Source organism: Rhizobium sp. NPDC092011, assembly GCF_044756305.1.
Taxonomy (GTDB): Bacteria; Pseudomonadota; Alphaproteobacteria; order Rhizobiales; family Rhizobiaceae; genus Rhizobium.
The window spans coordinates 112815-168835 of record NZ_JBIVSO010000009.1 but is presented as its reverse complement, the minus strand read 5'-3'; the positions used below and the strand labels follow the sequence as shown (position 1 = coordinate 168835).

Genomic DNA, 56021 nt, shown 5'->3' with positions numbered 1-56021 from the left:
CTAAAGTGGGCAATCGCGCCGGTCAAGCGGCCAGATGTCGTCTTAAGCGGAAATCGCATTGCGGGGAGGTATGACGGATTGCGGCTCGGAGCGCATAAATACGAAAGTGGTTTTGACAGATTGCCGCAACATCCGCATGACGCCTTGGATATGCCCTGAAATTGCATAGATAAGCGGAGACGAAAGCCGGCCGCGGCGATACTCTGCGAATGACCGGCGGGAGCATCCTATGGACAATGACATACAGGGCCGAGCCGCCCATCTTGCCGGCATTCGCGAAAAGGCCGAGGCCGAGATGGCAAGCATGGGGATCGACGCCGCTTTCATCGAGCGGCTGGTCGATACTTTCTACGCGCGCGTTCAGGCTCATCCCCGCCTCGGGCCGGTATTCGACGGTCGCCTTGCCGGACGTTGGCCTGAGCATATGGAAAAGATGAAGCGCTTCTGGTCGTCCGTGGCCTTCAAAAATGGCGCCTATGGCGGCAAGCCGGTGCAGGCACACCTCGGCGTCGAAGGCATGGCTGTCGATCTCTTTCCGGAATGGCTGGCGCTTTTCTCGCAGACCCTCACCGATATCGCGCCTTCCGCGCAGGCGAAGGACTGGTTCATGGCAACGGCCGAACGCATCGCCAGGAGCCTGACTCTATCGCTCTTCTATAATCCTGCGCTGGATGATCCGGCACGGCAGGGCGGGTGAACTATACGTTCGCCCCTAGTGGCATCGGAGGCGCGGGTAGCGACTGATCAGCCCTTCGTCGCGAAAATCGTTGCGCCAATGCTGGCGGAAACGACCAGGGCAGTGCCGAACATCTGTGACGGCGTCATCGGTTGCGACAGGATGACGAAGCCTGCGAAGGCACCGATGGCCGGTTCGAGGCTCATGAGAATGCCGAAGGATGAGGTCGGCATGCGCCGCAACGCCACCATTTCCAGCACATAGGGCAGCAGCGGAACGAGCAGCGCCAGGCCGGCGATCTCGATGAGGCCATACCCCGTCAGATGCGGGGCGGCCGAGGCAAAGCCGAAGGGGGTCGAAACAATAGCCGCCACCAGCAGCGACATGGAAAGCCCTTCGAGACCCTGAAAGGCGTTGCCAACCTTCTTTGTCAGCAAAATGTAGCTTGCCCAGCCCGCCCCTGCCCCGATGGCAAAGAGAATGCCGGGCAGATTGCCGACCCACGCCTCACCATCATAGGCCAGGAGCAGCACGCCGATAGCGGCAAAGAGAGGCCAGAGAAGCTGGCGGCTGAGCCCGAAGCCCAGGGTTGCGACCAGAAGCGGGCCGAGAAATTCGATGGCGACGGCAAGTCCCAGCGGAATGCGGGCAATCGCCGAGAAGAAGAGCGTCGTCATCAGCGCCGAAACGGTGCCGAGCGCCAGCACACCGAGCCACTGCGAGCGGTTGTAGCTCATGATCTTCGGACGGACGATGATCGCCAATACTATGGAGGCGAAAACGAGCCGCAGCCATGTGGCTCCGACCGGACCATAGGCATTGATGATCGGAGCCGAAAGGGCCGAGCCGAACTGGATGCAGGACATGGACAAGACGCACATCAGCACACCGGTAGCAATGCCGCCGGAAGATGGCGCAACGTCCGGGTGCGGCATGAGCGCCGCGCCGCCATCCGTGCCACTCTCGATAAGCTTCTGATCCATGGCCTCTCCTAACAGGCGAGGTTTTAGAGGCCTGGCTTTACGCTGGCAAATTCAAACTTTTCATGCTGGGATCAGGCGCTTTGATGCAAGAACCGCTCAGGCTTCCAGGCCTTTCAACACATTGGCGACGTTGAGACCGATTTCGGGCACGCCATATCCGCCCTCCATGCAGACGAGCACGGGCAATCCCGTAGTGGCTATGCGCTCACCCATGCGGATGAAATCCTGCGACGTCAACGCGAAGAAAGAGATTGGATCGCGTTCGAAGGTATCGACGCCAAGCGAGAGGACGATGGCTTCGGCGCCGAAGGCCTTGATGCGGGCAAGCGCATCGTCGAGCGCCGATGCCCACACGCCCCATGGCGTGCCCGGCTGCATGGGGTAGTTGCGGTTAGCCCCGAGCCCGTTGCCCTCGCCTTTCTCATCCGCATGGCCGAGGAAATAGGGGAAGGCATGGATGGGATCGCCATGCAGCGAAGCGGTGAAGACATCGCCCCGCCGGTAGAATATGTCCTGCGTGCCGTTGCCGTGATGGAAGTCGACATCGAGGATCGCCACCTTGGCCGCGCCGTGATCACGCAGGCGCTGCGCCGCAACGCCGGCGTTGTTGATGAAACAATAGCCGCCGAAAAGATCGGAACCGGCATGATGGCCGGGCGGACGGCAAAGCGCAAAGGCAAAGCGATTGCCGGCATGTAGCCAGTCTGCGCCGGTCAAGGCGCAGCGCATGGAGGCGAGCGCCGCCTCATAAGATCCCTTGGTGATGGAGGTATCGGCCGCATTGGCATAATGGCCGATCATGCCGACGATATTTTCCGGCACGCGCTGACTGGTGCGCCTGACAGGGAAGGAATTGGAGATCGCCTCGCCCGTGAAACCGGCCGCGACCCAGCGCTCCCACACCACGCGCAGAAATTCGAGATAGGCGGGATCATGCACCTTGCACGCCGTCTCGAGTCCGTAGACCTCGGGTGCGACGACATCGACAAAACCGGCTTCTTTGACGGCGGCGAGGATCCATTCGGCCCGAAAAGGTGCTTCGAAGGGAGTGACGAGCTTGCCATCGTGCAGCTCGGTCTTGGCATCCCTGAGCTTGTGATCTTCCGAGTAAATGACCCGCATGTTCGCCTCCTCCATTATATCATTTGCCCTAAAGGCTACATGCATCGCGCCGAGGAAAAAAGGGCCTGCGCGCTCTTGAACACTGCCGCAAGCGACCGCACTTTCCGCCTGCATCTGGCAAAGTGGGGATGGCCGTATGAAAGTGCTGATGGTTGATGTCGACGGTGTCCTGGTTCATGGCAGACCGAGCGATGGGCTGCCGCTTTTCACCCATCTGGAGCGCGATCTCGGCCTACCGCTTGATGTGCTTCGCCAGGCATTCTTCGAACCCTATTGGCGAGACATCGTTACCGGCCGCGACGCGCTGGAGCCGAGGCTTTCAGAGGTTCTGGGCGAAATCGCACGGCACCTGCCCGCGAAAACACTGATCGACTACTGGTTTGAAAACGACTCCCGCCTCGACCACGGCCTGCTTGAAGACCTCGCCGCGCTGCGGGCTAAGGGAACGAAGATGTTCCTTGCGACCAATCAGGAGCACATGCGAGCGGCCTATCTGATGGAGACGCTTCAGCTCTCCCAGCGTTTCGACGGCATTTTCTATTCGGCCGCTCTCGGCCATCAGAAACCTGCGGACGCGTTCTTTCAGCTGGCGACCGAACGCGTCGGTTTTGCCGCAAACGAGATCGGCTTCATCGACGATGTGGAAGCCAATATCGAGGCTGCGCGGCAATTCGGCTGGAAGGCGATGCGGTGGGCGTCAGGCTCCAGGCTGGAGGATGCCATGGCCGCCTTCTCAGCCTGAATCATCTTTTCACGCAGCGATACGCTTATAGAAAATGGTCGTGTCGCAGAGGCCGCCTTGCGGCCACATGGCATAATCCGGCACCACGCCGGCACGCTGCCAGCCAAGACGCGGATAGATCGCTTCGGCATCGCTGCCGGTTGCCGTGTCGAGCACGAGCAAGGTCTTGCCGATGCGGGCAGCTTCGCGTTCGGCTGCGTCCATCAGCAGGCGGGCAAGGCCCTTGCCGCGTGCGGATCTGTGCACCAGCAGCTTCTTGAGATCGCCGCGATGCGGCTGGTTCGGCATCTGCGCGGCCCCCACCTGCACCGTGCCGACGACCCTGCCTTCTATTGCGGCGACGAAAAGCAGCGTCGCGGCGCTTTCGACGCTGTCGGCAACGCCCTGCCAGTAGGGCAAGGCATCGGACACACCATAGGGTTGCATGAAGCCGACGGAAGCGCCACCATTGACGCAATCGACAAGCACCTCGCAGAGATCGGATAGCCTGTCGCGAGCGTCGGCGGCCGAAAGAAGACGAATGTCAGTCATGAGAAAAGTCCTTGGGTAGCTTGAGCATTTCCGCGTTTCGAAGAAAAGCGGAAATGCTCTATCTTATTGTTTTCTTACGCATTCCTGACGGAAAACCGCTGTGCGCTTTTCCTGGAAATGCTCTATGAACGGCCGCGATCGAGGATGACGCTGTAGCGCGCCGGCACCTCGCCGGGATTATGGAAGGCATGGCCATCGCCAACGCCCATGAAGAGACAATCGCCGGGCATGAGGCGATGCATGACATCGCGATGCGTCACCTCCATCTCCCCCTCGAACAGCCAGACATGCTGGGTCATATCGGCGCTTGCCGTATTCGGCGGGAAAATGACGCGCGCGCCGGCGGGAAAGATGACCTCGACAACATCAACCTTCGAGCCCGTGCCCGGCGGCGAGACGGAACGTCTGACATAGCCGGTTCCCGGATCACGCCAGATCGCCTGCTGCTCGCGGCGGGCAAGCGGCGACACCTCCATGTCCTCCTCGGCAAAGAAAGCCGAGAGCGAAAGGCCGAGCGCTGCGCAGAGCCGTGACAGCAGCGAGGCCGTCGGGCTCGCCTCCGCCCGCTCGATGCGCGAGATCATGGCGCGGCTGACGGCCGAGGCATTGGCAAGCTCATCCAATGTCAGACCGCGAGCGATACGCAGCTCCTTGATACGCGCGCCGATCGCCAGATCCAGATTGTCATCCGCCATTGTCAATGCCTTGCGCCTCGAAATTCCACTATAAGAGAAATACACGTTCTCATGATGGAATCAAGAGACCTTCGATGTCGATCGCTGCAGGACCGGATAAGGCTAACATAACGCGAAGATAGCCGCCAAAACCCCGCTTTTCCGCTTTGCGGCGCGGGGCGGCGCTGCTATATGGCGCGCATGAGCACCAATTCGACCACTCCGCTTTCGCATATCCGCAACTTCTCGATCGTGGCCCATATCGACCACGGCAAATCGACGTTGGCCGACCGCCTGATCCAGACGACGGGCGGCCTGGCCGAACGCGAAATGTCGGAGCAGGTGTTGGACAACATGGAGATCGAGCGCGAGCGCGGCATCACCATCAAGGCCCAGACGGTGCGCCTGCACTACAAGGCCCAGAATGGCGAGACCTATATCCTCAACCTGATCGACACGCCCGGACACGTCGACTTCGCCTATGAAGTCTCGCGCTCGCTGTCGGCCTGCGAGGGATCGCTGCTTGTCGTCGACGCCTCCCAGGGCGTGGAAGCGCAGACGCTTGCCAACGTCTATCAGGCGATCGACAACAACCACGAGCTCGTCACCGTCCTCAACAAGATCGACCTGCCGGCGGCCGAACCCGACCGTATCAAGGACCAGATCGAGGAAGTCATCGGCATCGACGCCTCCGACGCCGTGCTGATTTCTGCCAAGACCGGCCTCGGCATTCCGGACGTTCTCGAAGCCATCGTCAACAGGCTGCCGGCGCCGAAGAGCCCCGGTGGGGAGAAGGCGCCGCTGAAGGCGCTGCTGGTCGACAGCTGGTACGACACCTATCTCGGCGTCATGGTTCTCGTGCGCATCATCGACGGCACGCTGACCAAGGGCCAGACCATCCGCATGATGGGCACGGATGCGAAGTACCAGATCGAGCGCGTCGGCGTTCTCACGCCGAAGATGGTCGCCGTCGACAGCCTCGGCCCCGGCGAGATCGGTTTTATCACCGCCTCGATCAAGGAAGTGGCCGACACCCGCGTCGGCGATACCATCACTGAAGACAAGCGCCCGACCGCCGCAGCGCTGCCGGGCTTCAAGCCGGCACAGCCTGTGGTGTTCTGCGGCCTCTTCCCGGTCGATGCCGCCGATTTCGAAGATCTGCGCTCGGCCATGGGCAAGCTGCGCCTCAACGACGCCAGCTTCTCCTTCGAAATGGAATCGTCTGCCGCTCTCGGCTTCGGCTTCCGCTGCGGCTTCCTCGGCCTCTTGCACCTGGAAATCATCCAGGAGCGCCTGGAGCGCGAATTCAATCTCGACCTGATCGCAACGGCTCCGTCCGTCGTCTATCAGCTCACCATGACCGACGGCACCGAGATCGAGCTGCACAACCCGGCCGACATGCCCGACGTCGTCAAGATTTCCGAATTCCGCGAACCGTGGATCAAGGCGACGATCCTGACGCCGGATGACTATCTCGGCTCGATCCTGAAGCTCTGCCAGGACCGCCGCGGTATCCAGACCGAGCTGACCTATGTCGGCAACCGCGCCATGATCACCTACGATCTGCCGCTCAACGAAGTCGTTTTCGACTTCTACGACCGCCTGAAGTCGATCTCCAAGGGCTACGCCTCCTTCGACTACAGCCTGACCGACTATCGCGAGAGCGATCTCGTCAAGATGTCTATCCTCGTCAATGCCGAGCCGGTGGATGCGCTTTCCATGCTCGTGCACCGCTCTGCCGCCGAAAAGCGCGGCCGCGTCATGTGCGAGAAGCTGAAGGACCTGATCCCGCAGCACATGTTCCAGATCCCGATCCAGGCCGCCATCGGCGGGCGCATCATCGCGCGCGAGACGGTGAAGGCGCTGCGCAAGGACGTGACTGCCAAGTGCTACGGCGGCGACGCCACCCGTAAGCGCAAGCTGCTCGACAAGCAGAAGGAAGGCAAGAAGCGCATGCGGCAGTTCGGCAAGGTCGAAATCCCGCAGGAAGCCTTTATCGCCGCGCTGAAGATGGGGGACGAGTGAGGCTCTTATCAAAATCAAATTATGCGCATATAGTTTGCGCATAATTTGAGGAGCGCCTCATGACCCAAACAACGCGAAAAGCCGCGAATTTATCCCTCGACGAGCAACTGGTCGCAGATGCACGCGAGTTGAAAATCAACATCTCACGCGCTGCTGAGGACGGCATAACACGCGCCATCAAAGCCGAGCGCGAGCGACTGTGGCTTCTCGAAAATGCCGAGGCCATCGAACAAGCCAATGCCTATGTCGAAAAACATGGTCTGCCATTTGGAAAATATCGGCAGTTCTGATGGCAAGGTTCCACGTCTATGCCTTAAGGCAAAGTCGAACTCTCGCGCTGGATCTTCAGTCTGACTTGTTGGAGAGGCTGAAAACGCGAATGATGGCGCCTCTGCTTCGTCTGGAGGATGTATCAATGCCGATGGCAAGGCTCAATCCGCAGTTCACTATTGCTGACAAGCCCTACATCATGGCGACGCAACTAATGGCGGCAGTACCTCTCACCGAAATCGGGGAATTAATTGCCGATTTGAGTTTGCGCGGCGATCAGATTACCGCCGCGACCGACTTCCTTTTTCAGGGCTTTTGACTTCAGTTTCCTGCCACATACTCCCCGATCAAGCCTTCATACTCGTCCATCGCCGGCAGCGCTGCATAGCTGTGCTTGGCCGGCGTGGTGGCCCATGGCAGCTTTTCGCTCGTCCAGGTCTCCATGAAGGGCGAGAACCAGCCGACATTGTTCAGCATGGTGGCGCGGACGTTGACGAACCAGTCGACGCCTTCCAGCTTTGTGAACAGCCAGCTCATGCAATGCGGGCAGAAATAGTGATGGATGGCATCGCCATGCAGGCCGCCGATCACGGGCTCTCCCTCCGTTACCTCGAAGCCCTCCGAGGGGATCGCGGCGCTCAGCGAATAGGGGCCGGCGGTCATGCGCTGACAGCCCGTGCAGTGGCAGGCCATGGTCAGCAGCGGCTTGGCGTTGATCTTCAACCGCACCTGCCCGCAACGGCAACTGCCCTCGCATGGTAATTCCAGCGTGCTCATAAATCCTCTCCTTTTATCTGCTTGCTTCGCTAAAGCGCGTCGCGATCTCTAAGATTCGCTTCACGCGCTTTAGCTCTTTGATTTCACGCATGGCGTAGCCACGAAAACCGCTGCACACTTTTGCGCGACTGCCCTAGCGCTTTCAGGCGTCGGTGGCTCCGGGAAGCTTTGCCTGCGACCTGATGGTCTTCACCCAGGCTCTTGCGATGGCAAGGCCGGCCGTGTCGGCGGCAGCTGCGTGCTTGGAGACGAGCTCGGGATATTTCTCCAGCCAGCCCGGTTCCTTGCGCTCGATCGTCTCCTGGTGTTCACCCCGCCAGCGCTCCACCACCTCGGCGTTCGCCTCGAAGTGGAACTGCGTGCCATAGGTGGCGCGACCGATGCGGAAAGCCTGATTGCGCGTCACGCCATTGGTCGCAAGACGGGTGGCTCCATCAGGCAAGGCAAATGTGTCGGAATGCCACTGGAAGATGGTGAAGTCGTCGCCGACATCGGCCAGCAAAGGATCGACCCTGCCTTCGTCGGTGAGGCCGATCGTCTTCCAGCCAAACTCATGAGCCGTGCCGAGCAGGTTTTCCGCCTCATAAGCGCGCGCAAGGATCTGGCTGCCGAGGCAGATGCCGAGCACTGCCTTGTCCTCACCCTCGAAGCGGCGCATCAGCCGCGCCAGCTCCGGCAGATATGGATGGGTGTCGTCGTCGCGCGCGCTCTGCTCGCCACCAAGCACGACCAGCGCATCATAGGCTGAGGCATCCTTAGGCAAAGCCTCGCCTTTCCAAGGGCGAAACAGCTCCATCTTGGCCCCAGCCTCCTCCAGCGCGATGCCGAGAGCCCCGAGCGGTGTATTATTCATATTTTCGATGATGGCGACGCGCATTCCAACAATCCCCAAACGACGGTCAGACCAGACATGAGCATGCGTTGGCGCGACAGGCAAGAGCCTAAAGCAGTTCGTCTTTTCCGATGTAATTGCGGACGGAAATCCGCCCCGCGCTTTCGCCTAAACGCCCCGCTTGCAGGCGAATAATCTTGAGCATAAATGTCAGCAAACAACGAGGATAATGACGATGAGCGACAGGCCCCGGATCACCATTCTCTACTGCACCCAATGCAACTGGCTCCTACGCTCCGGCTGGATGGCGCAAGAACTGCTGCAGACCTTTACCGACAGTCTCGGTGAAGTGGCGCTGATACCCGGCACCGGCGGCGTCTTCGAAATCCGAATCGATGGCGAACTGCTGTGGGAGCGCAAGCGCGACGGGGGTTTCCCGGGGCCGAAGGAGCTGAAGCAGCGCGTGCGGGATGTCATCGATCCGCAACGCGATCTCGGCCATACCGACCGCGCTTCGCTGGAAAGCTGAGCCTCCCCCTGCTCGTGCCGAACCGTCAGTCAAAGGGCGAGTGGCACTCCTTGGAGCCATGATTGATAGTGGTATAAAGATTGGTGCCAGGATTGTAGGTGCGATATTGTCTGGCGCACCACATCTGATGCTGCGTGCGCTGCTGGGCCGGCGTGGGATAGACGACCTTCGGCGGCGCGTAGGTTTCACGCGGAGGCATCTGAATGCGCGTGCTGTCGTAGCGGTTCACCCCGCCGGTATAGGGCGGAGTGATCGGGAGCGGCTGACCGGGGCGGGTGTAGAACTGTCGTTCCCCGAAACCGAAACAGCCTCTGGCATCGCAGAGGACGCGATTGCCAGGGCTGGGCAGCGGGATGCCGATCTTCGGAGGATCCGAAGCCGCCGTGGCAAGACCCGCTTGCGTCAGCAACGAAAGACCGAAAGCGCAACCAAGCGCAACCCTTTGAAAAGCAACCATGACGAACTCCTGTGCGGATGCCGCGTGCCAAAGCGACGCATGCCCCGCCTCGATCTTATTTGGGGCCTTCGCAAGGATAAAACCAGTATTGCCGCAACTGGAAAGCAGCATTCCACGACGAGTTGATCGCCGCCGCCGCTTGCTCCATAACAGCACGATCATTGCGAGGAGATTGCCTGTGAGCAGCTTGAAATTCGGCACCAGCGGCCTTCGTGGCCTGTCCGTTGATCTTACCGGGCGGGCTTCGGCACTCTATGCGACGGCATTCGCCAATCACCTACTGAAGAGCGGACATGCCAAGCCAGGCGATCTCATCATTGTCGGCCGAGATTTCCGCGAATCGAGCCCCGCGATATCGGCAACCTGTATCGGCGCCCTGAAACGTGCCGGCCTGACACCGATCGACTGCGGCACCTTGCCGACGCCGGCGCTGGCTCTCTACGGGCTGAAGCACAAGGCGGCCTCGCTGATGATCACCGGTTCGCACATCCCCGCCGATCGCAACGGCATCAAGTTCTACAGGCCGGACGGCGAAATCGACAAGCACGACGAAGTGGCGATCAGCGAGGAGGCTCTGGCGATCGGCGATTCGGTACTGGACGAGACGCCTGCCGCGGCGGAAAACCGCACGGCAGAGACGGAGGCGCTGTTCCTGGAGCGTAACAAGGGGTTGCTGCCATCAGGCAGCCTCGCGGGCCTCGCCATCGGCGTCTATCAGCACAGCACGGTGGCGCGCGACCTTTTCGGACAGGTGCTTGCCCATTACGGCGCCCGCGTCGTGCCGCTCGGCCGCTCCGAGAGCTTCATTCCGGTGGATACCGAAGCTGTCTCCGCCGAAACCATCCGTCTTATGAAAGGCTGGGCGCCGGAGCATGGCCTGGATGCCATCGTTTCGGCCGACGGCGATGGCGACCGGCCGCTGGTTGCGGATGAAGCCGGCGAGCCGCTGCGCGGCGATCTGCTCGGCCTCATCGCCGCAAACTTCCTTAGCGCGGAGGTGGTGGTGACGCCGGTCACGTCCAATTCCGGCATCGAAGCGGCCGGTTCCTATGCCGTCACCCGCACCCGCGTCGGCTCGCCCTATGTGATCGCCGGCATGGATGAGGCGGTTGCGGCAGGCAAGGCTGGCGTCATGGGCTTCGAAGCCAATGGCGGCACGCTGACGGCCAGCCGCTTCACCATCGAAGGCAAGTCTTTCGAGCCGCTGCCGACACGTGACAGCTTCCTGCCCGTCCTGGCGACGCTCTACGCGGCTGCAAAGGCCGGCAAGCCGCTTTCGGCGGTTGCCGGCAGCTATCGCCTGCCCTTTGCCGCCGCCGACCGCATTGAGAATTTCCCGGTAGAAACCAGTGCCGCGCTGATGGCACACCTGCGTGCGTCGGACACCAATCTCGCTGAGTTCCTCGAGCCCGTCGCAGCCGTCGCGTCGAAGAGCGACATCGACGGACTAAGGGTCACGCTTGTGGATAACCGAATCATCCATTTCCGCCCCTCCGGAAATGCACCGGAAATGCGTTGCTATGTGGAAGCGGCGGGTGAAAACGAGGCAAAGACCTTGCTGGAACAGGGACTTGGCCTGATCCGCACCTGGGCTGCGGCCCGGGTTTGACCCGGATCTCAACCGCTTTTTTCACAATCGACACGAAAACTTCAAAAACCCTGTTGACACCGGACGGCCACCCCCTTACATGCGTGTCCGTCGCCCAGATGGCGGAATTGGTAGACGCGCCAGCTTCAGGTGCTGGTACCCGAAAGGGTGTGGAGGTTCGAGTCCTCTTCTGGGCACCATTCCATTTTGAGAAACGTAGATTTCTCAATGATTTCAAGACTGATAAGTTCCCTTGGAACACATTTGATTTATCGAATGTGTTTGATCGGACTTGTCTTGAAATAGGTGCAGACGCACGAGAATCCCGGTTGGCGATGGTCCAATTCGGGTAGAGACGGCAGATCTCAAAACTCCGAAACAAGATGACTTCAAAAGCTCCTGGAAGACTAGCTTCAAAGGAGATTGGGCTACCTTCCATCCCGAGCGAATCGCGCGGCTCCCAGTCGTCGAAACGGTCTTCGATCTAAGTATTATCCCCAGACCGTTGACTGTGGAGAAAACCGCGACCTAATAGGGGGAAACCTCGAGGGATTACCCATGAATCACAAGAGCGATTGGTACGAAAAAGTCGTCGGCGACGGCAATGTCAACGAAGGTTTGGCGCGGATGATGGGAGCCATACTCGCCTTCATCGTGGTCTTCGGCGCGATTTTCTGGGCGATCTGACGATCCTGTAGCCCTGTGCTCCCTGCAGCCTCACCAAATACCTCGGGGCGCGTTTGCGCGGCGCCCGATCTATCGATCTCAGCCGGGCGCCACTTTCTTTCGACTTAAGTTACAGCTTCGGGCTCAGCGGCACGATGGCGGCGAAGCGCAGCCAGTCCTTCTGGGCCTTCGGCGTCCACGCAGCCTCGGCAATGGCCGGCAGGCGCGGGAAGACCAGGCGGTTGAAGTAATCGCGCGAGGTGAAGTTTTCCTGCCAGATGCAGGCCTGCACGCCCTTCATCAGATGCCGCAGCTCTTCCGGGAAATCGCCCTCCGCTTCATAGGCATAGGTATGGGCGGGCGGCACGGTGCCTGCCCAGCTCGCGCCGGGCTCCTGCCACGCATCGGCCTGCACCATGTCGAGATAGTAGGCCTGGCCCGGCGTCATGACGACCTCGTAGCCCTCGCGCGCCAGCTCGATGCCGACTTCGGGCTTTTCCCAAGCCATCAGCAAGGTGTTCTGCGGATCGACGCCACCGCCATGGGCGACTTCGTTCCAGCCGGCAAGCTTGCGGCCGCGCTCGTTGAGCATCGCCTTGATCCGCTTCAGGAAATAGGATTGCAGGGCGAAAGTGCCCGAAATACCTTCCTTCTCCATGAGCTTGCGCGCCAGCGGCGAAGCGAGCCAGGAGCCGTTGGCAACCTCATCCCCGCCGATGTGCAGATATTGCGAGGGGAAAAGCTCGACCATTTCGTCGAAGACCTTGGCCAGGAACTCGTAGGTCGACTCGATGGCCGGGTTCAGGGCATTGTTCGGATAGCCCTGGACGGAGTGATAACTTTCCGGCGCTTCCTGCCCGTCCGCCAGATCAGGCAGGGCGACGAGGGTCGCGGTGCTATGGCCGGGGATATCGATCTCCGGCACGACCTCGATGCCGAGTGCGGAGGCATGGGCGACGATCTCGCGGACATCAGCCTGCGAGTAGAAGCCGCCGACAGGTTCCGCGCCGTTGCCGAGCTGCGGCAGCAAAGGCTCATCCGGTCCGCGAAGGGCGCCCAAGGTCGCCAGCTGCGGATAGGCGCGGATCTCCAGGCGCCATGCCTCGTCATCCGTCAGATGCCAATGGAAGATATTGAGCTTCAGCCATGCGAGGATGTCGAGCAGGCGCAGCAAATCGGCCTTGGGCACAAACTGCCTGGAGACATCGAGATGACAACCGCGCCAGCCGTAACGCGGTTGATCGGCAATCACGCCCGAGATCGGGAAACGGAACTTGCCGGGTTCACGCCGGGCACCATCCAGAAGCTGCGCCACTGTCATCAGGCCATAGAGGCGGCCCGAATCGACCGAGAAGGCCAGCTCGATCTCGTCCGCACCGAAGGTCAGCTCGTAAGCCTCTGCGGCAAGGGCCGGTCGTTCGACGAAGCGCAGCGCCCTGCCCTGTGGCGCGGCGATGAGGCTGAAAGGAATGTGGCTTGAGGGAAATAGCCTTCGGAAGAGCGCCTGTGCCGTGGCAAGCGTCTTCAGGCTTACGGCATCCGTGCCTTCAGCGGGATAGAGCGCAACAGGGAAGGCTTCGCCCGGCTTGACGTCGATGGAGGCCGGCCAGGGCTGAATGGCGAAGGGAAGCTCCAGCCTGCCCTCCGGCAGCAGCGCTGGCGGCGGCTCGCTGGTCCGGCCTTCGAGCAGAAGATCGGAAGTGAAGACGTCGATATGACTGCCGTCTTCAAGCGAGAGATAGGCGGACTTGGCACCATCAGTGCAATGCTTCGCAACCCGGTGCAGGCTGGAGACCGTGAACGTCCAGCTCTCTCCCGGTGCGATGGACAGGCCGGCGGGCGGCGCAAACTCATGAAAATTGGCATTGCGACGCACGAAGACGGCATTTTCGCAGATCTTCGGATCGATGAAACGCGTCAGAGTCGTGTAGACGAGGCGAAAATTCGAAAGCGGCGCACCGGAGAAATTGAAAAGCGTCAGGGTCAGCCGGCCATGCTTTCCGCCCTCGGGAGACCATGTGTTTTCCAGATGATAGGAAGCGGGATGCATCTAAATTCCCTTTTGGCGAGGGGCATCAATAGTGATCGGACTGTGTGAAGGTGTGGGCGAGCTCCGCCTGCCCTGCCGTCAGGCCGCAATCGACCGGCAGGCAGACGCCTGTAATGGCCGAAGCAAGCGGGCTTGCCAGAAACGAAACGGCATTGGCGACATCGACGGGGTCGACAACGCGCCGCAGCGCATACCAGCGCTTCGCTTCCTCGAAGACGTTCGGATTGGCGGCGGCGCGCGCTTCCCAGGCCTGGGTACGCACGGTGCCCGGCGCGACCGCGTTCGAGCGAATGCCGAACTTGCCGTATTCAACGGCGACCAGCTTGGTGAAATGCACGAGCCCGGCCTTGGCGGCGCTGTAGGCGGGATGGCCGAAAACGGCCATGCCGTTGACGGAGGCGATGTTGATGACCGATCCCTTCGACGCTTTCAGCATATCCTCGACGGCACGGAAGCAGAGGAACGCGGCCTCAAGATTGAGGGCGCTGTCGGCGCGCCAGATCTCCGCCGTCGTATCGTGAAGGCTGACCGCGCGGGCCGCTCCGGCATTGTTGACCAATGTCTTGACTGTGCCCAAAGCCGACGCCGTCTTGGCCATTTCGGCCGTGTCGATCTCGCTCGTGATATCCGCCTTGAAGGAGACGAAGCGCTCCGCCGGTCCCAGCGCCTGTGCCGCCTTCTGCGCGGCAGCCTCGTCGATATCGACGAGCAGAATGACATCATGATCATCGGCCAGACGCTTTGCGATGGCGCGGCCGATATCGCCTGCAGCCCCGGTCACGATGGCAACGGATTTACTCATATGGCTTTCCTCTGATTGGTTTCCCGAACGGCGGACGCTCGCCGCCGCCTGTCGTTGTTTTCTATGCAATTGCGGGCGGAGGGCCGCCACGCAGTTTTCCTGGAATGATCCTAGTCCCCGAGAAGCTGCCGATCATCGCCGTCGCGATGGGTGACGAGCTGCTGCTTGATACGGCGCAATATCACCGTGGCCTGCGGACGAAGACGATAGGCGACCAGGCTGGCGAGAATGTCGAGCACGGCCAAGTAGGCGATGCGCGTCGACGACGGCCTATAGATATTGTCGCCCTCCGGCAGATCGATCGGCACGGTAATATCGGCGGCCTCAGCCACGGGGCTTCCGCTCTGCGTCAGCGCGATGGTCGGCACCTTTGCTTCGCGCGCCAGCGTGAAAGCACGCACCAGCTCGGCGTTGCGGCCGGAGAAAGACGAGCCGATCAAGAGGTCAGTCGGCTTGGCCGCTGCGGCCATCATCAGCTGCATGCTATGGTCGGAGCTTGAGGTAATGCGCAGGCCGAGGCGGAACAGGCGGTTCTGTATCTCGCTGGCGATCATCGAGGAATTGCCGCCGGAGCCGAAGGCGTAAATCATCTCCGCGCCGGCAAGCCGGTTTGCCGCCACCTCGATCGCCGCCACATCAAGCCCGCGATGCAGCAGGAACAGCGCGTTCTGCGCCTTGGTAATAATGTCCTGGGCGACATCGGCAGGCGCAATGCTCTTCGGTTCGGGCTTGAGGTAGCGCATGCCGACATAAGCGGTGCGGGCCAGCTGTACCTTGAAATCGGAGAAGCTTTCGCAGCCGAGACGGCGGCAGAAGCGCGTAACGGTCGGCGGCGAGACATCCGCCTTGCCCGCCAGCTCGATGATGGAAGCGTTGACGGCAAATTCGAAGTCGTTGAGGACGATGTCGGCAATGCGGATTTCCGATTGAGAAAGCCGGCCCCTCTCGTCCTGCATGGTCGTGAAGATATCCATCAGCTCCCCCTTTATTTTGTCGCTGGGTTCTAAACGTCCGAGACATAATAAGTGACGCAAACCATCTCAATCTCGCAACTCGTCATCAATGCCTACCTAAGAGTGTGCGAGGGGGCGCGGCTTGCCGTTTACGCCCATCTGACGGGAGCCATATGCGTGACGAGCATCGTATGGTTCCTGCAAATTATTTTCTTGATGCGTTGACAAATGACCATAGAAAGCAGAATTTGACCAGTGAAAATCGAGAATTATGAAAAGAATTTAAATGACGGCGGATACAATGCGTGATCCATTCAAGAATCCCTTCCCTGCCAGCGACACCGCAAGACATGCTATCTGGGAGATGCTCGTTCCGCGTGATATCGATGCCTTTCTGGCAGCCGATTGGTCGATGGTAGCGGGCGATTTCGTCGAAGAAGGCTTCATCGGCATAGATGGCAAGCGCAAAATCAGCCCTGACAAGTGGCGCCTCGCCTTCCCGAACCTTGTTGCTTATCGCGACGAGTGGCTGCGCCAGGCACGCGACTTCGCTACCCAATCCTTTGCGGAGGACACGCGCGCGGCCATTTTCACCACCACGACGCTCGAAGACATCGAGATCGAAGGCGATATGGCGCTGGTGCGCAAGAAGTTCGATGGCAGCCTGAAGAAGTCGGACGGCAGCATCGACATCATGAAATGGCAGACACTCTATTATTGCCGTCTGCATGAAGGACGTTGGAAGATCAGCGGCTTCACCGGCTACCTGCCGAACCCCATGGAATAGAGGCGACAGCATTGCGCATTTTTACCGCGGCTCTAGCGACCGAGACGAACACCTTCTCCCCCATCTGCATCGACCGGCGTGCATTCGAGGCGTCCCTCTATGCACCGCCGGGTATGCACCCGGAAACGCCGACGCTCTGCTCCGCCCCGATCACCGTGGGCCGTCAGATTGCCGTGCAGAAGGGCTGGGAAGTGATCGAAGGCACCGCCACCTGGGCGGATCCAGCCGGCCTGGTGAACCGACGGACCTATGAAGAGCTGCGCGACGAAATCCTCGACCAATTGCGAGCCGCCATGCCTGTCGATGCCGTGGTGCTCGGCTTGCATGGCGCCATGGTCGCCGATGGTTACGAGGACACCGAGGGCGATTTCCTTACGCGCGTCCGCGAAATCGTCGGGCCGGATATCCTTGTCTGCTCGGAACTCGACCCGCACAGCCATCTGACGGCGAAGCGCCTCGCCGCCGCGAACTTCTTCGTCTATTTCAAGGAATTCCCGCACACGGATTTCGTCGACCGCGCCGAAGACCTCTGGCGCATCGCCATCGATACGCTTGAGGGCCGGGTCAAGCCGGTCATGTCAGTCTTCGACTGCCGCATGATCGACGTCTTCCCGACCTCGCGCGAGCCGATGCGCTCCTTCGTCGACAAAATCATGGCGATGGAAAAGAGCGATGCGGACATTCTCTCCGTCTCCGTCATCCACGGCTTCATGGCCGGCGACGTCCCGGAGATGGGCACGAAGCTGCTCGTAGTAACGGATAATAAGCCGGATAAAGGCTCTGCGGTCGCCCGCGATCTCGGCCTGGAGCTCTTCTCCAAGCGCGGCACTTTCATCATGCCGCAGATCGACGAGAAGCAGGCCGTCAGCGAGGCTATGGCCGCGACGTCGGGCCCGGTCGTCATTGCCGATCTCTGGGACAATCCCGGCGGCGGCACGGCCGGAGACGCAACCGTCATTTTGCAGGAACTGCTCGATCGCGGCGCCACCGACACGGCGATCGGCACGATCTGGGACCCGATGGCCGTGCAGATCTGTATGGCCGCCGGCGAAGGTGCGGAAATCCCGTTGCGCTTCGGTGCAAAATCCGCACCGGGCACGGGCAACCCCATCGACGGCCACGTCAAGATCGTGCGGCTCGTCACCAATGCCGAGATGCGTTTCGGCGAAAGCTTCGCGCCGTTCGGCGATGCCGCGCATATTCAGCTCGACGGCATCGACATCATCCTGAATTCGACGCGTGCACAAAGCTTCGACCCAAGCCTTTTCTCCGTGATGGGCATCGACCCCACGACCAAAAAGATTCTGGTCATCAAGTCGACCAACCATTTCTACGCATCTTTCTCGAAGATCGCTGCGGAGATCCTTTACTGCTCGGCCGGAACGCCCTATCCGAATAATCCAGCCCGCACCCCCTATCGCCGGGCGCGGAAAGATATCTGGCCCATGGTGGCCGATCCCCATTCGATAGAACGGAAAGACGCCTGAGATGGCACATGACATCGCCTCGGAAATCAGCCCCAAGTCCGGCGACCGGATCGAAGGCCTCTCGACCCCGCGCCCGATCATCGATGAAGACCGGCTGGCCGCGAACATCGCCCGCGTGCAATCCTACATGGATACGCACGGCCTGAACTTCCGTCCGCATATCAAGACGCACAAGATCCCCGCGCTTGCACGCGCTCAGGTCGCCGCCGGCGCAAAGGGCATCAACTGCCAGAAGATCACCGAAGCGGAGGCCTTTGCCGATGCCGGTTTCGAAGACATCCTGATCACCTTCAACATCCTCGGTCCTGAAAAGCTCACCCGCCTCTCGGCGCTCAATGGCCGCATTTCCGGGTTGAAGGTCGTCGCGGACAGCACCGTCACCGTCGATGGGCTCTCCGCATGGTTTGCCGAACGCAAGCCGCTGACGGTACTGGTGGAGTGCGATACCGGCGGAGCGCGGTGCGGCGTGCAAACGCCGGAACAGGCAGCGGCCCTCGGCAAGCACATCGTCGGCAAGCCGGGTCTCGTCTTCGGCGGCTTGATGAACTATCCGAAGCCGAACAATGCTGCGGCGACACAGGCCTTCCTGGTCGATGCCATCGCGCTGCTCAAGAATGAAGGCATCGAGTGCCCGATCGTCAGCAACGGCGGCACGCCGAGCCTGTTCGAAGCGCATCTCGTGACGGCAGCCACGGAGCATCGCGCCGGCACCTATATCTATAACGACCGATCCATGGTGCGCGCCGGCCACTGCCGCGAGGAGGATTGCGCCATGCATATCCTCGCCACCGTCGTCTCGCGACCGACCGAAGACCGCGCCGTCATCGATGCAGGGTCGAAGGCTCTAACCTCCGACCTCCTCGGCTTTGCCGACTACGGCCATGTGGTGGACTATCCCGAAGCTGTCATCAAGGGTCTTTCGGAGGAGCATGGTGTGATCGATCTGTCGAACTGCAAGGGCGCTCGCCCGCAGATCGGCGACAAGATCCGCATCATCCCCAACCACACCTGCGTCGTTTCCAACCTGTTCGACCAGATGGTGTTCCACCGCGATGGCGTGGTCACCCGCGTCGAGGACGTGGCTGCGCGCGGCCTCGTCTGGTAGACGCAAGTACCCCCTCAACAAAAACGGCGGCCTGAGAGCCGCCGTTTTCTTTTGTCTCAAAAGTCCCATCTTCCACACGGTTCTGAAAGCGGCTCAGCATTTCATCAAATGGCTAAGCCGCTTAAACTGCCTGTTTGGCGCAGTTCCTGACCGTTAGGACGCAGTGGAGCTCAGCAGCTCCATGTCGATGTCGGTGAGCTCGACGCGGCGTTCGAAAGCCTGGCCGTTTTCATCGAAGAGGTGGCAATCGGCAATGTGCAGGCCGGTCTTCAGCGGCGCCTCCAGGCGAATGGCGGCGCTGCCCGGCAGCGTGGCGCAGAAGTTCTCGTCAACACCCTCAACGGCGGCATAGGCTACCGTCTGTGCGCCCAGATGCTCGACCACGGTCGGCACCACGGTCAATGTCAGGTCGCCACCGCCGAGCTGGATATGCTCGGGACGAATGCCGAGAGTCAGTGTCTTGCCGATGGCGCCTTCGCGAGGGGTCACCGGCAGAATTGCCTTCTGCCCCTTATAGTCGATCTCCACGCCCGCTTCGCTGACATTCGTGCAGGTGACCGACAGGAAGTTCATCTTCGGATTGCCGATGAAACGCGCGACGAACGTATTCGCCGGCTTGTGATAAAGCTCCAGCGGCGCACCGACCTGAGATATCTCGCCGGCATTGAGGACAACGATCCGGTCGGCCATGGTCATGGCTTCGACCTGGTCGTGGGTCACGTAGATCATCGTTGCCTGCAGGTGGTGATGCAGCTTGGCCAGCTCGATGCGCATGTCTGCGCGCAGAGCGGCATCGAGGTTCGACAAGGGCTCGTCAAAAAGGAAAATCTTGGGCTCGCGCACGATCGCGCGGCCGATCGCGACGCGCTGTCGCTGGCCACCGGACAGTTGGCCCGGCTTCTGATACAGACGCTGATCGAGATGCAGGATGCGGGCGGCATGCTCGACCTTGGCCTTCAGCTTGTCCTCCGGCATCTTCTCGACCCGCAGCGGGAAAGCGATGTTTTCGAACACCGACATATGCGGATAGAGAGCGTAGGACTGGAAGACCATGGCGATGCCGCGCTTGACGGGTGGCAGGTCGTTGACGCGGCCACCATCGATCATGATGTCGCCGCTGGTCACATCGTCGAGGCCGGCGATCATGCGCAGCAGGGTCGACTTACCGCAGCCGGACGGCCCGACGAAGACGATGAATTCACCGTCGTTAACGTCAAGCTCGACGCCCTTGATGACCTCGAAATGACCGTAAAATTTCTTGACCTGATTAAGGTGCAGCTTTCCCAAACTCTGTCTCCGCGCGGCGCCGCTACAAGGCGGGCAGGGCTCGAAAGGCCGCGCGCGATGCGCGCGCGGCCCGGCGAATTGCGATCTTACTTGTACTGCTCGAGATCGGCAGCTGCCTTCTTCAAGGCATCTGCCGGCTGGGCCTGACCTGTCACGACCGACTGAACCATCGCGATCATCACATTCTGGAAGCCCTTGTAGTCCTTGAAGAGCGGCTCGGGACCACCATAGGCGATGCCATCGATGAACGGCTTCCAGGAAGCGTCCTTCTTGACGAATTCGTCAACCAGCGGCGATGGACGCAGCGGCGTCAGGCCGGCGCCGCCCTGCAGTTCGTATTCCGCCTGCGGGCCCGGAGACGTGATGAACTTGGCGAACTCGGCCGCCTTGTCCTCGACGCCGCTGCCCTTGAAGACGGCAAGGCTGTCGGTGATGAGCAGCGTGCCCTGGCCCTTGGCCGAAGGACCGAGCGGCAGCGGTGCCACGCCCCAGTTGATCTTCGTTTCCTTCAAGCGAGCGGCCGCACCGGAGCCGGCCTGGATCATGCCGACCTTGCCATCGAGGAAGATGGCGCGCATTTCGTTCTGCTCGTAAGCCGTCGGACCTTCGACCGAGTAAGGCGTGATGTCCTTGTAGGCCTGGAGTGCTGCCAACACTTCGGGGCTGTCGAGGACGATCTTGTCGCCGTCGATGACCTTGCCGTTGTTGGTGTAAACCCAGTGCAGGAACTGGTGCATGGTGTTGTCGAACGTCTTGGCCGAGAGGCCGTAGCCTGGAATGCCGGTCTTTTCCTTAATCGCCTTGGCGTCGGCGATTTCCTCAGCCCAGGTTGTCGGCGCCTTCTCAGGATCGAGACCGGCCTTCTTGAATAGATCCTTGTTCCAGTAGAGCGCCTTGGTCGAGAAGGCGATCGGCGTGCCCCACTGCTTTCCGTCGAAGGTTACCGTACCGACGATGCCCGGATAATAGGCCTTCTTCTCGTCGTCCGTCATCGGGATCGGAACGATCAGGTCGTTATCAGCGAACTGCTTGAGCGTGCGCGAGCCGACATAGGCCATGGCGACCGGCGTGCCGGCGGCAGCCAGCGTCGTTGCCTTGTCCTGGCACTGCTCCCAGCCGACGACTTCAGGCTTGACTGCCCAGCCGGGATTCTTGTCTTCCCACTGCTTGATATATTTCACATGGATCGGGTCGATGCTGTCGCCGCAATAGATCCAGCTGATTTCCTTGTCAGCCGCGTGCGCGGTCACAGCGCCAAGCGCCGTGGAGCCGAGCAAAGCAAGGGCAAGCAGCCCCGTTTTGAAATGGAATGTCACGTTTAAGCTCCCGTTCTCTCTGGTGGTTGATTTGTTTTATTGCTTCACCGCGCCGGCGGTCAGACCGCTGACGAGATACCGTTGCAGGAAGAAGATCACGACCAAAGCCGGTGCGATGCCGACGAAGCTTGCGGCCATGAGTTCGTTCCAGACGACCTCCTGCCGGCCGAAATAGGCAAACAGCCCAACCGGCAGCGGCATGTATTCCGTCTTCGAATTGAAAGTAAGAGCGTAGATGAACTGCTGCGCGTAGGAGCCGATGAAAGTGGTAATCGCAACGACGGTGATGCCCGGCATGGCGATCGGCAGGATGACGCGACGCAGAGTATAGAAATGGCTGGCGCCATCGACAAAGGCCGCCTCGTCGAGCTCCTTTGGAATGCGCATCATATAGGTGCGCAGCAACCAGATCCCCGAGGGAATGAGGAAAGCAACGCCCGGTATGATCATGGCAAAATAGGTGTTCAGCACGCCGAAGGAGCGCATGAGCCTAAACAGCGGGATCAGCAGCACCGCACCGGAGAACATGTTGACCGCCAGGAATGCACCGAGCAGCGGGCCTGAGCCCCTGAACTCGAAACGCGCGAAGGCATAGGCCGCCGGCACGACGAGGACCAGCACGATAATCGTGCTCACGCCGGAAATCAGGAACGAGTTGAAAATATACCAGCCGAAGCCGGGCACGCTGGTCCACATCGTGCGATAGGCTGCAAACGAGCCGTTCTCGGGAATGAAGCGGTAAGGCGACGAGAAGAGCTGGCTGAGCGGTTTCAGCGAGACCAGAAACCCTTCGACGAAGGGTGCCAGCACGAAAGTCAGGAACAGCAGGATTCCGGCATAAATGCCGATGAGCTCGTACCACTTGTAGCGATTGATCATCGAAGGCTGGCTCATCGCTGCTTGGCTCCCGTGGAAAAGCGGCTGGTCAGGCGGAAATAGGCAAGGCAGAAGATCGACAGGAAGATGCAGATCAGCACGGCGCGGGCAGCACCCTCACCATATTTGTAGGATCCGATCGCGGTGCGATAGGTGTCGATGATCATGGTCGTCGTCTCGCCGTTCGGGCCGCCGCGGGTCAAGATCCAGATGATGTCGAAGGAGTTGAAGGTGGCGATCAGCGACAACATCGACATGGTGACCAGCGAGGGTACCAGCAGCGGCAGGGTGATGCGGCGGAAGCGATAGAAGCGACCGGCGCCATCCGTCCAGGCCGCCTCGTAGAGATCGTGCGGGATCGCCTGCATGGCGGCCAGCATGTAAAGCGTGACCATCGGCACGCCAATCCAGACGTCCGTGATAATCGTCGCCCAGAAGGCAGAGCTGCCGTAAGCAAGGAACGCCACCGGGCTGTCGACAATGCCGAAACGCTGCAGCAGCCCCGAAATCATGCCGAACTGGCCATTGTACATCCAGCCCCACATGAAGATGCCGATCGCCATCGGCACAACCCAGGGCGGCATGGTCAGAACCCGGAAAAGCGACCGGCCCGGAACTGCCGAATTCAAAAGCGCCGCCCCCAACGTGCCGATGATCATCTTGATCGACACGGAGAAGAACGTCCAGATGAAGGTGCGGACGATGACACCCGCAAAAGTGTCGTTGAAAATCTTCGCGTAATTCTCGAAGCCGACCCAGTTCGTCACCTTCTTCAACGACGCATCGGTGAAGGACAGGATTATCGTGTCGACCAACGGATAGGCGACGATGACGGCGACATAGAGAAGAGCCGGAAAAAGAAGGAGCCAAGCGAAGATGACCGTGCTGCGTTGAACACCCATCTTGCGCCCCTCCCTAGGCTACTTTTGCATAGAGCGCTTCGTCGAACTCGTCCCATATCGGCCGGAGATCGACAACTGTCTTCTTCATGCGCGCCTCGTCTATCGAAAGTGCCAGAATGCCCGCCTCAAGCGCATTCAAGGTGGAGACCGGCAGGTGCTGGCCCAACTTGACATGCGAGACGATATCGGCAGCCATCTGCTCATCGGCGCCATAGTGCTGCGAAAGCGACGTTGCCGCGTAGGTATTCCCGATCACTTTCTTGCCGGTTAGCACTTCGTGAACGTTGAAATAGCCACGAATGAAGTCGCCCTCAGCCATGCCGCGCGAGCCCATGATGGCAAAGCGGCGGAACTGGTCCGGCGCGTTCAGATTGGTGTGGAAGTTCATGCCGACACCGTTGGCGTATTCGATGATCGCGACCTGATAGTCGATGATGTCGCCATCGCTGTCAAAGACCTTGTCCGACCCCATCCAGCCACTCGGCTTGCGATGGAAGAGTTCGAGATCATTGATCCCTTCGCGTGCGGGATCATTTTCCGGAATGAAGGTCTTGCGGCCGCCGAAGCTTGCGACCCGTTCGGGACGAGCACCGACGACGCCATTATAAAGATCAAGGTCGTGGCAGCATTTCTCCAGCAAGAAGCTGCCGGAATAATGCTGGTAGCGGCGCCAATCGCGCATGAAGAAGGCGCCATGATAGGGCTCGATATGCTCTGCGGCCTCAATCGACACGACATGACCGAGTTTGCCCTCGGCCTGAGCAACCAGCAGATCGCGATACATGGGCGAGTAGCGCAGCACGAGCCCGACCATTAGCCGCTCGTGACCATATTTCGCCATCAAACGCGCAAGCTCGATGCTGTCCTTGATGGTTGAGACAATCGGCTTTTCGCAGAAAATTTTCAGGCCGGCCTCGAGGCCGATGCGAATATGATCGAGATGCATATGGTTCGGCGAACCGATCATCAGCAAATCGATCTTTTCGTTGGCGATCAGCTCCTGAGGGGTAGCATAGGCCTTTCCAGCCGATATGCCCTTCTCGATCAAACCGGGGAGGCCCGCCGGCTCCGGATCGACATATCCGGCAATCTCGAAGCTTTCATCGATCGCCTTGAACACATAGCCCAGATAACCCAGGCGGAATCCCAGGCCAATGATTCCAACTCGCATACTTTTGAGTTCCCATTACGTAATTTATTTTCGTAATCTTGGGACAAATTTTCGCATTCGTCAACGACGTTCGCGCATTTACATGAAAACATGAAATTTATTTTCAGATCGACGCCCAAAAAAGCGCAGCTCTCAAATGTGAGGCTGCGCCCGTTTTGGCTGCATTGCCGCATATTTCAGCAGGCATCCCTGCAGCGCCTCACCGGTCGGGACCATTATACTGCCAATATTGATAGTTCGGCTTTCTGGTGCTGCTGGAAATGACGCCATTCTGTTCGCAGACATAGCCGAGACGCGGCAATCCGCGGTAATAAAAGCCTCTATAGAAGTCGTCCGGATACAACGTGGTCGTGTTGCATTGAAATTTCTCGTCGGCGGCCATCTTCGGCGCCGTTACCCCCGGCAGGTTCTTGTAGGGATAAACGGGCGCAACATACGGCTTGGGCAGAAGCGGATTGTCAGCCAATGCCGCAACCGGCATGGCAGCGGCAAGCAGCAGAGCAGCAATGGCGATTTTCGGTTTGTTCCACATGAATTGCTACGCTCCTTTACCCGATGCGAGCACAACAGATGCACGACGCTTGCTTAAAATATAGTGAGGCCAGCGTCGCGCACCAACAGCTCGCCCATCACAATCGAGAGAAGACGCAGCTTTGCAGAGGCAAACGAATATGCTCACGCTTCGTTACACCAAATAAAATGCTTTTATCCACGAATGCAACATTGGCGCGAATCCAGGATTTGCGACAATTCATAAGCATGGTATATAGTAGCAAAAGCGCTACTTTAGTTCCCAACGGTACAATTTCTGTTTGTAGGAGTAACAGTCATTCTCGAACAGATAGATCGCACCCCTCCCCACATGGATCCTTTGCTTGCTGAAAGCGCAGCACAGCAAGTGCGCATCTATGTCATCAACCTCGATCGCTCTCGCGATCGCTGGGAGCGCTTGCGTGGTCAGGCTGCGGAATACGACCTAGGCATTACCCGAATTCCGGGCGTCGATGGCAAAGCTGTCGCCGATCAGGATCGCGTCGACTTTCATCCGAAGTCGTTCATCCACCATAACGGCCGCAAGCTTCTGCCTGGCGAATACGGCTGTTATCGCAGCCATCTGCTCGCGCTGGAGCAATTCGTCGCGACAGGCGACAGGATGGCTATCATCATGGAAGACGATATCGAGCTGAACGAGACGCTGATCCCGCGCGCGATCGCTGCGATGGACAGTATCGGCGGTACGGGTCTCGTCAAACTCGTCAATCACCGTCTGGTTGGCTTCAAGCAGGTGTGCGAAACAGCAAAGCATGACATCATCGGCCGCTGCATGCATGGCCCGCAGGGGTCTGCGGCCTGTTATATCGTCGACCGCAAGGCGGCCATGAAACTGCTGGTGACGCTGAAGCCGCTGCTGCTGCCCTATGACGTCGCCCTCGAACGCGGCTGGTCCACCGGCGTCCAGACCTTTGCCACGCAGGACAATCTCGCCGAGTTCAGCCCGCATCGTGCCGATACGACGATCGGCAATCGCTCCCATTATCGTGCCGTGAAGCGACATTTCCTGTTGCGGATGACGACACACTGGTTCCGCACCTGCGATCAGCTGCGCCGCTGGCGTTATGCAGTCGGCGTCAAACGGTAAGAAAGCATCATCGCAAACCCGGGCTATACGGCGGTGATCAACGGTCCGGCCTGCTGTTCATCTGTCAACGCGAATGAAAAGCCGGTGCAAGTGGCTGGAATGGACCCTATAGCGGCACGGCGTTGTCGAGATCGGGCCGATCGATCGCAAGATCCGTTTCGCGTTCGCGATAGACCAAATCCACCACTTCGCTGCTCGGCGCATAGCCGGACACCAGCTTTTCCAATAGGGCCCTCGCCAGCGGGATGTCGTTTTCGTTGAGTGCCGCCTCGAGCGCGGAAAGCCGCTTCGACAACTCGGGCCAGGGCAGAAAATCCTCCTTGGCCTGCATGATGCGCGGATGGCTCGTCGGCTGCGGATCATCGCCGATCAGCAGCTCTTCGTAGAGTTTTTCGCCTGGGCGCAGCCCGGTGATCTCCAGCTCGATGTCGCCATCTGGCTCATCCGCATCTCGCACGGTCAAGCCGGACAATTCCACCATTCGGCGCGCAAGATCGGCGATACGCACCGGCTCGCCCATATCAAGCAGAAAGACATCGCCGCCACCGGACATCGCACCGGCCTGGATTACCAGTTGCGACGCTTCGGGAATGGTCATGAAATAGCGGGTGATCTCCGGATGCGTCAGCGTGATCGGGCCGCCATCACGGATCTGCTGGCGAAAGAGCGGCACGACCGAGCCGGAGGACCCCAAAACGTTGCCGAAGCGGACCATGGCAAAATTCGTGCTGTCAGCGCCTGACTTCCGATCTGCGTCCATCGCCTGCAGCACCATTTCCGCCAGCCGCTTGCTGGCCCCCATGATGTTGGTCGGGCGCACGGCCTTGTCGGTGCTGATGAGAACGAAATGCTCGACGCCGTAATCCCGGGCAGCTTCGGCTGCTATCTGCGTTCCCAACACATTGTTGCGTATGCCCTCGACGGGATTGTACTCGACGAGCGGCACATGCTTGTAGGCAGCGGCATGGTAGACAGTCTTCGGCCGCCATGCCTCCATGATCTGCCGGATGCGCTGACTGTCCCGCACGGAGGCAAGAAAAGGGATGATGCGAATGTCGGTGTAGCCGGCGGCGACGGCCGATTTTTCCAATTCGCCATGAATGGCATAGAGCCCGAATTCGCTCTGCTCCACCAACAGCAGTGCAGATGGGCCGTTTTTCAGGATTTGACGGCAGAGCTCGCTGCCGATCGAACCGCCGGCGCCGGTCACCATGACCACCTTGCCGCGGATGTTCTTCTCGATCAGCGCTCTGTCCGGCGCGATCACATTACGTCCGAGCAGATCTTCGATATCGAGTTCGCGCAGGTCCGAGACCGCGACGCGACCCTGGGCGAGCGCCGTCAAATCCGGCATGGTCCGCACCGTGACGCGTGCTTTGCGCATGTCTTCGAGGATCTCATTGCGCCGCTGCCTGGTCGCGTTCGGCAGGGCCAGCAGCACACCCTTGATCTCACCCGACATTGCGAGCGCCGGCAAATCGGCAGGATCGTAGATCGGCAAGCCGCCCATGATGCTGCTATGCAGGTTCCGATCATCATCGAGATAGCCGACGACATTCAGCTCGGCACTATTGGCAAGTGCGCCCGCAAGCTGCCGACCCGATGCGCCGGCGCCATAGATCAGCACCTTGGCGAGTTGATTGCGGTTCAGCAGCCGTTGATAGGCATTGCCGAGCCAATAACGCGTCCACATGCGAGACAGCCCGATTGCGATCAGCAGCAGCAAGGGTTGCAGGATGCCGACGGTGCGCGGGACGCCCGGCACGCTGATTGCCGTGAAAATCGTCATGAAGGCTAGCGCATAGATCGCCACCGCCTTGACGACGGTCATGAAGGCAGACAGGCCCGCATACCTGAAAATGGCGCGATAGAGGCCGAGCACGATGAAGATGGGAATGGCGACCAGAAGCGAGACGATGGCCGGCAGCCACTCGACGCCTTCCAGGATCACCCAATCGTCGAGGCGCAGGCAATAAGCGAACCAGACCGTCAGCACACAGAGGCTGGCGTCGACGAGCAACGCAAGCGCACGCTTCGTCGAACGGGGCAATGCCAGAAACGGCAGGACAAGCTTATCCGCGGGCACCATCGGTCAACTCCCCCTGGCGCCTGTCATCAACGCGGCACGCCGATTTTCTCGCATTGATTGTCTCACGATGCACCGCAGATGCATAATGATTGCATCGCACTTTCATTAGCAGATCTCAATTCATTTGAGCGCGGATTTACATGTAGAACAGCTGCCGCACAATTGCATCCTCGATGTTGACGAGGCCGAAGACGCATAAAATGAGAAAAGGTCACTTGCCGAGATAGCTGCGGACAACGGGGTGCCGGAACAGCCCAAGGAGGACGGCAAAGACCATGCCGATGCCAGCGCCGAAGATCGCCCCGGCAATAAGCCCGGCCACCATCATCACCTTCCGGCTCGGCCCATCCGCTGTCAGCGGCGGTTCGGCTTCGGAGATCACGCGAATATTGCTGCGCGACAGATCCTGCGCATCGCTCGTTTGACCGGATCGTTTCAAGAGAGATTCGTAGAGATCGCGAGCAGCGGTCGCCTTGCGCTGCAGTTCGTTAAGCCCGACGAGCTTGCCCGACGTATTGACCTGAGACGCCTTCTGAACCGTCAGCTCCTTGGCGATGTCCTGCTCGGCCCTCTGCGCCTGTTCATAGTCGGAACGTGCCGACGTCATCTGCCGCTGCAACTCGTTGCGGATTTCCGCTCCCAGGCTTTCGAGCGAGGATTTGGCGGCAAGCAAACGCGGATGGCGGGCGCCGAGCTGGCTTTGCAGGCTGCCGACATTGGCGGCAAGCGCAGCGTATTGCTGACGCAAACTGCTCAATGCCGTGGATGCGCCGCTGGCCGCCGGGTTATTGGAAACCACGTCCTCGAAGCTGAGCTTGCCGGCAGCATCGGCCCGCGCCTTGGCTTCGATCGTCTTCTGCTGTGCCGTCACCAGCATGTCATTCAGCGCGGTCAAGCGCTTGTCGGAAATCAGGTTGCCTTCCACCGCCACCATGTCGTTGTCGGCGCGATAGGTTTCGACCGCTTTTTCGGCTGAAAGTACTTGCAGGCGCAGATCATCGAGCCTGCTGTCCAATGCGGTATTGCTGGTCTTGTAGCTACTCGCCGCCGCCCTGCTTTCCTCATCCACGAAGGAAGAGACAAGCTGATTGGCAATCACCGCGGATTTTTGCGGATCGCGCGTCGTTACCTTCAGGGTCACGACGTAGGTGCTTGCCTCGCGGGCGATTTGCACGGCCTTCGCCAAGGTTGCCGTCGCAACAAATTTAGCCGTATCCCCGGTTGCGCCACCGTTGAACTGCGGATCGTGGTCAAGTTTCAGAACATCGACGACATGGCCAAGCACCCTGCCCGAGGACAGGATCTGCGTCTGGCTGTCGATCATCGTCAGGATGAGCTCAGGTGCAGTCGGCGCCTGCTGTGAGGAATCGGCGTTACCGGCAGGGCGCGGATCGAAATAGAGGCTGGTGACTGCGGAAAATTTCTGCGGCACCAACCGAATGGCGCCGGCACCCAACACGGCGCCAACGACCGCCAGCGCAAGAACCAGCTTTTTCTTGCCCCAGATCGCCCTAACGGCACTGCGCAGATCGAGCAACGGCCCATCGAGATTCACTGCCGGAACCGGCTGAACATCGACCGGCGGCGCAGCAACGACGACAGGCTCCGCCGCCGGAGGTGTCGCCGGCGCGACAACCGGCTTCGCCGCGGCAGGTATGATTGTGTCGGCGTGGAATTCGCGCTTAGCTTGAACCGGCTCCTGAGCGACGGCCGCCTCTTTAGGACGGTCGGCGGGCTGAACAGCGGCAGCCGGCTCGGCTTCGGCAACGAAGTCGCGCGGGCGCAGCACCGGGCTGCGCGGCCGCAAGCCCTGACGGTGTTCGTCAGACGGCTCCATGCCACGCCAACCCGGAAGTTGGTCCGATCGTTTGCTTCGTTCCATTGAACTCATGTCAGGCTTTCAACGCTCAGCGGGCAAGTCATGCCCGGCAGATGCCGCAAGTTTAGAAATGTTTGGCTAACGGACCATTAAGGACGCTCGCAGGAAGTCGCGCTACTCGCGTCGACGGACAGTGTGCGTTCATCATTGTTCAATGCGATCACACCTATGAAATCAGCACCTTCAAAGCAGGAACGTGCCATGACCGAACTGAAGTCGAGACTGCTGCGCTGCCTACTTGCCGCGACTGTGACCTTTGCGTCCATCGCATCAGCCGATGACGGCCTTGCCGCATCGCAGCTCTGCTATCGCGGCATCAATCTTTCCGGCGCCGAATACGGCGATCGCGATGGGGTGCCCGGCGTCAACTTCACCTATCCTTCGGAAGAGACAGTACGCTACTTCGCCGGCAAGGGCATGAACGTCGTGCGCCTGCCCTTCCGCTGGGAGCGCCTGCAACCCGTCCTCAGCCAGCCTTTCGACGGGGCGGAGCTACAGCGGCTGAAGGATGCCGTCGATCTCATTCAGAAGCACGGCATGGCCGTCGTCCTCGATCCCCATAACTTCGGGTATTACGACAAAACCCAGGTGACGCAGCAGCCGGCAACCGATCTCGCATTCGGCGATTTCTGGGCGCGGCTTGCCATAGAATTCGCCAATCGCAAAGGTGTCCTGTTCGGCCTGATGAACGAGCCGCACGACATCAAGGCGCCCGACTGGCTGGAAGCGGCCAACACCGCCATTCGCAGCATCCGCACGGTCGGCGCGCGCAATCTCATTCTCGTGCCCGGCACGAACTGGTCGGGCGCACACAGCTGGTCCGCCGACGTGCTGGGGGGCGGCGCAAATGGCACAGTCATGCTTGGCGTCAAAGATCCCCTCGATTTCTACGCTTTCGAAATCCATCAGTATCTGGACGCGGACAGCTCGGGCACGCATCCCGTCTGCGACGGCAGCGGTTCCGCGCAAAAGGGATTGAACGAGGTCACGGACTGGCTGCGCAAGAACGGCAAGCGCGGCTTTCTCGGCGAATTCGGCGTGCCCGGCACAGAGCCTTGCCTCGAGGGGCTGAAGGCCGTTTTCAACATTATGGCAGACAATAGCGACGTATGGCTCGGCTGGACCTATTGGGCGGCCGGCGAGTGGTGGCCACCGCAGGAGCCGCTGAACGTCCAGCCGCGCGGCGGCAAGGACCGGCCACAGATGAAAACCCTCACGGCGGCGGCCGGCAAGAAGATGCCACTTGCGCCGAGCTGCGCTGCCGTCAAGCCGGCCGGCTGACCAATCAGCATCAGCGAACGGATAGCGCTTTGTCGCGAATCACGAGGCTGGTATCGTTGCGCCGGCATCGTTATGGCGGCCCTGAAGGGGCGCCGCAGCCCTGGACAATAGATGAAGAGCCTCGCCGACAAACAACGCCTCGATTATCCGATCCTGGCAATCACGCTGTTTTCGGTGCTCTACAATTGCATCCTCGCCTACATCAACCACAACGTGATGACGCTTTCGGTCACGCATGTCGTGCTCTGCGAAGGGCTGATGATGATCTCCAGCGTGGTCTACATTTTCAAAAAAGGCATCTATGAAGAGGATCTGCCGCTCGTCCTTTTCCTCGTCTTCACGCTGATCGTGACGATCTACATCACCGCCTTCAACCGCCTGACCTTTATCGACCAATTCCGCAATGTGCTGATCATTTTCGCCTTTGCAGGCATCGGCAGCTGGGCGAGCGAGCGAACGGTGAAGCTCATCTTCCGCATCGCCTCCTTCATGGTGCTGCTGTTCCTCATCTGCGAAGTCGTCAGCACGCCGTTTTACGTCACACTCTTCCACCCCGCCGAGTATTTCGAAAATACGCGCGGCATCAAGCAGATGAGCTTCAACAACACCGGCCTCTTCGCCAATGCGCTGGGCTTTCAGGGGCGCTTCTCCTTCGGACTGATCGATCACCGATCCTCGTCGATCTTCCTGGAGCAAGTGTCGCTCGCCAATTTCTGCGGCGTCATCATCATCTATCTGCTCTCCTTCTGGCCGAAACTCGGCAAAATTGACAAGGCGTTGTTCATCGCGACGGTGCTGCTGATCCTGCTCACCAACGACACCCGAACTATGCTGATCTTTTCCTTCGTCAGTATCGCCGGTTATTTCCTTTTTCCGAAGATTCCCAAGGCGTTCAACCTTATCCTGATGCCGCTCATCATCCTGATCGGCTTCTTCGTGCATTTCATGAAGCCGGACGAAGTCGGCGACAATTTCACCGGGCGCATCGGCGTCACAGTCAAGAAAATGCTGGAGCTCGACGTCCAGTCCATGCTGGGCCTGTCGATTTCACGGATCGGCGAGTTCGCCGACAGCGGCTACGTCTATCTCATTTACGGCTCGACGATCTTCGGTCTGATCGTCTTCTGGCTCTTCGTCTGCCTTTACCCCGCTGGAACCTCGCCTGCGCAAAGACGCTGCGTCCATTCACTCTCTCTTTTCATTTTTCTGAATATGATGATTGGCGGCACGGCAATCTTTTCCATCAAGATCGCCGGTCTGCTCTGGCTGCTCGTCGGTTATATGCGCGCTTCTGAGAAGCCGCGAACCGTTCGAGTGCGGTCGGAAAATCTAAATGGAAGCCGGGTGCCGGGCTGACCGAATTTGCGTCGGCCGCGGCCGCGTGAGGATCGGGATGCTTGTCCAGTTGCAGTATCTGCGCGCCATCGCTGCGCTGATGGTCGTCTATTTTCATTCGGTGCTGCAGGTGCCGAAGGTCGATCCCGGTTTCCAGACGGTCTTTCACCTGTTCGGCGAGACTGGCGTCGACATCTTCTTCGTGCTCAGCGGCTTCGTCATGTGGCTGACCACGACCGGACGCGAGATACGCCCGCTGGAATTCTACCGTCGCCGCATCCAGCGCATCGTGCCGCTCTACTGGCTGGCCACCCTGTTCGCCGCCTGTGTCGCACTGGTGGCTCCGACGCTGCTGAAATCGACGGTCTTCGAGTTTCCGCATGTCATCGCCTCGCTGTTCTTTCTTCCCTGGAAAAACCCGGCCGATCCGACGCTGACCGTCCCCGTTGTCGTGCCGGGCTGGACGCTGAACTACGAAATGTTCTTCTATTTCGTGTTTGGCCTTCTATTGCTCGTGCGCGAGAAGTGGCGCATGGCCTCCCTCTTCGCCGCGATGACGGTGATCATCGTCTTCTGCCGATTGCTGCCGGGCGACCTGACGGCCGCCAAATTCTACGGCGACCCGATCATCTATGAATTCCTGGCGGGCGTGCTGCTTGCCAAGCTCTACCTCGACAAGGTCCTGCTGCCGCAGGCGGTCGCGTGGCCGGCGCTTGTCATGGGGTTCTCTTTCCTCCTGATCAACGAGACGCTGTGCGACGCCAGCACGCGTTCCTACATGTGGGGCATACCCGCCGTGGTCATCGTCTATTCGGCCGTATCGATAGATTTTTCCAAACTGCCTGTTATCGGCTCGCTGAACTATCTCGGCGATGCCTCCTACAGCATCTATATCACCCACGCCTTCACGCTCGCCGTGCTGCGCGTGGTCTGCGTGCACCTGAATATCGACATATTGGCGAACGCCCCGGTCTTCGTGAGCTGCTGCATTCTCTTCTCGGCGATCGGTGGCGCTATCGTTCACGAACTGACGACGCCCAGCCGCTGGCGGAAGTGGAAACGGAAGCCGGCGGTCGCCGCCTGATCGTTTTACCATCAGATTCAGCCCGTCTTCTCTCAGGACGACGGGGATACGCGGCTGGAAGGCGCAATGGGAACGGAATTTTCCGCCGCCTGTCCTAAGCTTTGCCCCATGTTCGGATCGGGAGCTTTTCCCCGCCGGTTGATTGCGCTAAGCGAGCGGCAACAATGAGCCGCTTTACGAGGTAAGAGCTATGAAGAACTATGTACTGACCGTTGCGTGCAAGTCGACGCGCGGGATCGTGGCGGCGATATCGAACTATCTTGCCGAGCAGGGTTGCAACATCGTCGATTCCAGCCAGTTCGACGATCTCGACACCGGCATGTTCTTCATGCGCGTCTCGTTCATCTCCGAAGAGGGTGTCGGCGAGGCGGCGCTGGTCGAAGGCTTCAAGCCGATCTCCGACAGGTTCGCCATGGTCGCCGAGTTCCATGACAGCAAGAAGCGCATGAAGGTGCTCTTGATGGTGTCGCGCTTCGGCCATTGCCTCAACGACCTGCTCTATCGCTGGAAGATCGGCGCCCTGCCGATCGACATCGTCGGCGTCGTCTCCAACCATTTCGAATACCAGAAGGTCGTGGTCAACCACGACATCCCCTTCCACCACATCAAGGTGACGAAGGAGAACAAGCCGCAAGCGGAAGCCCAGCTGCTGGATCTGGTCGAGCAGACCGGCACCGAGCTGATCGTGCTCGCCCGCTACATGCAGGTTCTGTCGGATGCGATGTGCCGGAAGATGTCGGGGCGCATCATCAACATCCACCACTCCTTCCTGCCGTCGTTCAAGGGGGCGAACCCCTACAAGCAGGCCTATGAGCGCGGGGTGAAGCTGATCGGGGCGACGGCGCATTACGTGACGGCGGATCTCGACGAAGGTCCGATCATCGAGCAGGACACGGCGCGCATCACGCATGCGCAGTCTGCCGACGACTATGTCTCGATCGGCCGCGATGTGGAGAGCCAGGTGCTGGCGCGCGCCATTCATGCGCATATCCATTTCCGCACCTTCCTCAACGGCAACCGCACCGTCGTCTTCCCGGCAAGCCCAGGCTCATATGCATCCGAGCGGATGGGTTAAGGCGCGGCTTTTCCCTTTCCTTTTCGCTGCGGTGCCCGATTTGATATTGCTCATATCGAATCGGGCTCAGGCAAGGAAAAGACATGTCACTCTATCGCGACGGAACGCTGCTTTTGACGGCGCTCCTTCTAGGCGCTCAACCGGTATATGCGGCTACTGCCGAAAAGGACCCGTCGAAGATCAACCTTGCCAGGCTGATCGAATGCACGACCTATGATGTGCCGAGCTACAACGAGTTCGGCATGTGGCTGACCGGACCGGAGAGTGCTGTCGCCATGAAACAGTTCGGCATCACCGAGCTGCCGTCGAGCAATCCGCTTCTGAGAGAATTCCAGCTGGCCGAGCCGGTGAGCGTCTTCGGACGACAGACGAGCCGGATCGCCTTCGCCTCATCCGGGCCGCTGGCTGTACTCGACGAACCCGATCCACACCCCCTTGCCAAGACGCTCGGCGTGACTGCCACCATCGACCAGCCAAACAAATTCCTCGGCGCGAAGGAGATCCTGTCGAGCCGGGAGCAGCTCGAAAATTCCGACACCGTGCTCCACACGCTGATCACCCTCAACGTCTCCACAGACGACAGCCATCCCGGCAAGACGCTCGCCGGCTGCAGCTATTCGATCGAGGTCGAATAGCGGGTCCGCTCAGAACGGGTCGGCGATGCCAACGAACGTTTTTGCTGGAAGCTCGGCTTTCATCCGCTGATTTAAATGCGGATTCGTACTTCAGGTGCACCGAACGCAAAATCATAGCGACCTAGCCGCGTGCGATCTGCGGCCTATCTTCTCCCAAATTGCGCAACGACTCTATCTGTTTTGAGTAATTTTCTTTAGGGTGGAATGGTTTAGAGCATGATGCCGAAAAGTGTAGGCGGTTTTCGGACGACACCATGCTCTACTTATTTGATTGTAGAGCGGATTCAGATTTTAGGTCAGGTAGACCTAAAATCATCCGGCTCTAATGTCGACGCAAGTGAACCATCCGGGGGATGTAATGGCCGACGCCACGCTCGTAAATCGTATGCAACTGCCGAGACCCGACATTACGCCCGATGACGCGGCCGAAATTCTGCAGACGCATTACGGCCTGAGCGGAACCTTGACCGAGCTCGGCAGCCAACAGGATCGCAACTATCGCATCGATGCCGGTGACAACGCCTATGTGCTGAAGATATGCCGCGCGGAATACGAGCTGATCGAGCTTGAGGCGCAAAACGCCGCCATTCGCCATTTGCTTGCAAAGCCCGATGCGCCGCGCATACCCGAGGTGGTGCCGTCCCTGAATGGCCGCGATATCCTCACCATTACCATCCGCGAACAAGACTATCTCATCCGCCTGCTCGGTTTTTTGCCCGGCCGGACGCTGACGCAGCGCAAACATCTGCCGCCGGCTGCGGCTGCCGGCCTTGGCGCGCTTTCTGCCAGGCTCGCCCGAGACCTTGCCGATTTCGATCATCCCGGCCTGCATCGGAACCTGCAGTGGGACCTGCGCAGAGCCGGGCCGGTCGCGGTGCAGCTGCTGTCGACCATAACGGACCATGAGGCGCGCGACCGCATCGCCAAGGCGATGGTGGCCGCGGTCAAGCGCATCCAGCCGCTCGCAAGCGCCTTGCGCGTGCAGCCCGTGCACCACGACGTCACCGACGACAATGTCGTCAGCCATCCCGATGCGCACGGACAGCAGGTGCCCGACGGCGTGATCGATTTCGGCGATATCATCCAGGGCTGGCTGGTGGGCGATCTCGCCGTCACTTGCGCCTCACTGCTGCATCATGCCGATAGCAACCCCTTCTACATTCTTCCGGCAATCAAGGCCTATCATGCCGTCTATCCGCTGGAAGAGACCGAAGCCAAGGCGTTGTGGCCGCTGATCGTCGCGCGTGCCGTCATTCTGGCCGCGAGCAGCGAGCAACAACTCGCCATCGATCCCGATAACGAATATGTGCGCGGCAATCTCGAATTCGAACGGCAGATCTTCGATGTCGCCACCGGCGCTCAGCCGGATGTGATGGAAGCGGCAATCCTGCGGACGATCGGCTTCGATGTCGCGCCGATCGCAACAGACGGGTGGTCGGCGCTTCTGCCCGATATTGACCAGCAACAGATCGTCGCCGTCGACCTTTCCCCGACCGGGCCCGATTTTGTCGATGGCAACTGGCAAAAGCCCGACATGGATTGGCGATTGCTCGCACAGGCGGCCATCGCTTCCGGCGCGGCGGCCACCCGCTACGGCGAATTCCGCCTGTCGTTGGCCTCGCCGCTCAATATGGCAGCGCCACAGAATTTCGCCCTGCACAATGACGTGTGCCTGCCGTCCGGTTCGACAGTCCTCGCCCCCTTCGCGGGACTGCTGCGGCGACAGGGGCAGCACTTGGTCCTTGCCGGCGAGGAGATCAGCCTGCATCTCGACGGTCTCGAAAGCGCGCTTGAGGATGGCGCCGCCATAGAACAGGGCGCCACCATCGGAACCATAGGCAGCGAGGGATCGGCGATCGGCGGCCTGCGCATCCAGCTCTGCCGTGTGCCTGACCTCGTGCCGCCGCTCTTTGCGACCGCGGACCAAGCCGACGGATGGTCGGTCATCTGCCCCTCTCCTTCAGCTCTTCTCAATACCTTCTGCGAAGCGCCGCGACCGGATGCTTCCGCGCTGCTCGCTCTGCGCAATGCGCGCTTCGCCAAGCCGCAGAAGCACTATTATGAAGCTCCGCCGCAGATCGAGCGCGGATGGCGTGAATTCCTGTTCGACATGCAGGGGCGCTGCTATCTCGACATGGTCAACAACGTCACCACGCTCGGCCACGCCCATCCGCGGCTGACGGCAGCCGTTGCGCATCAATGGTCGCTGCTCAACACGAACTCCCGCTTCCATTATTCGGCGGTTGCAGAATTTTCGGAGCGGCTTGCGATGCTCGCACCGGAAGGGCTCGACTGCGTCTTCCTCGTCAACAGCGGCTCGGAAGCCAATGATCTCGCCATCCGGCTTGCCTGGGCACATACCGGTAAGAGGAACATGCTCTGCCTGCTGGAGGCCTATCACGGCTGGACCGTCGCGAGCGACGCGGTCTCCACCTCGATCGCCGACAATCCGCAAGCACTGACGACACGCCCCGACTGGGTCCATCCGGTCATTTCGCCCAATACCTACCGCGGCCCGTTCCGTGGTCCGGATTCGGCACCTGACTATCTGGTGAATGTCGCCGAAAAGCTTAAAGCCATTGATGAAAAAGGCGATGGCGTCGCTGGCTTCATCGCGGAATCCGTCTACGGCAATGCCGGCGGTATCGCTCTACCCCACGGCTATCTTGCCGGCGCATACGACGCCGTGCGGCAGCGCGGCGGTCTCTGCATCGCGGACGAGGTGCAAGTGGGTTACGGCCGGCTTGGCGAACAGTTCTGGGGTTTCGAAACGCAGGGTGTCGTGCCCGACATCATCACCATCGCCAAAGGCATGGGCAACGGCCATCCGCTCGGCGCGGTCATTACCCGCCGCGAGATCGCCGAATCGCTGGAACGAGAAGGCTATTTCTTCTCGTCGGCCGGCGGCAGTCCGGTGAGCTGCGTGGTCGGCCTCACGGTTCTCGATGTCATCAAGGACGAGAACCTGCAGGAAAATGCCCGCGTGGTCGGCGATCGCCTGAAGGCCGGATTGATTGCCCTGATGGATCGCTTCCCGCTGATCGGCGCGGTGCATGGCACCGGCCTCTACCTCGGCGTGGAGTTCGTCCGCGACCGCGAGGCATTGACGCCGGCCACCGAGGAAACGGCTGCAATCTGCGAACGCCTGCTCGATCTCGGCATCATCATGCAGCCGACCGGCGATCACCTGAACGTGTTGAAGATCAAACCGCCGCTCTGCCTTGCGCCGGAGAGCGCGGATTTCTTCGTGGAAGCCCTGGAGAAGGTGCTCTCAGACGGATTCTGACGCGTTCGTCGCGCCGTTAACCATTGAGGTGATTTGGCGGCGAGCGAATTTTAGTGCCGTCAAGGCATTGCCGAATCTGCTGGCAGTTCCTATCTGTCTGTCGGTGTTCGGCGAGCCGCTCCGACACGGGAGATAGCAGGGAAGTAAATCACAACCTTCCTCGCATTCGACCAGAAGCGGAATTTTATTTTACCGATCGCCGACATTTTGACATCTTTGGGAATATGTTTCTGGGGATGAAATTGTTATTGTCTACTAATATAATAGACAATGACTCACTATCCGCCGAGCTCCTTTTCGGAGCCCTCACAAGTACAACGCCAACTAGGGACGTGACATGCTGAATATTAAAGCCATCGCTTCGATCCTTGGGCGGTCCGTGCTTGGCAATGACCGCTCGGGCACGCTCTCCCGCCCGCGCTGTCGAATGTGACGTTCGTCCTCTTACCGGATTCAAACAGTCAATTCGCCATGTCTGCACCGATAGCGGTGCGGAGGGAGTATATTTATGAAGAAGCAAGTTATCGAATACGCCGGCGTTCCCGTCGGCATCGTCGTTCCTGATCAGGATCGGCTCAAGTTCATCGCTGTAAAATATCACGTCCACGATCTGGACGAGCAGCATTTCAGAAACGCGGACGAAGTGAAGCTTGCGATCCGCGATCTTCTTTCCCGGCAGCAGGCGCAGCCGATCCATGTCTGATGGATCGGCTCACCTACGTTCTTACCCAATCCAGTCGCCAGCCCTCACCCTTTGATAGAATCAGGGTGGGGGCTTTTTCTTTGGCAAAGCCATCACGTAAATTCGTCGGCCTTATATGTTCACGCCGCCCCATCTCGGCGCCCTGCGCCGCAGCGTCGAGCTATCGCGCTCTGCCTGAACGGCACTCCCCTCGAACAAACCCATCTTGTCTTTTGAATCTCTTTACGGTCCTATCGCCATGACGACCTCGCGTTGCAAACGGCGAAGGATTTTTCATTGGCTGCCCATTTCAATCTCCTGACCGATGTCGAGGGCGTCGCCGTCGGTCAAGCTACCGATCTTGCGCTCGGCTCTGGCGTCACCGCCATCATCTTCGACGAGCCGGCGGTCGCCTCCTGCAGCGTGCTCGGCGGCGCGCCCGGTGGACGGGATACGGCATTGCTGGATCCCACGATGACGGTCGCCACCGTGGATGCCCTCGTGCTCTCAGGCGGTTCAGCCTTTGGGCTCGATGCGGCCGGCGGCGTACAGGCCGGCCTTCGCGAAATCGGGCGCGGGCTGCAGGTGGGCAATGCGCTGGTACCGATCGTACCACAGGCGATCCTCTTCGATCTCATCAATGGCGGCAACAAGGACTGGGGAGTGCATTCACCCTATCGCGATATGGGATACGCCGCCTTCAAGGCGGCAGGCAAAGGGCCGTTCGCGCTCGGCACCGCCGGCGCCGGTACGGGCGCGACGACTGCAACCGTGAAAGGCGGCCTGGGGTCGGCCAGCACAGTCAGCAGCAAGGGATACAGGATCGCAGCCCTCGTCGCCGTCAACGCCCTCGGCTCCGCCACCATCGGCAACGGGCCGCATTTCTGGGCCGCACCCTTCGAGGAGAGTGGCGAATTCGGCGGTCTTGGCATGCCGAAGGCGATCGACTCGCGCCTGCGGCTGAAAGGCACGAACATCACAGCCACCACCATCGGCGCCGTCGTTACCGATGCGCAACTGACCAAGGCCGAAGCACATCGGCTATCCATCTGTGCTCACGATGGCATGGCCCGCGCGCTTTTGCCGACGCATCTGCCGCTGGACGGCGACACCGTATTTGCTGCATCCACCGGCAGGCATGCTCGCGACGACATGCCCAGTTTCATGGAGCTTTGCCACCTCGCTACCATTGTCATGGCACGCGCCATCGCCCGCGGCGTGTACGAGGCGACGGCCCTGCCGATTGAGGGAGCACAAGCCGCATGGCGGGATCGCTTCGCCGGCTCACGGAAGACCTGACCGCAGACGCACAAATTTTCGCAATTGTGTGTGCGCTTGCGAGATGACACTATCTTGAAAAAGACCGCATGCCACGAGGGGAATCGGGTAGCGGGCAAAGCAAGGGGACTGAAATGATCAAGTTTTCACGCCCGAGCCTTGGCGATGTCACGCGCAGGCTTGCCTTTGGCGCTGCACTTTCTACCGGCCTGCTGATGCTTGGCCTGACACAGGCGCAAGCCGCGAAGACGACGCTCAATCTCGGCATGACGGTCGAGCCGACCGGACTTGATCCGACCATCGCTGCGCCCGTCGCGATCGGCCAGGTCACCTGGCAAAACATCTTCGAAGGGCTCGTCGCCATCGACGAAAGCGGCAAAATCGTACCGCAACTCGCCAAGAGCTGGGAGATCTCAGCCGACGGCCTGACCTATACGTTCAAGCTGCAGACCGGCGTGAAATTCCATGACGGCCAAGTCTTCGATTCCGCCGCCGCCAAGTTTACCCTCGATCGCGCCCGCGGCGGCGATTCCGTCAATCCGCAGAAACGCTTCTTCGCGTCCATTGCCTCGATCGATGCGCCGGATGCGGAAACACTGGTGTTGCATCTTTCCTCGCCGACCGGCAGCCTGCTGTATTGGCTGGGCTGGCCCTCCTCCGTCATGGTCGGACCGAAATCCTCCGCCAACGACAAGACGACGCCAGTGGGCACCGGCCCGTTCAAGTTCTCCGCCTGGGCCAAGGGCGACCATGTCGACCTCGTCAAAAACCCCGATTACTGGAACAAGTCGGTCGACGTGAAGCTGGAGAAGGTGACCTTCCGCTTCATTTCCGATCCGCAGGCAGAGGCCGCAGCGCTCAAGGCCGGCGATGTCGATGCCTTTCCGGAATTTGCTGCGCCGGAGCTTATGAATTCCTTCGACGGCGACGCAAGGCTGACGACCAAGATCGGCAATACCGAGCTCAAGGTCGTGGCCGGCATGAACAACACGCGCAAGCCCTTCGACGACAAGCGCGTGCGCCAAGCCCTGATGATGGCGCTCGATCGCAAGACGATCATCGAGGGCGCGTGGTCCGGCCTCGGAACCGCCATCGGCAGCCACTACACGCCGAACGACCCCGGCTACAAGGATCTCACGGGCGTGCTGCCCTATGATGCCGCCAAGGCCAAGGCCTTGCTTGCCGAAGCCGGCTATCCAAATGGTTTCACCTTCACCATCAAGACGCCGCAGATGGCCTATGCGCCACGCAGCGCCCAGGTGATGCAGGCGATGTTTGCCGATATCGGCGTGACGATGAATATCGAGCCGACCGAGTTCCCGGCCAAGTGGGTGCAGGACGTGTTCACCGGTCGCGACTACGACATGACCATTGTCGCCCATGCCGAGCCGATGGATATCGATATCTATTCGCGCGACCCCTACTACTTCAACTACAAGAACCCTGCCTTCAACGAGTTGATAAAGAAGATTCAGCTCACCGCCGATGTTTCCGAACAGAACAAGCTCTATGGTGAAGCGCAGAGCATTCTTGCCGAGGATGTGCCGGCCCTCTTCCTCTTCGTCATGCCGAAGCTTGGCGTCTGGGACAAGAAGCTGAAGGGTCTTTGGGAAAATGAGCCCATCCCCTCGAACGTGCTGACCAACGTCTCCTGGGAAGATTGATCGCTTCTGCGCGACGATGCCGACGGGCGGACCCAAGCCGCCCGCCGTCGAGGTTCACGAGGCCGGCACGATCGGCCATGGACATGCTATGATCGTATTGCTCACCCGCCGGATTTTCGGACTGATCCTGACACTGCTCGCGGTCTCGCTGCTGATCTTTGCCGTCATGGCGCTGTTGCCGGGCGATCCCGCCGCGATCACGCTCGGCACCTCCGCAACGCCGGAAACGCTGGCGGCACTTCGGCACGAGATGGGTCTCGATCAGCCGCTGATCATCCGCTACGGCCAATGGCTTGCCGGCGCGCTGACGGGCGATCTCGGCAAATCCTATACTTACGGCGTACCCGTCGCCGGTCTTATCGTCGAGCGGCTTGCCGTTACGCTGCCGCTCGCTATCCTGGCCATCCTGTTATCCGTTCTTATCGCCGTGCCGCTCGGCGTTGCCGCCGCCGCACGACGCGGCGGCTTCTTCGACATCGTCGCCGCGCTGTTTTCGCAGATGGGCATCGCCGTGCCGGGCTTTTGGGTCGGTCTGCTGCTGGTGCTTTTGTTTGCCACTTCGCTCGGCTGGATGCCGGCCGGCGGGTTTCCCGGCTGGGGCAGCGGGATGTGGCCGGCCTTGAAATCGCTGGTGCTCCCCGCTGTCGCCCTTGCGCTGCCGCAAGCGGCGGTGTTGACGCGCGTGACGCGCTCGGCCGTGCTCGACACGCTGCATGAGGATTTTGCTCGCACGGCAACCGCCAAGGGCCTGTCGCGCAGCCGCGTGCTGTGGGGACATGTGGTTCCGAATGCGCTGGTGCCGGTGCTGACCATTCTCGGGCTGCAATTCACCTTTCTGGTCGCCGGCGCCGTGCTGATCGAGAACGTTTTCACTCTGCCCGGCCTTGGCCGCCTCGCCTATCAGGCGCTCAGCCAGCGCGACGTCATCGTCCTTCAGGATGTCGTGCTGTTCTTTGCCGGCCTCGTCATTGTCGTGAACTTCCTGGTGGATCTTTCCTATCTCGCCATCGATCCCCGACTGCGGGCAGGAGGCGCGCGATGAGCATCGTCGAGACCAGAGCCGCCGTACGGCATCGGCGCTCAGATTTTCGGGCGCTTGCCCGCGCGAACCTCATAATCGGCGCGCTGATCATCCTAGCCCTCGTCTGTGTCGCCGTCCTTTCCTTGTTCTGGACGCCGGTGCTACCAGCAAAAATGCAGATCACCCACAAGCTGCAGCCGCCTTTCGGCTTCGGGCTTTTCGGCACCGACCAGCTCGGCCACGACGTCCTGTCGATGCTGATGGCGGGCTGCTGGAATTCCCTGTCGATCTCCGTTTCGGCGGTTGCGATCGGCGGGACCATCGGGACGATCATCGGCGTTTCCGCCGCTGCAGAGCGCGGCCTGTTCGAAGCGCTGATCATGCGCGCCTGCGACGTGATCTTCGCGCTGCCGCCAATCCTTTCCGCGATGATCCTCGGCGCGTTTCTCGGCACCGGGCGCATGACGGCCATTATCGCCATTGCCGTTTTCATGGTGCCGGTTTTCGCCCGCGTGGCACTCGGCTCGGCGCTGCAGGCCTGGAGCCGGGATTATGTGCTGGCGGCACGCGCTATCGGCAACACCCAGCTTTCCATTACGCTGCGCCACGTCCTGCCCAACATCATGGGCAGCATCATCGTCCAGGCAACGATCCAGCTCGGCCTTGCGATCCTGACCGAAGCCGGTCTTGCATTCCTGGGCCTCAGCGTGCCGCCTCCGGCGCCGACCTGGGGCCGCATGCTTGCCGATGCGCAGACCTATTTCCACGTTGCGCCGTGGCTCGCCCTTCTTCCTGGCCTTGCCATTGCGCTTTCCGTGCTCGGTTTCAACCTGCTCGGCGACGGGCTGCGCGATCTCCTCGACCCCCGCGAGGCGACACGCTGATTTAGACAAGAGAATGGATCATGAGCGAACCGACCGACCTTTCCATCCAAGACCTCAGGCGCAAGTTTGCAGATAAGAGCCTCTCCCCCAGTGAATACTGGCTGGCGCTGGAGAAGCATATCGAGGCATGGGAGCCGGTGATATCGGCGCTTTATGCCTATGATCCCGAGGATGCGCGCCAGCAGGCGGCGGCCTCCACGCAGCGTTGGGCAAAAGGAGTGCCGATGGGGCCTCTCGATGGTATTCCAGTGACGCTGAAGGAGCTGATCGCCACCAAGGGCCAACCGGTGCCGCTCGGCACGGCGGCCGTTGATCTTATCCCGGCCACAGAAGACGCGCCGATCGCCGCCCGCATGCGCGAAGACGGCGCTGTGATCTTTGCCAAGACCACCTGCCCTGATTACGGCATGCTCTCGTCAGGCCTTTCCAGCTTCCACAAGCTCAGCCGCAATCCCTGGGATCCGAGCCAGAATCCGGGTGGTTCCAGCGCCGGCGCAGCGGCGGCAGCGGCGGCCGGGTATGGACCGCTGCATATCGGCACCGATATCGGCGGCTCGGTGCGGCTACCGGCCGGCTGGACCGGCATTTTCGGCTTCAAGCCGAGCCATGGCCGCATCCCGGTCGATCCCTATTACGTCGGCCGATGCGCCGGCCCGATGACCCGCACGGTCGAGGATGCCGCCTTTTCGATGGCGACGCTCTCGCGTCCCGACTGGCGCGACGGCACCAGCCTGCCGCCCAACGAGATCGACTGGATGGACCTCGATGTCGATGTGCGGGGCATGACGATTGGCCTGATGCTCGATGCCGGCTGTGGCCTTTCCGTCGAAGACGAGGTGCGCGACGCCGTCCTTGCCGCCGCCAAACGCTTCGAAAAAGCAGGCGCGACCGTCATCGATGTCGCACCGGTGCTGACGCGGCAGATGCTCGACGGCCTCGACGTCTTCTGGCGCGCGCGCTTCTGGGGCGACATCGTGGGATTGAGCGAGGAACGCCGCAACGCGATCCTGCCCTATATCCATAGCTGGGCGAAAGGCGGCGCTGACGTCAGCGGCGTCGAAGCGGTGCGGGGCTTCAACCAGACGATCGAGATGCGCAAGAGCTGCGGCCGGCTTTTCACCCAAGTGGACGCCGTGCTCTCGCCGACCAACCCGATCGTCTCCTATCCCGCCGAATGGGCCTCCCCCACCAACGATCCCGCCAGGCCTTTCGAACACATCTGCTTCACCGTCCCGTGGAACATGTCGGAGCAGCCGGCCGCGTCGATCAATTGCGGCTTCTCCCGCTCCGGCATGCCGATCGGCCTGCAGATCGTCGGCCCGCGCTTTGGCGATATGCTGGTGCTGCGTCTTTCGAAGGCCTTCGAGGACTGGACCGGCGGGGTAGCGAACTGGCCGAAGCGGCCTGAATGAGAGATGCTTTCTCCGGCTTGAGCCAAAGCAATTCCAGGAAAAGTGCGCAGCGGTTTTCCGTCTGGAATTGCGTACCAACAAAAGGATTGAGTGTTTCCACGTTTCGGAGAAACGCGGAAACACTCAATCTCGAGCAAGAGGCAGGGAAAGGCCGATCTTCACCCGGTCCATGGCGACGAGCGACTTGAACTTCGTCACGTTGGGATTGTCGTGGAACAGGCGGCGGGTGAGTGCCTGGTATTCCGACATATCGGCGACCACGACGACGAGAATGAAATCCGCCTCCCCTGTGACCTGATAGCATTGCTGCACTTCAGGTGCCTCGACGAAGCTGCGCTTGATCGCGTTGATTGGCTCATAGCGTTCGTCCGCAATCTGGACTTCGACAATGATGGTGATGGGCAAAGCCACGGCGGCCGGATCGACGACCGCGATATTCGCCTGAATGACGCCGCTTGCCTGCATGCGCTTGATGCGCCGCTGCACGGCAGCAGCCGAAAGATGAACCAGCTCGCCGATCTGGCGCTGCGGAACGGTGCTGTCCTTTTGGAGGATCTCGAGAATCGCCACATCGAATTCATCGAGATCGGCCGGTTTGCGCATTTCAAAACATCCTTACCGCAAAGAGGAAACAAAATTGCATGAAAGCTGACAAAATGGAGCCAAATACTCTGCTGCCATGTACTAGGTTTGCGCCACAAATCATCTGACTTGCAAAGGCAAAAGAATGTCACGCCCCGACATCGACTACGACACGCACTCCCACGACCTTCGTGAAGGAGCGGTTACGAGCCATCCAACCGCCGGCAAGGCATCCGACGACTCGAAGGGATTTGTCTTCGGATTGGTGGCGATGGTGCTGGCGGCGCTGGCAATGAGCATCTCGCCCAGTCTTGTGCGTCTCGCCGATGTCGGTCCTTTCGCCAGCGCCTTCTGGCGAGTCTTCCTGGCGCTGCCGATCCTCTGGATATGGATGTGCTATGCTGAAGCGGCGGAGCCTGCTGCGCCACGCGCCAGCTTCACCTTGGCGACTGTCCTCGCCGGGATGGCTTTTACCGGAGACCTGTTCTTCTGGCACATCTCCATCCTGCGAACCACCATTGCCAACGCAACCTTCTTCGCGACCATGGCGCCGCTATGGGTCGTCATCTTCGGATGGCTGCTGCTGCGCCAGAGGGTCAGCCGCGCAACGCTGCTTGGACTCCTCGTCTGTCTGGCAGGTGGAACGGCACTGGTGGTGCAGAGCCTTGCCTTCAACCCGAGCCGCGCCGTCGGCGATGGCCTGGCGGTTGTCACCGGCGCCTTCTTCGGCCTCTATTTCCTGGCCGTTGGCGCAGCACGCGGCAGAACGAATGCTGCCCGCGTCACCTTTGAACTGAGCGTCGTCACCGCAGCGCTTCTCTTCCTGGTCGCGATCTTCTTCGAGCCGAGGATCCTGCCGCAATCGGCCTCCGGCTGGAGCGTCCTGCTGGCATTGGGCCTTATCAGCCATGCCGGCGGCCAGGGACTGGTCTCGGTCGCGCTCGGAAGACTGCCGACAGTCTTCTCGTCACTGGTCATCTTCCTGGAAACAATCGCGGCGGCGCTGTTTGCCTGGATCTTGTTCGGCGAAAACGTCACGCTGATTCAGGCGCTGGGTGGAATCGTCATCGTCGCGGGCATCTGGATTTCCCGGCCGCGCAGCGAGTGAAGGCGGGTTCACCGAAGAGATACGGGCGCCAACCATGCTACAGCGTGGCGGCGCCTTTTTGTTCGGTATCGGCATGCAGTTCGTGCAGCGCTTTTTCGATAACGCGCAGATCGTCCTGAAGGCCGTCATCGGCACTCATCGAACTCTCGCTGCCAGCACGCTGAATCCCCCGGGCCTCGCTCTGCAGTTCACGCAACTTGTCGATCTTGCCGCGCGTGCGCAGATGACCGTCGCGCAGAATATCGCGCACTGTCTTTTCCATTGCGGTGACGAGCATACCTTTTACTCCTCTCGATAGGACTGGCCAATCAGAGGAAGTAACGAACGAGGTGCAAGACTGTTCCGAGCGAGGATCAATCGGCAAGGCGCCGGTAGCCGGTCGGATACTCGTAGAGCCAACCGATGCGCTCTACGGCAGCGGCGAAATTCTCGCGTGCCACGGTCATTGTGTGGCCGTTGGCGTGAACGATGGTCTCCGGGTCTTCCATGATCGCCACATGGCCCTTCCAGAAGACGAAATCGCCGCGGCGCAGTTGTTCACGAGCAATCGGTTCGCCCAAGCCAGTCGCCTGCATATCGGTATCGCGCGGCGCGGAACGCCCTGTCATCAGCAGCGCCAATTGCACCAGCCCCGAACAATCAATGCCGAGGCCGGAACGCCCGCCCCAAAGGTAAGGGGTTTCGAGGAAGCGGAGAGCGACATCGACGTAGTCGTCATCGCCAACATGATCGATCGGCTGAACATGCTTGGCGAAGATCGCGGTGCCGTCCTCGAGGACGACGTAGTGATTGCCGCGCGCCTCTGCCGTGCCGGTGACACGCACGCGGCTGCCCATCGACAGCACGGCCGCATGCGGCTTGCGCAGTTCCGGCTCGGGATAGATGAAGGTACGCTGAGGGACGACGATATGGGTCGCAGCCGAGCCCCCTTCCCTGATCGCCGTTTCAGGAAGATATCCGACATAGCCGTCCGCAGTCGCCTTGACCCAGCACCAGCCATTGCTGCGCTCGAAAACCATGACCTCTTCGCCCATGAGCAATTCGGTATCGATGCCTGACGCAAGATCCGGCTTCGGACGAAGCGCGACAACGGGAACGGCGACCTCTGCCTTGCTGCCTTCGACGAAACGTTGCGCTTCGACTTTTCCCCTGAGCGAGGCTTCGGCGAGGTCAGGTCTGAAAGCGTGGAGGCGACGGTCGAGCGTCATAAGGCAATTCCCGAATTCATAGTTTGCGGCCGTGCTCGATGACGAGATCGCCGAGTTTTTCCAGATAGAGCGCGCCGGTGACCGTGCGCTTGATGATGACATTGCGGCGATCGCGATCGTCGCGCACCCGGTCGACCAATCCCATCTCACCCATGGTGTCAAGCGCCCGGGTGATGACCGGCTTGGTGACGCCGAGGGTCGCTGCCAGCCCCCGCACGGTGTGCGGCGGCGGCACGAGGTAGATCTGCAGAAGGATCGCAGTCTGCCGCAGCGTCAAATCGTGATCCTCGCGGCGCACCTGAGCGAGCGTCACGCCATGCCAAAGGCCAAGGGCCTGTGAGGCGGAGAGATCTAGCGGCACGGACAACCCCGAAAATCGTTACGCTACCGTTCCAGTCTCGGCCAAGATCGTGGCGGATTCAAGGGGAATCCACCCCCTCTCCCGGAATACGGGTATAGGGGGGAGCTGTGGTCTAGCGCACGCTCTGCCTGATATGGTGATAGAGCGCCCGGATGGCCTGTGCTTCGCCGCCGCCGGGTGAGTGCGGACGCTCGCTCGGAGCCCATCCGAATATATCGAAATGCGCCCAGCTCGGCGTCTTCGTGACGAAGCGCTTGAGGAACAGGGCCGCCGTGATGGAACCCGCCATGCCGCCGGCCGGAGCATTGGTGATATCGGCAAATTTCGTGCGGATATCCTTGTCGTAGCCCATGTAGAGTGGCATGCGCCACAACGGGTCGTCGGTCTCAAGGCTCGCTTCGGTTAGATCGCTGGCAAGCTCGCTGTCGTCGGTGAAGAATGGCGGCAGATCGGGGCCGAGTGCGACGCGCGCAGCGCCCGTCAGCGTCGCCATGTCGATCATCAGATCCGGCGCATCCTCATCGGCATAGGCAAGCGCATCGGCGAGGATCAGCCGGCCCTCGGCATCGGTATTGTCGATCTGGACGGTCAGGCCCTTGCGGCTCTTGTAGATGTCACCGGGGCGGAAGGCGTTGGCCGAAATCGAATTCTCCACGACCGGAATGATGACGCGCAGATCGACCTTGAGCTTGGCGTCCATGATCATCAGCGCCAGGCCCATGACGTTGGCCGCGCCGCCCATGTCCTTCTTCATCAGCAGCATCGAGGATGCGGGCTTGATGTCGAGACCGCCGGTATCGAAACAGACGCCCTTGCCGACCAGCGTGATGCGGCGATGACCCTTCTTGCCCCAGCGCATTTCCAGCAGGCGCGGCGCATCGGCGCTGGCGCGTCCCACGGTATGCACGAGCGGGAAGTTTTCCTTCAGCAGATCATCGCCGATGATGACGGACATTTCCGCCTTGTAGTGTTCGGCAAGCGCCCGGAAAGCAGCTTCCAGCTGCTCCGGTCCCATATCATTGGTGGGGGTGTTGATGAGATCGCGTGCGAGAAAGACGCCGGCAAGCTGGCGTTTGATATCGGTCGCATCGGCGTCGCGCGGGATCATCAGCGTCGGTGCGGCCGCCTTCTCGGACTTGTAGCGATCGAAACGGTAGCTACCGAGGCCGAAACCGAGCGAAAGCCTGTTCGCCGTCAGGGGCGCCGTCTCGATATGCCAATCGCCGGCCGGCAGGCTGCGCGCGAGCTTGCCGGTGAGGAAGGGCTGTTCGGACGGATTGGAGCCGAGACCAAACAATGCGCCGCCGAGGTGGCCCTCCGCGGTCGGGATCAGAAGCAGAGAGCCGCTGTCGGCCTTATAGCCTGCCTTGCGAGCCCAATCGAGCGCGATGGGATCGATGGTGCCCGTCTCTATGTGCGCCGGCGTGACGGCAAAGATCGGCAGCGTCGAGCCACCCTTCGAATTAAAAGGCGTCGCGCGCTCGATGAATTGATAGGGGGCCATGACCATCCTTTGACAATGACTTAAGGGAATCGAGAGTTAACCGTCTGTTAGGGTTAACAGATTATTGCTGGAGCGAACATTGCGTCGAACCTTTCCCTGTTTCGATTCTAGGCCTGACGCAAGACTTATGGATTCAGGGAAATAGCGTCATGTCCGCCGGTTCAACCTCGTCTTTGCTTAGAACCTTTCTTTTTCGAGGCGCTTCGGCCGCGCTTCTGGCAGCCGCCCTGGCAAGCTGCTCGACGACGACAAGCAAGGACAACATCACCACCGGCTCGATCCCGAAGTCTTCGAGGCCGATGGACACGATGAACGGCACCGACCTGGCGCAGACGACGGCGACGTTCGGCAAGGCTTACGATGCCAACCCTAGGGATCGCGACGCGGGCGTCAACTACGCCAATGCACTGCGCATGAGCGGCCGCAACGACCAGGCTCTCGCCGTTATGCAGCAGGTTGCGATCAACAATCCAAGCGACCGCGGCGTGCTGGCCGCCTACGGCAAGGCACAGGCGGCCGCGGGCCAGCTCGAACAGGCTCTGGCCACCATCGACCGCGCCCAGACCCCCGACCGTCCCGACTGGCGTCTCGTTTCGGCAGAAGGCGCAATCCTCGATCAGCTTGGCCGCTCCACCGATGCGCGCGGCAAATATCGCGACGCACTGGTGCTGGCGCCCAACGAACCGACAATCCTTTCGAACCTCGGCATGTCCTACGTGCTGACCGGCGATCTCAAGAATGCCGAAAACTACCTTCGTTCGGCGGCAGGGCAACCGGGTGCAGACAGCCGCGTCCGCCAGAACCTGGCGCTTGTCGTCGGTTTGCAAGGCCGCTTCGCGGAAGCCGAGAAGATCGCCCGGCAGGAACTGACACCCGAGCAGGCGAACGCCAATGTCACCTATCTTCGCTCCATGCTGGCCCAGCGCAATTCCTGGCAGAAGCTTGCAGCGAGCGGTGACGGCAAGAAGGCCATCCAGTAAACGACCTCAGGCAAATAGCGGCTTCTTCTTTTCGAAGCTACGCCGCCACGTCGGCGGTCAGCGCCAGATATGCCGCGGCAGGCCATCCATCACCAGTCTTGCCCCCAATGCGCCAATGATGGCGCCGGCCACCCTATCGATCCACAGTTTCGATCCGACATAAAAAGCGCGCGGGCGATTGGACGAGAAAGCCAGGGTGACCACGGTATACCAACCGACCTCGACCAGGAAAACTGCCGGCGGAACCGTTAGCAGCAGCCATGGAGCCGGAGACGGCGGAAGAAGCGCCGCGAAAATGCTGCCATAGAAGATCGCAGTCTTGGGATTGCTGAGTTGGGTTCCGAGCGCGAAGAGATAGTTGCGTGCAACGCCTCCAGCCGCCGGAGTAGCCGGCGCATCGATGGGAAGATCGTGCGCGGCATTGCGCCAGATGCGGATGCCGACATAGATCAGGTAAAGGCCGCCCGCGACCTTCAACGCGAGATACAGCCATTCGACCTTCATCAGCAGCGCGCTCAAGCCGAAGAGAGCCAGCGTCGCGAAAATGACGCTGCCCGTTCCCATCCCGAAGGCTGCGGCCAGACCAGCTTTGCGGGAGCGGGAGACAGCGATGCGGGAGACCAGCACAAAGCTCGGGCCCGGACTGACGGCACCGATGAAAACTGCGGCAATGACACTGAAAAATATGGCCATGGATGACATGCGATACCTCCCGATCCGGCTGGAAATCCGCCTGGTCGCCGAGCCTGGATGCTTCGCGCATGTCGAAAACCACCCGATAGCGTTGCCGGCGACATCGATGAGGAGCTTAATCATCCGCCCGCGCTGCGGGCAAGCCGGAACGTTCAGAACTTGTCCAGAGTGCGGATGATCGCCGGCCCGAGAATGACCGCCATCAGTACGGGCAGGAAGAAGACGATCATCGGCACGGTCAGCTTCGGCGGCAGTGCTGCAGCCTTCTTTTCCGCCTCGTTCATGCGTTCGTCGCGGCCTTCCTGAGCCATGACGCGCAGGGCTTGCGACAGCGGCGTTCCATAGCGCTCGGCCTGGATGAGCGCCTGCGTGACCGATTTGACCAGCTCGATCTGCGTACGGGCAGCGAGATTGTCGAAGGCGGTGCGACGATCCTGCAGGAAGGAAAGTTCGGCCATCGTCAGGATCATTTCTTCCGCGAGCGCCGGGGATTGTTCCCCCATCTCCTCGGCGACACGCCGCATGCCGGCTTCGATCGATATACCCGACTCCACACAGATCAGCATCAGGTCGAGTGCATCCGGCCAGGCCCGCTTGATCGACTTCTGGCGCTTGGTGACCAGATTGGAGACATAGATGTTCGGTGCGTAGAAGCCGATATAGGCCACTACGATCACGCCGAGGAGACGGATCGGCAACGGCCTGCTTTCGAAATAACCGAGAACGAAAACCACGAACAAAGCGAAAGCGAGAAACAGGAACGGCAGCAAAAACCGCGCCACCAGAAACATGTTCAGGGCGTTTTCGGAGCGCAAACCGGCGGCGCGTAGACGATTGATCGTATTGGCGTCAACAAGTGCGTTGCGCAGGTTGAAGCGCTCGACAATCTGCCGGACATTGTGGTTGTTCTGGTTGCGCAGCGTTGCCTTGCCGCCGTCGACATTCAAACGCGCCCGCTCGCGGGCACGGATCTGCTCACGCTCGGTCGAGACGGCCTTCATGCGCTTGTTAAGATCGCCGCGCTCCAGCATCGGCAATGCGATCGTGTAGAAGGTGGCAAATACCACGACGGCGACGACAACCGCGAGGATCGTGCCGGGATCGGTCAAATTGGCAGCCAGATCAGACATGGGCTTGGCGGCTCCCCCCGCTCAGATCTCGAAATTGATCATATTGCGCATGATGAAAATGCCGATGGACATCCAGATGCCGGCGCCAATCAGGATCAGGTGTCCGCGCGGATCGGTAAATAGGACCGTCATATATTGCGGCGACGTCATAGAGACGAGCGTCATGACGACGAAGGGCAAAGCGCCAATGATGACGGCGGAGGCTTTTGCCTCCATCGACAATGCCTGGACTTTCGCCTTCATCTTCTTGCGTTCACGCAGCACCCGCGACAGATTGCCCAGTGCTTCCGACAGGTTGCCACCGGCCTGCGCCTGGACGGCGATGACGATCGAGAAGAAATTCACCTCCTGAAGCGGCATATGGTTCAGCATACGGGCACAGGCATCTGACATGCTGAGGCCCACCTGCTGCGCTTCGACCACTCGGCGGAACTCCGTCCTGACCGGCTCGCGAGCCTCAGCGGCCACCAACCGAACGGAATCGTTCAGCGGCAAGCCGGACCGAAGCGAACGGGTAATGAGATCGAGCGCGTTGGGAAACTCGTTGAGAAACTTGCCCTGGCGCCGCTTGATAAGGAAGCTGATAATCCATCGAGGCAAGCCGAACATGGCCGCAAAAGGTAATCCGAGGATGACCAGGAGCGGAGCGCCTATGATGAAAAGAATAAACATGATGAACAGGCCGAACAGCGCGCTGATGAGATAGAAACGCGACGGCGTCAACGACAGCCCGGCTTGCGGAAGGCGAGCCTTCAATGACTGCTTCTTCTTGGTGCTTTCCGACTGTCGCTTCTCCAGGTCCTTGAGCGAATCCTGAACCGACTTGCGCCGCTTGGTCATTTCCTGCACGCGGTCACGCGCCACCTTGACCTTTGCACGATCGGTCTCGGCCTGCTTCACCCGGTTGACGCGGATCTCCGCCTTCTTCTGGGTCTCGATCCTTGAATAGAGAACGCCGTAGCAGATCGCAGCCGCGGAAATAGCCGAGAGCAAGACAATCAGTAATACGACGGGATCGAAACCGAACATGAGAATTCCTATTGGCCCTTCTGCTCCATCTCGTCGAGGGCGGCGGCCAGACGCCGCTCCTCGTTATAGTAACGAGCGCGATCCCAGAAATGCGGCTTGCCGATGCCGGTGGAGAGGTGCCGGCCGACAATCCGGCCATTCGCGTCCTCACCCTCGATCTCGTAGCGCATCAGGTCCTGCGTGATGATCACATCGCCTTCCATGCCGATCACCTCGGTGATCTGCGTGATCCGGCGCGAACCGTCGCGCAGACGCGCGGCCTGGATGATGACGTCGACCGAGGTGGAAATGATCTCGCGCACAGTCTTTGCCGGCAGGCTGAAACCACCCATGGCGATCATCGATTCGATACGACTCAGGCATTCGCGCGGCGTATTGGCGTGGATGGTGCCCATCGAGCCGTCGTGACCGGTGTTCATCGCCTGCAGCAGGTCGAAGACTTCCGGTCCGCGCACTTCGCCGACGATGATGCGTTCGGGGCGCATACGAAGGCAGTTCTTGACGAGATCGCGCATGGTGATCTCGCCCTCGCCTTCGATGTTGGGCGGCCGGGTTTCCAGACGCACGACATGCGGCTGCTGCAGCTGCAGTTCGGCGGTGTCCTCGCAGGTGATGACGCGCTCGTCGCGATCGATATAGTTGGTCAGGCAGTTCAGAAGCGTGGTCTTGCCCGAGCCTGTACCACCTGAAATGACGACATTGCAGCGCACGCGCCCGATGATCTGGAGCAGCGTCGCGCCCTCGGGCGTGATGGCGCCGAAGCGAACAAGCTGATCAAGCGTGAGCTTGTCCTTCTTGAATTTACGAATGGTCAGTGCCGGCCCGTCGATCGCCAGCGGCGGCGCGATGACGTTAACGCGCGAACCGTCGGGCAGGCGCGCGTCGCAGATGGGGCTGGATTCGTCGACGCGACGGCCGACCTGGCTGACAATACGCTGGCAAATGGAGAGAAGCTGCGAATTGTCGCGGAAACGGATCTCCGACTCGACGGTCTTGCCGCCGACTTCGATGAAGGTCTGGCCGGAACCATTGACCATGATGTCGGCAATGTCGTCGCGCGCCAGCAGCGGCTCCAGAGGACCGTAGCCGAGCACGTCGTTGCAGATATCCTCAAGCAGTTCCTCCTGCTCGGAAATCGACATCGCAATATTTTTGATCGTGATGATATCGTTGACGATATCACGGATTTCTTCGCGGGCGGCTTCGTTGCCAAGCTTGGAAAGCTGCGACAGGTCGATCGTGTCGATAAGTGCCGAAAAGACCTGAGATTTGGTGTCGTAATATTCTTCGGTCCGCGCCGTCCGGCGACGGCTAGGCGTCTGCATTGGCGGCGGAGGCACCTGCTGGCGCGGCTGCGACTGCTCGCGAGAGGGCTCGATCAGGACTGCCGGTGCGGCAGTTGCGCTGGCAGCTGCGGGCGCACGTACCGGCTGGGGCACCATGCCGCCGCTCTTTGCAGGACCGTCATTTCCGCGCTTGCCAAACATGCGTTCTTTCCAATTCTGCTACTACAGTTACTTCCGCTTCAGGAGGCCGAGCAGACCGCCCTTTCTCGCCTTCTTCAAAGCGACACG

Annotated in this window: 54 protein-coding genes and 1 tRNA gene (1 of these 55 only partly in view); 27 read left to right on the top strand and 28 right to left on the bottom strand. The window is 60.3% G+C overall.

The features are described 5' to 3' along the window. Nucleotides 1-229 precede the first annotated feature (229 nt). Nucleotides 230-697, top strand: a complete 468-nt coding sequence (locus ACIQJ2_RS27910) for a group III truncated hemoglobin (protein WP_400676327.1) — start codon at nucleotides 230-232, stop codon at nucleotides 695-697. A 47-nt stretch (nucleotides 698-744) separates the two neighbouring features. Here ACIQJ2_RS27910 and ACIQJ2_RS27905 read toward each other — a convergent pair whose 3' ends face one another. After that, a complete protein-coding gene (locus tag ACIQJ2_RS27905; RefSeq protein ID WP_199148489.1) occupies nucleotides 745-1659 on the bottom strand; it encodes an EamA family transporter in 915 nt (304 codons plus the stop codon). A 96-nt stretch (nucleotides 1660-1755) separates the two neighbouring features. After that, on the bottom strand, nucleotides 1756-2781 hold the full coding sequence (locus ACIQJ2_RS27900; RefSeq protein ID WP_400676325.1) for a histone deacetylase family protein: 1026 nt from the start codon (nucleotides 2779-2781) through the stop codon (nucleotides 1756-1758). A 136-nt stretch (nucleotides 2782-2917) separates the two neighbouring features. Between ACIQJ2_RS27900 and ACIQJ2_RS27895 the strand changes: the two genes are divergently transcribed. Then, nucleotides 2918-3523 carry an HAD-IA family hydrolase gene (locus ACIQJ2_RS27895; RefSeq protein ID WP_400676323.1) on the top strand — a complete coding sequence of 202 codons (606 nt, stop codon included), beginning with the start codon at nucleotides 2918-2920 and terminating at the stop codon, nucleotides 3521-3523. 9 nt (nucleotides 3524-3532) lie between these two features. Here the strand turns inward: ACIQJ2_RS27895 and ACIQJ2_RS27890 are convergent, their stop codons facing one another. Next, nucleotides 3533-4054, bottom strand: coding sequence for a GNAT family N-acetyltransferase (locus ACIQJ2_RS27890; RefSeq protein ID WP_400676321.1), 522 nt, complete (start codon nucleotides 4052-4054; stop codon nucleotides 3533-3535). Between the two features lie 122 nt (nucleotides 4055-4176). Then, nucleotides 4177-4749, bottom strand: a complete 573-nt coding sequence (locus ACIQJ2_RS27885) for an XRE family transcriptional regulator (RefSeq protein ID WP_199150676.1) — start codon at nucleotides 4747-4749, stop codon at nucleotides 4177-4179. A 171-nt stretch (nucleotides 4750-4920) separates the two neighbouring features. On the opposite strand from ACIQJ2_RS27885, the gene lepA reads away from it, so the two are divergent. Genes lepA through ACIQJ2_RS27870 form a run of 3 tightly spaced genes read left to right on the top strand, consistent with a single transcriptional unit; the run spans nucleotide 4921 to nucleotide 7342 of the window. Beyond that, nucleotides 4921-6753: a translation elongation factor 4 gene (lepA, locus tag ACIQJ2_RS27880; RefSeq protein WP_199150675.1), complete on the top strand. Its 1833-nt coding sequence runs from the start codon at nucleotides 4921-4923 to the stop codon at nucleotides 6751-6753. A 59-nt stretch (nucleotides 6754-6812) separates the two neighbouring features. Further along, the gene (locus tag ACIQJ2_RS27875) at nucleotides 6813-7043 is read left to right on the top strand and encodes a type II toxin-antitoxin system CcdA family antitoxin (RefSeq protein ID WP_199150674.1); all 231 of its coding nucleotides are present in this window, start codon (nucleotides 6813-6815) and stop codon (nucleotides 7041-7043) included. Continuing rightward, a complete protein-coding gene (locus ACIQJ2_RS27870) occupies nucleotides 7043-7342 on the top strand; it encodes a CcdB family protein (RefSeq protein WP_400677969.1) in 300 nt (99 codons plus the stop codon). Before ACIQJ2_RS27875 ends, ACIQJ2_RS27870 begins: the two co-directional genes overlap by 1 nt. Nucleotides 7343-7344: 2 nt before the next feature. On the opposite strand, the gene ACIQJ2_RS27865 is transcribed toward ACIQJ2_RS27870, so the two are convergent. Both ACIQJ2_RS27865 and ACIQJ2_RS27860 read right to left on the bottom strand, forming a co-directional pair. Next, a complete protein-coding gene (locus ACIQJ2_RS27865) occupies nucleotides 7345-7800 on the bottom strand; it encodes a GFA family protein (protein ID WP_400677967.1) in 456 nt (151 codons plus the stop codon). Nucleotides 7801-7942: 142 nt separating this feature from the next. Beyond that, nucleotides 7943-8677, bottom strand: a complete 735-nt coding sequence (locus tag ACIQJ2_RS27860) for a type 1 glutamine amidotransferase (RefSeq protein WP_400677966.1) — start codon at nucleotides 8675-8677, stop codon at nucleotides 7943-7945. A 190-nt stretch (nucleotides 8678-8867) separates the two neighbouring features. On the opposite strand from ACIQJ2_RS27860, the gene ACIQJ2_RS27855 reads away from it, so the two are divergent. After that, a complete protein-coding gene (locus ACIQJ2_RS27855; RefSeq protein WP_199150670.1) occupies nucleotides 8868-9161 on the top strand; it encodes a SelT/SelW/SelH family protein in 294 nt (97 codons plus the stop codon). Nucleotides 9162-9186: 25 nt separating this feature from the next. Here ACIQJ2_RS27855 and ACIQJ2_RS27850 read toward each other — a convergent pair whose 3' ends face one another. Then, complete coding sequence (locus tag ACIQJ2_RS27850) at nucleotides 9187-9618, bottom strand: BA14K family protein (protein WP_400677964.1); 432 nt, start codon at nucleotides 9616-9618, stop codon at nucleotides 9187-9189. 187 nt (nucleotides 9619-9805) lie between these two features. Between ACIQJ2_RS27850 and ACIQJ2_RS27845 the strand changes: the two genes are divergently transcribed. The 3 genes from ACIQJ2_RS27845 to ACIQJ2_RS27835 all read left to right on the top strand — a co-directional run bounded on the left by ACIQJ2_RS27845 (nucleotide 9806) and on the right by ACIQJ2_RS27835 (nucleotide 11893). Next, nucleotides 9806-11227, top strand: a complete 1422-nt coding sequence (locus tag ACIQJ2_RS27845; RefSeq protein WP_400677971.1) for a phosphomannomutase — start codon at nucleotides 9806-9808, stop codon at nucleotides 11225-11227. Nucleotides 11228-11319: 92 nt separating this feature from the next. Then, nucleotides 11320-11406, top strand: a tRNA-Leu gene (locus tag ACIQJ2_RS27840). Nucleotides 11407-11764: 358 nt separating this feature from the next. Further along, nucleotides 11765-11893, top strand: coding sequence for a hypothetical protein (locus ACIQJ2_RS27835; protein WP_281436328.1), 129 nt, complete (start codon nucleotides 11765-11767; stop codon nucleotides 11891-11893). Between the two features lie 109 nt (nucleotides 11894-12002). On the opposite strand, the gene ACIQJ2_RS27830 is transcribed toward ACIQJ2_RS27835, so the two are convergent. The 3 genes from ACIQJ2_RS27830 to ACIQJ2_RS27820 all read right to left on the bottom strand — a co-directional run bounded on the left by ACIQJ2_RS27830 (nucleotide 12003) and on the right by ACIQJ2_RS27820 (nucleotide 15698). Continuing rightward, nucleotides 12003-13922, bottom strand: a complete 1920-nt coding sequence (locus ACIQJ2_RS27830) for a beta-N-acetylhexosaminidase (protein WP_400677963.1) — start codon at nucleotides 13920-13922, stop codon at nucleotides 12003-12005. Nucleotides 13923-13947: 25 nt separating this feature from the next. Continuing rightward, nucleotides 13948-14724 carry an SDR family oxidoreductase gene (locus ACIQJ2_RS27825; protein ID WP_400677962.1) on the bottom strand — a complete coding sequence of 259 codons (777 nt, stop codon included), beginning with the start codon at nucleotides 14722-14724 and terminating at the stop codon, nucleotides 13948-13950. Between the two features lie 110 nt (nucleotides 14725-14834). Then, the gene (locus tag ACIQJ2_RS27820; protein WP_199150666.1) at nucleotides 14835-15698 is read right to left on the bottom strand and encodes a MurR/RpiR family transcriptional regulator; all 864 of its coding nucleotides are present in this window, start codon (nucleotides 15696-15698) and stop codon (nucleotides 14835-14837) included. A gap of 280 nt (nucleotides 15699-15978) precedes the next feature. On the opposite strand from ACIQJ2_RS27820, the gene ACIQJ2_RS27815 reads away from it, so the two are divergent. The 3 genes from ACIQJ2_RS27815 to ACIQJ2_RS27805 are packed head-to-tail and all read left to right on the top strand — an operon-like array spanning nucleotide 15979 to nucleotide 19056. Beyond that, complete coding sequence (locus tag ACIQJ2_RS27815; protein ID WP_400677961.1) at nucleotides 15979-16464, top strand: hypothetical protein; 486 nt, start codon at nucleotides 15979-15981, stop codon at nucleotides 16462-16464. An 11-nt stretch (nucleotides 16465-16475) separates the two neighbouring features. Next, nucleotides 16476-17951: a M81 family metallopeptidase gene (locus ACIQJ2_RS27810; protein WP_400677960.1), complete on the top strand. Its 1476-nt coding sequence runs from the start codon at nucleotides 16476-16478 to the stop codon at nucleotides 17949-17951. 1 nt (nucleotide 17952) lies between these two features. After that, nucleotides 17953-19056: a D-TA family PLP-dependent enzyme gene (locus ACIQJ2_RS27805; RefSeq protein ID WP_400677959.1), complete on the top strand. Its 1104-nt coding sequence runs from the start codon at nucleotides 17953-17955 to the stop codon at nucleotides 19054-19056. Nucleotides 19057-19209: 153 nt separating this feature from the next. Here the strand turns inward: ACIQJ2_RS27805 and ACIQJ2_RS27800 are convergent, their stop codons facing one another. From ACIQJ2_RS27800 to ACIQJ2_RS27775, 6 genes are all read right to left on the bottom strand, one after another. Further along, nucleotides 19210-20343 carry a sn-glycerol-3-phosphate ABC transporter ATP-binding protein UgpC gene (locus ACIQJ2_RS27800; RefSeq protein ID WP_199150662.1) on the bottom strand — a complete coding sequence of 378 codons (1134 nt, stop codon included), beginning with the start codon at nucleotides 20341-20343 and terminating at the stop codon, nucleotides 19210-19212. An 86-nt stretch (nucleotides 20344-20429) separates the two neighbouring features. After that, nucleotides 20430-21659 carry an extracellular solute-binding protein gene (locus tag ACIQJ2_RS27795; RefSeq protein WP_199150661.1) on the bottom strand — a complete coding sequence of 410 codons (1230 nt, stop codon included), beginning with the start codon at nucleotides 21657-21659 and terminating at the stop codon, nucleotides 20430-20432. A 36-nt stretch (nucleotides 21660-21695) separates the two neighbouring features. Beyond that, complete coding sequence (locus ACIQJ2_RS27790; protein ID WP_400677958.1) at nucleotides 21696-22553, bottom strand: carbohydrate ABC transporter permease; 858 nt, start codon at nucleotides 22551-22553, stop codon at nucleotides 21696-21698. Beyond that, a complete protein-coding gene (locus tag ACIQJ2_RS27785) occupies nucleotides 22550-23437 on the bottom strand; it encodes a carbohydrate ABC transporter permease (RefSeq protein ID WP_199151067.1) in 888 nt (295 codons plus the stop codon). Before ACIQJ2_RS27785 ends, ACIQJ2_RS27790 begins: the two co-directional genes overlap by 4 nt. A 13-nt stretch (nucleotides 23438-23450) precedes the next feature. Beyond that, nucleotides 23451-24608, bottom strand: a complete 1158-nt coding sequence (locus tag ACIQJ2_RS27780) for a Gfo/Idh/MocA family protein (RefSeq protein WP_199151068.1) — start codon at nucleotides 24606-24608, stop codon at nucleotides 23451-23453. 199 nt (nucleotides 24609-24807) lie between these two features. Further along, nucleotides 24808-25140, bottom strand: coding sequence for a hypothetical protein (locus ACIQJ2_RS27775; protein WP_400677955.1), 333 nt, complete (start codon nucleotides 25138-25140; stop codon nucleotides 24808-24810). A 330-nt stretch (nucleotides 25141-25470) separates the two neighbouring features. Between ACIQJ2_RS27775 and ACIQJ2_RS27770 the strand changes: the two genes are divergently transcribed. Continuing rightward, the gene (locus ACIQJ2_RS27770; RefSeq protein ID WP_199151070.1) at nucleotides 25471-26247 is read left to right on the top strand and encodes a glycosyltransferase family 25 protein; all 777 of its coding nucleotides are present in this window, start codon (nucleotides 25471-25473) and stop codon (nucleotides 26245-26247) included. 106 nt (nucleotides 26248-26353) lie between these two features. Here the strand turns inward: ACIQJ2_RS27770 and ACIQJ2_RS27765 are convergent, their stop codons facing one another. Beyond that, nucleotides 26354-28336 carry a polysaccharide biosynthesis protein gene (locus ACIQJ2_RS27765; protein ID WP_400677953.1) on the bottom strand — a complete coding sequence of 661 codons (1983 nt, stop codon included), beginning with the start codon at nucleotides 28334-28336 and terminating at the stop codon, nucleotides 26354-26356. 211 nt (nucleotides 28337-28547) lie between these two features. Then, on the bottom strand, nucleotides 28548-30227 hold the full coding sequence (locus tag ACIQJ2_RS27760; protein WP_400677952.1) for a GumC family protein: 1680 nt from the start codon (nucleotides 30225-30227) through the stop codon (nucleotides 28548-28550). 189 nt (nucleotides 30228-30416) lie between these two features. Between ACIQJ2_RS27760 and ACIQJ2_RS27755 the strand changes: the two genes are divergently transcribed. The 12 genes from ACIQJ2_RS27755 (at nucleotide 30417) to ACIQJ2_RS27700 (ending at nucleotide 45852) form a co-directional block, all read left to right on the top strand. After that, the gene (locus ACIQJ2_RS27755) at nucleotides 30417-31496 is read left to right on the top strand and encodes a glycoside hydrolase family 5 protein (RefSeq protein ID WP_400677950.1); all 1080 of its coding nucleotides are present in this window, start codon (nucleotides 30417-30419) and stop codon (nucleotides 31494-31496) included. A gap of 111 nt (nucleotides 31497-31607) precedes the next feature. Then, complete coding sequence (locus tag ACIQJ2_RS27750; RefSeq protein ID WP_400677949.1) at nucleotides 31608-32852, top strand: hypothetical protein; 1245 nt, start codon at nucleotides 31608-31610, stop codon at nucleotides 32850-32852. Between the two features lie 37 nt (nucleotides 32853-32889). After that, nucleotides 32890-33915, top strand: a complete 1026-nt coding sequence (locus ACIQJ2_RS27745) for an acyltransferase family protein (protein WP_400677948.1) — start codon at nucleotides 32890-32892, stop codon at nucleotides 33913-33915. A gap of 190 nt (nucleotides 33916-34105) precedes the next feature. Beyond that, nucleotides 34106-34990, top strand: a complete 885-nt coding sequence (gene purU, locus ACIQJ2_RS27740; RefSeq protein ID WP_400746646.1) for a formyltetrahydrofolate deformylase — start codon at nucleotides 34106-34108, stop codon at nucleotides 34988-34990. A gap of 83 nt (nucleotides 34991-35073) precedes the next feature. After that, nucleotides 35074-35625, top strand: a complete 552-nt coding sequence (locus tag ACIQJ2_RS27735; protein WP_400674995.1) for a hypothetical protein — start codon at nucleotides 35074-35076, stop codon at nucleotides 35623-35625. A 358-nt stretch (nucleotides 35626-35983) separates the two neighbouring features. Then, a complete protein-coding gene (locus ACIQJ2_RS27730; RefSeq protein ID WP_400674992.1) occupies nucleotides 35984-38911 on the top strand; it encodes an aminotransferase in 2928 nt (975 codons plus the stop codon). Between the two features lie 508 nt (nucleotides 38912-39419). Continuing rightward, nucleotides 39420-39614: a hypothetical protein gene (locus tag ACIQJ2_RS27725; protein ID WP_199151142.1), complete on the top strand. Its 195-nt coding sequence runs from the start codon at nucleotides 39420-39422 to the stop codon at nucleotides 39612-39614. Nucleotides 39615-39890: 276 nt separating this feature from the next. Continuing rightward, the gene (locus ACIQJ2_RS27720; RefSeq protein ID WP_400674990.1) at nucleotides 39891-40892 is read left to right on the top strand and encodes a P1 family peptidase; all 1002 of its coding nucleotides are present in this window, start codon (nucleotides 39891-39893) and stop codon (nucleotides 40890-40892) included. Between the two features lie 113 nt (nucleotides 40893-41005). Next, complete coding sequence (locus tag ACIQJ2_RS27715; protein ID WP_400674989.1) at nucleotides 41006-42535, top strand: ABC transporter substrate-binding protein; 1530 nt, start codon at nucleotides 41006-41008, stop codon at nucleotides 42533-42535. Between the two features lie 88 nt (nucleotides 42536-42623). Then, complete coding sequence (locus tag ACIQJ2_RS27710) at nucleotides 42624-43577, top strand: ABC transporter permease (protein WP_400674988.1); 954 nt, start codon at nucleotides 42624-42626, stop codon at nucleotides 43575-43577. Beyond that, nucleotides 43574-44440 carry an ABC transporter permease gene (locus ACIQJ2_RS27705; protein WP_400674987.1) on the top strand — a complete coding sequence of 289 codons (867 nt, stop codon included), beginning with the start codon at nucleotides 43574-43576 and terminating at the stop codon, nucleotides 44438-44440. The genes ACIQJ2_RS27710 and ACIQJ2_RS27705 overlap by 4 nt, the downstream gene beginning before the upstream one ends. Before the next feature lie 20 nt (nucleotides 44441-44460). Beyond that, complete coding sequence (locus tag ACIQJ2_RS27700; protein ID WP_400674986.1) at nucleotides 44461-45852, top strand: amidase; 1392 nt, start codon at nucleotides 44461-44463, stop codon at nucleotides 45850-45852. 123 nt (nucleotides 45853-45975) lie between these two features. Here ACIQJ2_RS27700 and ACIQJ2_RS27695 read toward each other — a convergent pair whose 3' ends face one another. Next, nucleotides 45976-46455 carry an Lrp/AsnC family transcriptional regulator gene (locus ACIQJ2_RS27695; RefSeq protein ID WP_400674985.1) on the bottom strand — a complete coding sequence of 160 codons (480 nt, stop codon included), beginning with the start codon at nucleotides 46453-46455 and terminating at the stop codon, nucleotides 45976-45978. 124 nt (nucleotides 46456-46579) lie between these two features. On the opposite strand from ACIQJ2_RS27695, the gene ACIQJ2_RS27690 reads away from it, so the two are divergent. After that, nucleotides 46580-47542: a DMT family transporter gene (locus tag ACIQJ2_RS27690; protein WP_400674983.1), complete on the top strand. Its 963-nt coding sequence runs from the start codon at nucleotides 46580-46582 to the stop codon at nucleotides 47540-47542. Between the two features lie 37 nt (nucleotides 47543-47579). On the opposite strand, the gene ACIQJ2_RS27685 is transcribed toward ACIQJ2_RS27690, so the two are convergent. The 4 genes from ACIQJ2_RS27685 to ACIQJ2_RS27670 all read right to left on the bottom strand — a co-directional run bounded on the left by ACIQJ2_RS27685 (nucleotide 47580) and on the right by ACIQJ2_RS27670 (nucleotide 50615). Continuing rightward, on the bottom strand, nucleotides 47580-47792 hold the full coding sequence (locus ACIQJ2_RS27685; RefSeq protein ID WP_400674981.1) for a hypothetical protein: 213 nt from the start codon (nucleotides 47790-47792) through the stop codon (nucleotides 47580-47582). Between the two features lie 103 nt (nucleotides 47793-47895). Continuing rightward, a complete protein-coding gene (locus ACIQJ2_RS27680) occupies nucleotides 47896-48750 on the bottom strand; it encodes an NlpC/P60 family protein (RefSeq protein WP_400674979.1) in 855 nt (284 codons plus the stop codon). Nucleotides 48751-48766: 16 nt separating this feature from the next. Then, nucleotides 48767-49111 carry a helix-turn-helix domain-containing protein gene (locus tag ACIQJ2_RS27675; RefSeq protein WP_047634989.1) on the bottom strand — a complete coding sequence of 115 codons (345 nt, stop codon included), beginning with the start codon at nucleotides 49109-49111 and terminating at the stop codon, nucleotides 48767-48769. Between the two features lie 112 nt (nucleotides 49112-49223). Continuing rightward, nucleotides 49224-50615, bottom strand: coding sequence for a M17 family metallopeptidase (locus ACIQJ2_RS27670; protein ID WP_199146900.1), 1392 nt, complete (start codon nucleotides 50613-50615; stop codon nucleotides 49224-49226). 149 nt (nucleotides 50616-50764) lie between these two features. On the opposite strand from ACIQJ2_RS27670, the gene ACIQJ2_RS27665 reads away from it, so the two are divergent. Next, nucleotides 50765-51595, top strand: coding sequence for a tetratricopeptide repeat protein (locus ACIQJ2_RS27665; protein WP_400674977.1), 831 nt, complete (start codon nucleotides 50765-50767; stop codon nucleotides 51593-51595). Nucleotides 51596-51652: 57 nt separating this feature from the next. Here ACIQJ2_RS27665 and ACIQJ2_RS27660 read toward each other — a convergent pair whose 3' ends face one another. From ACIQJ2_RS27660 to ACIQJ2_RS27640, 5 genes are all read right to left on the bottom strand, one after another. Next, nucleotides 51653-52297: a LysE family translocator gene (locus tag ACIQJ2_RS27660; RefSeq protein ID WP_400674974.1), complete on the bottom strand. Its 645-nt coding sequence runs from the start codon at nucleotides 52295-52297 to the stop codon at nucleotides 51653-51655. A gap of 143 nt (nucleotides 52298-52440) precedes the next feature. After that, nucleotides 52441-53418 (bottom strand): type II secretion system F family protein, encoded by a 978-nt coding sequence (locus tag ACIQJ2_RS27655; RefSeq protein WP_199146906.1) that lies wholly within the window; start codon nucleotides 53416-53418, stop codon nucleotides 52441-52443. A 21-nt stretch (nucleotides 53419-53439) separates the two neighbouring features. Further along, nucleotides 53440-54447 carry a type II secretion system F family protein gene (locus ACIQJ2_RS27650; RefSeq protein ID WP_400674971.1) on the bottom strand — a complete coding sequence of 336 codons (1008 nt, stop codon included), beginning with the start codon at nucleotides 54445-54447 and terminating at the stop codon, nucleotides 53440-53442. A gap of 8 nt (nucleotides 54448-54455) precedes the next feature. Continuing rightward, nucleotides 54456-55934 carry a CpaF family protein gene (locus tag ACIQJ2_RS27645; RefSeq protein ID WP_400674969.1) on the bottom strand — a complete coding sequence of 493 codons (1479 nt, stop codon included), beginning with the start codon at nucleotides 55932-55934 and terminating at the stop codon, nucleotides 54456-54458. Nucleotides 55935-55961: 27 nt separating this feature from the next. Continuing rightward, nucleotides 55962-56021, bottom strand: partial view of a CpaE family protein gene (locus ACIQJ2_RS27640; RefSeq protein WP_400674966.1) — the 3' end only. It continues 1212 nt past the right edge of the window; the window shows 60 of its 1272 coding nt (coding positions 1213-1272); its start codon lies beyond the right edge, outside the window — the gene reads right to left on this strand; its stop codon occupies nucleotides 55962-55964.

Bases quoted from the DNA above. Each gene is read 5' to 3' on its own strand.
- ACIQJ2_RS27670 (WP_199146900.1), bottom strand. From the start codon at position 50,615: ATGGCCCCCTATCAATTCATCGAGCGCGCGACGCCTTTTAATTCGAAG.
- ACIQJ2_RS27815 (WP_400677961.1), top strand. From the start codon at position 15,979: ATGCGTGATCCATTCAAGAATCCCTTCCCTGCCAGCGACACCGCAAGA.
- ACIQJ2_RS27875 (WP_199150674.1), top strand. From the start codon at position 6,813: ATGACCCAAACAACGCGAAAAGCCGCGAATTTATCCCTCGACGAGCAA.
- ACIQJ2_RS27725 (WP_199151142.1), top strand. From the start codon at position 39,420: ATGAAGAAGCAAGTTATCGAATACGCCGGCGTTCCCGTCGGCATCGTC.
- ACIQJ2_RS27890 (WP_400676321.1), bottom strand. From the start codon at position 4,054: ATGACTGACATTCGTCTTCTTTCGGCCGCCGACGCTCGCGACAGGCTA.
- ACIQJ2_RS27885 (WP_199150676.1), bottom strand. From the start codon at position 4,749: ATGGCGGATGACAATCTGGATCTGGCGATCGGCGCGCGTATCAAGGAG.
- ACIQJ2_RS27835 (WP_281436328.1), top strand. From the start codon at position 11,765: ATGAATCACAAGAGCGATTGGTACGAAAAAGTCGTCGGCGACGGCAAT.
- ACIQJ2_RS27730 (WP_400674992.1), top strand. From the start codon at position 35,984: ATGGCCGACGCCACGCTCGTAAATCGTATGCAACTGCCGAGACCCGAC.
- ACIQJ2_RS27780 (WP_199151068.1), bottom strand. From the start codon at position 24,608: ATGCGAGTTGGAATCATTGGCCTGGGATTCCGCCTGGGTTATCTGGGC.
- ACIQJ2_RS27805 (WP_400677959.1), top strand. From the start codon at position 17,953: ATGGCACATGACATCGCCTCGGAAATCAGCCCCAAGTCCGGCGACCGG.
- ACIQJ2_RS27870 (WP_400677969.1), top strand. From the start codon at position 7,043: ATGGCAAGGTTCCACGTCTATGCCTTAAGGCAAAGTCGAACTCTCGCG.
- ACIQJ2_RS27830 (WP_400677963.1), bottom strand. From the start codon at position 13,922: ATGCATCCCGCTTCCTATCATCTGGAAAACACATGGTCTCCCGAGGGC.
- ACIQJ2_RS27680 (WP_400674979.1), bottom strand. From the start codon at position 48,750: ATGACGCTCGACCGTCGCCTCCACGCTTTCAGACCTGACCTCGCCGAA.
- ACIQJ2_RS27785 (WP_199151067.1), bottom strand. From the start codon at position 23,437: ATGGGTGTTCAACGCAGCACGGTCATCTTCGCTTGGCTCCTTCTTTTT.
- ACIQJ2_RS27775 (WP_400677955.1), bottom strand. From the start codon at position 25,140: ATGTGGAACAAACCGAAAATCGCCATTGCTGCTCTGCTGCTTGCCGCT.
- ACIQJ2_RS27700 (WP_400674986.1), top strand. From the start codon at position 44,461: ATGAGCGAACCGACCGACCTTTCCATCCAAGACCTCAGGCGCAAGTTT.
- ACIQJ2_RS27665 (WP_400674977.1), top strand. From the start codon at position 50,765: ATGTCCGCCGGTTCAACCTCGTCTTTGCTTAGAACCTTTCTTTTTCGA.
- ACIQJ2_RS27695 (WP_400674985.1), bottom strand. From the start codon at position 46,455: ATGCGCAAACCGGCCGATCTCGATGAATTCGATGTGGCGATTCTCGAG.
- ACIQJ2_RS27750 (WP_400677949.1), top strand. From the start codon at position 31,608: ATGAAGAGCCTCGCCGACAAACAACGCCTCGATTATCCGATCCTGGCA.
- ACIQJ2_RS27850 (WP_400677964.1), bottom strand. From the start codon at position 9,618: ATGGTTGCTTTTCAAAGGGTTGCGCTTGGTTGCGCTTTCGGTCTTTCG.
- ACIQJ2_RS27755 (WP_400677950.1), top strand. From the start codon at position 30,417: ATGACCGAACTGAAGTCGAGACTGCTGCGCTGCCTACTTGCCGCGACT.
- ACIQJ2_RS27895 (WP_400676323.1), top strand. From the start codon at position 2,918: ATGAAAGTGCTGATGGTTGATGTCGACGGTGTCCTGGTTCATGGCAGA.
- purU (WP_400746646.1), top strand. From the start codon at position 34,106: ATGAAGAACTATGTACTGACCGTTGCGTGCAAGTCGACGCGCGGGATC.
- ACIQJ2_RS27900 (WP_400676325.1), bottom strand. From the start codon at position 2,781: ATGCGGGTCATTTACTCGGAAGATCACAAGCTCAGGGATGCCAAGACC.
- ACIQJ2_RS27735 (WP_400674995.1), top strand. From the start codon at position 35,074: ATGTCACTCTATCGCGACGGAACGCTGCTTTTGACGGCGCTCCTTCTA.
- ACIQJ2_RS27705 (WP_400674987.1), top strand. From the start codon at position 43,574: ATGAGCATCGTCGAGACCAGAGCCGCCGTACGGCATCGGCGCTCAGAT.
- ACIQJ2_RS27910 (WP_400676327.1), top strand. From the start codon at position 230: ATGGACAATGACATACAGGGCCGAGCCGCCCATCTTGCCGGCATTCGC.
- ACIQJ2_RS27825 (WP_400677962.1), bottom strand. From the start codon at position 14,724: ATGAGTAAATCCGTTGCCATCGTGACCGGGGCTGCAGGCGATATCGGC.
- ACIQJ2_RS27745 (WP_400677948.1), top strand. From the start codon at position 32,890: ATGCTTGTCCAGTTGCAGTATCTGCGCGCCATCGCTGCGCTGATGGTC.
- ACIQJ2_RS27765 (WP_400677953.1), bottom strand. From the start codon at position 28,336: ATGGTGCCCGCGGATAAGCTTGTCCTGCCGTTTCTGGCATTGCCCCGT.
- ACIQJ2_RS27860 (WP_400677966.1), bottom strand. From the start codon at position 8,677: ATGCGCGTCGCCATCATCGAAAATATGAATAATACACCGCTCGGGGCT.
- ACIQJ2_RS27790 (WP_400677958.1), bottom strand. From the start codon at position 22,553: ATGAGCCAGCCTTCGATGATCAATCGCTACAAGTGGTACGAGCTCATC.
- ACIQJ2_RS27865 (WP_400677967.1), bottom strand. From the start codon at position 7,800: ATGAGCACGCTGGAATTACCATGCGAGGGCAGTTGCCGTTGCGGGCAG.
- ACIQJ2_RS27650 (WP_400674971.1), bottom strand. From the start codon at position 54,447: ATGTTCGGTTTCGATCCCGTCGTATTACTGATTGTCTTGCTCTCGGCT.
- ACIQJ2_RS27660 (WP_400674974.1), bottom strand. From the start codon at position 52,297: ATGTCATCCATGGCCATATTTTTCAGTGTCATTGCCGCAGTTTTCATC.
- ACIQJ2_RS27855 (WP_199150670.1), top strand. From the start codon at position 8,868: ATGAGCGACAGGCCCCGGATCACCATTCTCTACTGCACCCAATGCAAC.
- ACIQJ2_RS27760 (WP_400677952.1), bottom strand. From the start codon at position 30,227: ATGAGTTCAATGGAACGAAGCAAACGATCGGACCAACTTCCGGGTTGG.
- ACIQJ2_RS27770 (WP_199151070.1), top strand. From the start codon at position 25,471: ATGGATCCTTTGCTTGCTGAAAGCGCAGCACAGCAAGTGCGCATCTAT.
- ACIQJ2_RS27690 (WP_400674983.1), top strand. From the start codon at position 46,580: ATGTCACGCCCCGACATCGACTACGACACGCACTCCCACGACCTTCGT.
- lepA (WP_199150675.1), top strand. From the start codon at position 4,921: ATGGCGCGCATGAGCACCAATTCGACCACTCCGCTTTCGCATATCCGC.
- ACIQJ2_RS27820 (WP_199150666.1), bottom strand. From the start codon at position 15,698: ATGGATATCTTCACGACCATGCAGGACGAGAGGGGCCGGCTTTCTCAA.
- ACIQJ2_RS27710 (WP_400674988.1), top strand. From the start codon at position 42,624: ATGATCGTATTGCTCACCCGCCGGATTTTCGGACTGATCCTGACACTG.
- ACIQJ2_RS27655 (WP_199146906.1), bottom strand. From the start codon at position 53,418: ATGTCTGATCTGGCTGCCAATTTGACCGATCCCGGCACGATCCTCGCG.
- ACIQJ2_RS27715 (WP_400674989.1), top strand. From the start codon at position 41,006: ATGATCAAGTTTTCACGCCCGAGCCTTGGCGATGTCACGCGCAGGCTT.
- ACIQJ2_RS27905 (WP_199148489.1), bottom strand. From the start codon at position 1,659: ATGGATCAGAAGCTTATCGAGAGTGGCACGGATGGCGGCGCGGCGCTC.
- ACIQJ2_RS27645 (WP_400674969.1), bottom strand. From the start codon at position 55,934: ATGTTTGGCAAGCGCGGAAATGACGGTCCTGCAAAGAGCGGCGGCATG.